Source organism: Desulforhopalus sp. IMCC35007 (assembly GCF_005116575.1).
Taxonomy (GTDB): Bacteria; Desulfobacterota; Desulfobulbia; order Desulfobulbales; family Desulfocapsaceae; genus Desulforhopalus_A.
Genome location: NZ_SWCN01000034.1, coordinates 1 through 40,974 on the forward strand (window position 1 = coordinate 1; position 40,974 = coordinate 40,974).

25 protein-coding genes, 1 pseudogene and 2 riboswitches are annotated in these 40,974 nt (G+C 47.8%); of the genes and pseudogenes, 17 read left to right on the forward strand and 9 right to left on the reverse strand.

What is annotated here, in order from left to right; all coding sequences use genetic code 11:
• Positions 1-205: 205 nt before the first annotated feature.
• Positions 206-613 carry a helix-turn-helix domain-containing protein gene (locus FCL48_RS22530; RefSeq protein ID WP_136875944.1) on the forward strand — a complete coding sequence of 136 codons (408 nt, stop codon included), beginning with the start codon at positions 206-208 and terminating at the stop codon, positions 611-613.
• Positions 614-794: 181 nt separating this feature from the next.
• Positions 795-1,325 (forward strand): hypothetical protein, encoded by a 531-nt coding sequence (locus tag FCL48_RS22535; RefSeq protein WP_136875946.1) that lies wholly within the window; start codon positions 795-797, stop codon positions 1,323-1,325.
• Between the two features lie 109 nt (positions 1,326-1,434).
• On the opposite strand, the gene FCL48_RS22540 is transcribed toward FCL48_RS22535, so the two are convergent.
• The gene (locus FCL48_RS22540; RefSeq protein WP_136875948.1) at positions 1,435-2,040 is read right to left on the reverse strand and encodes an alpha/beta hydrolase; all 606 of its coding nucleotides are present in this window, start codon (positions 2,038-2,040) and stop codon (positions 1,435-1,437) included.
• Between the two features lie 71 nt (positions 2,041-2,111).
• On the reverse strand, positions 2,112-2,579 hold the full coding sequence (locus tag FCL48_RS22545; RefSeq protein WP_136875950.1) for a flavodoxin family protein: 468 nt from the start codon (positions 2,577-2,579) through the stop codon (positions 2,112-2,114).
• 581 nt (positions 2,580-3,160) lie between these two features.
• On the opposite strand from FCL48_RS22545, the gene FCL48_RS22550 reads away from it, so the two are divergent.
• On the forward strand, positions 3,161-4,204 hold the full coding sequence (locus FCL48_RS22550) for a response regulator (RefSeq protein WP_136875952.1): 1,044 nt from the start codon (positions 3,161-3,163) through the stop codon (positions 4,202-4,204).
• Positions 4,205-4,223: 19 nt separating this feature from the next.
• On the opposite strand, the gene FCL48_RS22555 is transcribed toward FCL48_RS22550, so the two are convergent.
• Positions 4,224-5,990, reverse strand: coding sequence for a cyclic nucleotide-binding domain-containing protein (locus FCL48_RS22555; RefSeq protein WP_136875954.1), 1,767 nt, complete (start codon positions 5,988-5,990; stop codon positions 4,224-4,226).
• Positions 5,991-6,433: 443 nt separating this feature from the next.
• Between FCL48_RS22555 and FCL48_RS22560 the strand changes: the two genes are divergently transcribed.
• Positions 6,434-6,805, forward strand: coding sequence for a hypothetical protein (locus tag FCL48_RS22560; protein WP_136875956.1), 372 nt, complete (start codon positions 6,434-6,436; stop codon positions 6,803-6,805).
• A gap of 17 nt (positions 6,806-6,822) precedes the next feature.
• Here FCL48_RS22560 and FCL48_RS22565 read toward each other — a convergent pair whose 3' ends face one another.
• The 4 genes and pseudogenes from FCL48_RS22565 to FCL48_RS22580 form a co-directional block, all read right to left on the reverse strand.
• Entirely contained in the window at positions 6,823-7,239 is a 417-nt protein-coding gene (locus tag FCL48_RS22565; protein ID WP_136875958.1) for an OsmC family protein, read from the reverse strand.
• A gap of 119 nt (positions 7,240-7,358) precedes the next feature.
• On the reverse strand, positions 7,359-10,553 hold the full coding sequence (locus FCL48_RS22570; RefSeq protein ID WP_136875960.1) for an efflux RND transporter permease subunit: 3,195 nt from the start codon (positions 10,551-10,553) through the stop codon (positions 7,359-7,361).
• Positions 10,554-10,603: 50 nt separating this feature from the next.
• On the reverse strand, positions 10,604-11,644 hold the full coding sequence (locus FCL48_RS22575) for an efflux RND transporter periplasmic adaptor subunit (protein WP_136875962.1): 1,041 nt from the start codon (positions 11,642-11,644) through the stop codon (positions 10,604-10,606).
• A gap of 271 nt (positions 11,645-11,915) precedes the next feature.
• Positions 11,916-12,122: pseudogene (locus FCL48_RS22580) on the reverse strand (transposase); the annotation flags it as partial.
• A gap of 90 nt (positions 12,123-12,212) precedes the next feature.
• Between FCL48_RS22580 and FCL48_RS22585 the strand changes: the two are divergent.
• Positions 12,213-12,398: a hypothetical protein gene (locus FCL48_RS22585; RefSeq protein ID WP_136875966.1), complete on the forward strand. Its 186-nt coding sequence runs from the start codon at positions 12,213-12,215 to the stop codon at positions 12,396-12,398.
• Between the two features lie 32 nt (positions 12,399-12,430).
• Here FCL48_RS22585 and FCL48_RS22590 read toward each other — a convergent pair whose 3' ends face one another.
• Positions 12,431-13,015, reverse strand: a complete 585-nt coding sequence (locus tag FCL48_RS22590) for a uracil-DNA glycosylase family protein (RefSeq protein ID WP_136875968.1) — start codon at positions 13,013-13,015, stop codon at positions 12,431-12,433.
• A gap of 267 nt (positions 13,016-13,282) precedes the next feature.
• Between FCL48_RS22590 and FCL48_RS22595 the strand changes: the two genes are divergently transcribed.
• From FCL48_RS22595 to FCL48_RS22620, 6 genes are all read left to right on the forward strand, one after another.
• Entirely contained in the window at positions 13,283-14,485 is a 1,203-nt protein-coding gene (locus FCL48_RS22595) for a response regulator (RefSeq protein WP_136875970.1), read from the forward strand.
• 100 nt (positions 14,486-14,585) lie between these two features.
• Positions 14,586-15,731: an HD domain-containing phosphohydrolase gene (locus FCL48_RS22600; RefSeq protein WP_136875972.1), complete on the forward strand. Its 1,146-nt coding sequence runs from the start codon at positions 14,586-14,588 to the stop codon at positions 15,729-15,731.
• A gap of 47 nt (positions 15,732-15,778) precedes the next feature.
• Positions 15,779-15,985, forward strand: coding sequence for a hypothetical protein (locus FCL48_RS22605; RefSeq protein WP_136875974.1), 207 nt, complete (start codon positions 15,779-15,781; stop codon positions 15,983-15,985).
• A 677-nt stretch (positions 15,986-16,662) separates the two neighbouring features.
• Complete coding sequence (locus FCL48_RS22610) at positions 16,663-19,884, forward strand: PAS domain-containing protein (RefSeq protein ID WP_136875976.1); 3,222 nt, start codon at positions 16,663-16,665, stop codon at positions 19,882-19,884.
• Positions 19,885-19,994: 110 nt separating this feature from the next.
• A complete protein-coding gene (locus tag FCL48_RS22615; RefSeq protein ID WP_136875978.1) occupies positions 19,995-20,927 on the forward strand; it encodes a glycyl-radical enzyme activating protein in 933 nt (310 codons plus the stop codon).
• A gap of 242 nt (positions 20,928-21,169) precedes the next feature.
• Positions 21,170-21,466, forward strand: coding sequence for a hypothetical protein (locus FCL48_RS22620; RefSeq protein WP_136875980.1), 297 nt, complete (start codon positions 21,170-21,172; stop codon positions 21,464-21,466).
• A 148-nt stretch (positions 21,467-21,614) separates the two neighbouring features.
• On the opposite strand, the gene FCL48_RS22625 is transcribed toward FCL48_RS22620, so the two are convergent.
• Entirely contained in the window at positions 21,615-21,821 is a 207-nt protein-coding gene (locus FCL48_RS22625; protein WP_136875982.1) for a hypothetical protein, read from the reverse strand.
• A 224-nt stretch (positions 21,822-22,045) separates the two neighbouring features.
• Positions 22,046-22,253, forward strand: a riboswitch (cobalamin riboswitch).
• Between the two features lie 124 nt (positions 22,254-22,377).
• Between FCL48_RS22625 and FCL48_RS22630 the strand changes: the two genes are divergently transcribed.
• From FCL48_RS22630 to FCL48_RS22655, 6 genes are all read left to right on the forward strand, one after another.
• Complete coding sequence (locus FCL48_RS22630) at positions 22,378-24,285, forward strand: sodium:solute symporter (RefSeq protein WP_136875984.1); 1,908 nt, start codon at positions 22,378-22,380, stop codon at positions 24,283-24,285.
• A gap of 379 nt (positions 24,286-24,664) precedes the next feature.
• Entirely contained in the window at positions 24,665-26,431 is a 1,767-nt protein-coding gene (locus FCL48_RS22635; RefSeq protein ID WP_136875986.1) for an HlyD family efflux transporter periplasmic adaptor subunit, read from the forward strand.
• Positions 26,432-26,464: 33 nt separating this feature from the next.
• A complete protein-coding gene (locus tag FCL48_RS22640; RefSeq protein WP_136875988.1) occupies positions 26,465-28,603 on the forward strand; it encodes a hypothetical protein in 2,139 nt (712 codons plus the stop codon).
• Positions 28,596-30,599: a preprotein translocase subunit SecA gene (locus tag FCL48_RS22645; RefSeq protein ID WP_136875990.1), complete on the forward strand. Its 2,004-nt coding sequence runs from the start codon at positions 28,596-28,598 to the stop codon at positions 30,597-30,599. Before FCL48_RS22640 ends, FCL48_RS22645 begins: the two co-directional genes overlap by 8 nt.
• Before the next feature lie 307 nt (positions 30,600-30,906).
• Positions 30,907-30,983, forward strand: a riboswitch (cyclic di-GMP riboswitch).
• Positions 30,984-31,201: 218 nt separating this feature from the next.
• Complete coding sequence (locus tag FCL48_RS22650; protein ID WP_136875992.1) at positions 31,202-32,125, forward strand: efflux RND transporter periplasmic adaptor subunit; 924 nt, start codon at positions 31,202-31,204, stop codon at positions 32,123-32,125.
• Positions 32,126-32,146: 21 nt separating this feature from the next.
• Positions 32,147-40,974 (forward strand): tandem-95 repeat protein (locus FCL48_RS22655; RefSeq protein WP_136875994.1); only part of this gene is annotated, 8,828 nt, incomplete at its 3' end.

The following is a 40,974-nucleotide window of genomic DNA, read 5'->3' on the forward strand; positions in this document are numbered from 1 at the left end:
CGTTTAGCAACTCCTTGCCCCCTTTAATGATTTTTGCAAATCATCATAGCAGAGGCCTTGCTTAAGGTGGTCAATTTTCGGTTAGCACAACACCCATTTACTGATCAATTTTAGGTTAGCACAACTAGTAAAAAGCAGGCAAAAATCAGCGTACCTTGATTTTGTCTCTCTGGATGATTCGGAGGAGATTGAAAAATTTTATTCTATGAAAAATATGCTGTCGATACTTGGCAGTACTGCATTTAAAAATGATATCAGAGCAAAGTTCTCCGGGTTGGTAAACAGACAGGAGGTTCCGGAGTCGAAGATTCTTGCACTGGACGCGGAAAGGGTAATTACATCTGTTTGTGCGCATTATAAGATTTCCAGGGAACAACTTTTTCTGTCCAAAAGAGGAACAGAGAATCTTCCAAGAGATATTGCTATTTACCTCGTCCGCCTCTTCTGCTGTAAAACCTTGCCAAGTGTCGGTAAGGACTTTGGAATAATTAACTATAGTACCGTGAGTAGCGCGGTTCAGAGAGTGAAACTGCGTTATGAAAGGGACAAATATCTGCTCAAAGAAATTGAGAATATAAAAAAGAAAATAGTTAAAAGTCAAAAGCGGACTTGACCCTCTGACCCCCTCTCTTTCATTTTTGTCATTTGGCGATTATCATATTGCGATGAGATCCTCACTCAACACAGGTGATTTTGGGGGAAGCGTGATTCATGGAAAAGAGTCATCGATCCAGAGGCAAGGCTGTTAAACTGACTTGGAGATAATGTAGTGAAATTCTTGAGAGAGGGGCGAAGTGACCACGACTGCAAGAGATGAACCGGGAGGCTGTTGGAGTGTTCCCTGGATTCATCAGCCTGATTGGCATGAGATGCTGCAGTGTACAGGGAAAAATTGTGCAAGACTTGGTGGGTCAAGAGCAGAGGTGATGGGACACATCGATGCTATTATCATGCTCTATGAAGAAGTGGAGGCACCGTTGAGTCGTCTTTGTGAAGTCACATGCCCCACCTGTAATGATGTCTGCTGCCTCAAAGCTACAGTTTGGTATGATCAGCGGGATATAATAATTTACCACCTCGTAACAGGTCTCTTCCCAGAACACCAGATTACAAGGAGTGCTAAAGGGATTTGCTGTAATCTTGGGGAAAACGGTTGCAGGTTGCCCCGTTTACAGCGCCCTTTTATCTGTACCTGGTATATATGTCCAGAGCAGACAACGATGCTCAAGAGAGAAGCGGGTAATCCTGAGGTAAACATTCTGGAGAAAATTCATCAGATAAAAGAGTTGCGAAAGAGGATTGGGACCCTTTACCTGCAGGTGTAGCGACTACGGATAGATTGTGCTGGCGGAGTACTGTCCGTAAGTTCTGGGATGTTGTTTTTGTGTGCCGGGTTTCGCGAGTTCTTCGTATATGGATGTGACTCCTCTTTCATCACGAGAGGAAATTTTCCATGAGATCCTCTAACGCATTAAAGCTGCCGTAATAGAAATGGTCGGTGGCATCAATAACCTCAAACCGCGCGTCGGGGTTCCAGTCCTGGAGGGCTTGCCTGATCAGCTGAGGTGGGGCGAATTCATCTTCTTCACCGGTAATCACGAGCTGTAACAGAGGCAGGGTGGAAACATCTCGAAAAGGAATAAAGGCAATGGGAGGCGAGATGAAGATCATCGCCTCGACTTCTTCTGGCACTTCAGGTAAATGGGCGATCACCCAGGAGCCGAAGGAATAGCCGACCAGCTGGATGGAGGTTATTCCTTTGCCGACAAGGAAATTGATCGCCGCCAGGATATCCTGCCCCTCACCTAGTCCACCGTCGTGCTTGCCTTCACTCCTGCCTGTTCCCCTGAAATTAAAGCGCAGGGTCGTGATGTTTTTATAGTTGTAGCTGCGAACCAGGGCTTCAACAACGGGATTAGACATATCTCCCCCATAGAGGGGATGAGGGTGGGTGATGATTGCGCCTCTGGTGTCACTGTGTTTTGTGTAAAGACCTTCCAGGGTGAGGTTTTTACTTGCAAAGGTGATATGTTTTTCCATGTTGTGCAGCTGTCCCCCAATCGGCTTTGTTGTTGAATGTATGTCGCACCCGTTGCTATTTCCAAGACCTGTTAGAAAATACCAAAATCTATACCTGCGGCGAGGGTCTGGCCAAGTTCTTCCAGATCAGCAAGATCGTTTTCCGTCGGGCTGCCGACAATCCTTCTGTGTTCCTGCACCTTCTTCCATTTATAACCGGCAGCCAGCCGCTCAATCTGGGTAATGGCACCCCGTCCGTCATTCCCACCACAGACGAAGACAACGAAGGGAAGCCCTATGGTTAGATCTTTTGCGGCTTCATAGGTGCGGTCAAAAAAGTCTTTGATCAGGCCTGCCATGGTCCCAAAATATTCAGGTGATCCGATGGCAATTCCGCTACACGACAAGAGATCGTCGATCTGGGCCTCAGCTGCCTGTTTATAAACGAGGGCAATATTTGTTTCTTTTGCAGCCCCTTTGGCAAAACGGTCGGCCATCTTCTTCATCGTACCACCCTGGGAATGGTAAATGATCAGCAGCTTCTTTTTCTTTTCCTCCATTTGCGACTCTTCTGTAGAGTTGATTCCTGCATCGATACACTTTCCCCTGGTTAGAATATACTCTGAAAAGAAAGACTTGATTACCTTTTATTTGGGGGGGAACAGCATTGCAGGTTTTTCCTCGATTTTTGAGGATGACGAAAATAAAAACCGTTCTTCTGGAATTTTTTGGAAAACAATTCGTTGTGATAATTGGTGATGTTATGCCTGCTACTTGGCGTATGGCGTATGGCGTATGGCGTATGGCGTATGGCGTATAAGGTACAGCGGGAATATCGGATTATCTCTATCAGCAAGCGGGAAGACATCGGGAGCACGGCAATTGATGTGACAACAGAATCGTTTTGATCCCGCATCCCCCCATGTACCTTTGATAGCAGGAAGAATCTGTCTAACTTTTGTATCATGTATGGTATAATATCTGTAATAACCCTATATTAGAGTCCTCTCCCCGCAAGTCTGTCATAATTAACAAAGAAATTGGGTGGGTATTTTTAAAAATTTTTCTGTTAAACTGCTGTTATTAAGATGAAAGTTCAAAACAAAAGTCGTGTTCACCAGGCAGGAGTAAAGTTGATAGTATGAACAGAAAAATTCTCTTTGTCGATGATGATCGCGTCATACAGATGGTTGTGGAACAGCAACTGGCGGCTTTCGCCGAACATTTCAGCTTAGTTTTTGCCAATGATGGCCTTGATGCAATCAAAAAACTTGAAAACGGTTGCTTTTCACTCGTTTGTATTGACCTCATTATGCCTCGTATGAAAGGGGTAAATCTCTTTTCTCATATACGAAGTCATTTTCCGCATGTTCCAGCAATTATCATGTCAGGAAAATCAAAAGAAGAGATGCAGGAGTTAATTCCTCCTCTGGGTGTTTATGAATATTTTTCCAAGCCGTTTGAGCCTAAATTACTTTGTAAAAGTATAATGAAACACCTTCAAAAAGAGGCGGAGGGTGGAATTATGTACAACGTATCGCCACCGGTATTCTTCCAGTTTATGGAGATGGAGGCCAAAACATGTACCGCGCGTGTTCTGGATAATGGTTCACCGCGGGGTGGAGTGCTCTACTTCACCGATGGGCAGTTGCTTGACGTTCGGGTTGGCATGATAACGGGATTAGATGCCGCTCATATCGTTTTTGGTTGGAATGATGTTACCGTATTTATAGAAAAAAACTGTCCAGCAATAGAAAACAGAATTAACCTTCCGCTTCAAACTGTTATTATGCAGGCCGTCAGCATGAAAGATGAGGATGAAGAAGACATTGAACTTCAAAGCGCAAAGCAGGAACGGGGGCAGGATTTGGCCGATAGTCCGGAAGGTGGTATTTCTTCAAAATTGAGATCAGCTCGGCTCGGTGAGATATCAGGTATTCTGGCAGATGAAGTGGCTGCAAATAGCGTTGGGGATATATCGCAGAGAGTGGAAATGACCGACGCAGTTCAAGCAATTGCGGCCATTGGAGAACACTCAAATTTGGGCGAGTTTTATCTGGGTGTTTTAGCGTATGGATCTGAAGATGATGCTGTTGTGATACCCAGTAAACCTCCAGTTAGAATCGAATGTTCGTCTGAAAGTCATGCGAAAGGAGTCGTCAGGAAGCTTGTACGTAAGATCTGAAAGGTGTGACTCCGTGAAACTATCTGTTGAAGGCCACTATTTCACGGAGTTCTGAGCCAGTGAGGAGCGTATCGAATTCAACATGTACAGAATAGGCGTTACCTATTATATCATGGTCTCGTACAGCTAGAATTTTCCCGTTACGTTCTACAGCCGGGTTCGTATTACTCTTTTTTATCGAGAGCTGTATCTTTTTGCCAAACAGGTAGTGAGTGTTTTTTCTTTGGGACGAGTGCACTATAAAACAGACGCCGCCCTGGGAAATATCCAGAATATTACCTCTGCCTTCAGCTTCTGTTTTTTTACCATCTGCTCCTAAGAGTATAAAAGAAATCTTTCCCGATATTTTTTTTCTTTCAAGCTGCCTCCTGGAGCGCTTCATCTTTTTCAGAAGAGTGGTAGATGTTTCAATATGGCTGCAATAATCTGACAATTTGGATTCAATGCCAGGGTATTTCTTTTCCAATTTTTGCAGACTCTCATAAGACAGCGAGAACACCTCAGCACCTTGGCTTTTCGCTGCACTGGTCCAGACCGAGAGTTCGAAAAAGGTCCCGTGGCCGAGCAGACCTCCCTCTGATACGATTTGAAGGGGGATTTCCCTTCCATCGATATGGGTGTAGAGTTGAACCCTTCCCGTGTTCACAAAAAAGAGTTCTGAGTGGATTTGTCCCTGCTGAACGAGATGTTCCCCACTCGCATAGCTCTTTCTTTTCATAGCATGATAAAGGGCGATAAACTCTTCTGCGCTAAGAATATCAACGATATTTTTCCAAACAAAATAGAAATTTTCATCAATAAGAGCTTTCTTACTTTCTTCTATTAATTCGGTTGCACGAATACTTTCTGTCAGGGCCATTGGCTCTATCTGCAGTAACCACTCCTGAAGAGCTTCGGCTTTATCAAACTGTTGGTTTTGTGTCGCAGTGTTTATAAGACCGACAATGAGCTTGACCGCCTCAGTTTTTCTGTCTTCTGCAGCCAATGCAACAATTTGGTCTTTTTCTGGTAGTGTTTCGAGTTCCTGGGGGACAGGTGCAACCTTAGGAGCTGCAGGAATATTTCTGCTTTTAGCTGTATTGCTGGCAGTTGAGACTTTTTGAGTTTTTGGTTGCTGTGGCTTAGGCTCTTCAGATTTTTCTGGTTGTATATGTTCGAGTTGACGGACAGCAAGCTCGGCCGCTTCAACTATATATTCATTGAGCGGATGTTTTCCTGCGCTATGGTCTGATAAGATTGCATTCAAACAAGCCGTTGCTTCAAAGTATGAGCAGTAACCGATGGTTTGGCATGCGGCGAGCAAAACTTCATTTCTTGTATTCGCCGCTAGACTTTCAAGGTTTGCAATGATTTTCATTAATACTTTTGCAACCTCTTTGTCGGCAAAGTAGACCAATGTTCGTATAAACTGAGGTTTCAGTCGGTCTTCGGCTTTGTCTAACATATTGAGCAAAACTTTTTTACCTACATTTTCTTGCTCCAGTTGTTTTTCTACTTTTCGGCAGGCATCTTCTAATGCTTCCAGATTTCGATTATCCTTCATTGTTATGATAACGTAGCCAATGCTCGTAGAATGAAGGTAAATGAAACCGTTTTTGAAATAGAGAGTTGCTGTTTTCGGAGTTTTAAGATCTGCAATAGCAGCGTGCATGAAAGTGACAGTTTGCGGATCAATTTTTAAGGATGGAGGGTTGTTTTCACAAAACAGTGCTTCTCCATGATGAGAAAGGAGAAGGACATTTTGAATTGAAGGTAGTTTTGCTATTTTATTTAAAAAAGTGATCATGAATTTGTCGTTAAAAGCTTTCCAAGAGACTATTGTATTGAGGGATTACCCGCTGATTTGAGGAAAGAAACCCAATCTGTCTCATTTTTTCATTTTAATCCCGATGTGAATGACTATACAAATACCTGAGCGGGATTACATCAATTATCAAAGGTCGCCTGGGTAGAGACAAAATCTAAAGTGGGATTGAAGCCCTCAATTTCATTATTTTTTTACTATCAGGTGCACCTTGTTTTTCCATTCATGCTGTTGCAGATGATAACTCCCATAGATGCATGGATCATTGTTGTGGCCCGGTAGTGATGAGATTGGAACCATCTCCTTAACCATAAAGGACATTGTAGGTCAAATAAGTATCTGTTGTGCCATCGTGATTAAGATTATCTCTGGTCAATAAGGTACTGATAATGCAAGACCTGCCCCCGTCATAGAAGGAGTAAGTTGTGACTGAGCTGATACAAATATTTGGTGCTCTAACCTTTTTTACAGGCCTTGCCCTCGTGGTGAGGCCTGAGCGTATCTTTGGTTTTTTGCAAAAACAACTGGCCAAGGTAGAACTGCATATTTTCAATGTTGTACTGAGAATAATTTTTGGGATTCTCATGATATCTCAATCCAGCATATCAAATTTTCCTTTTGTTGTTGAAACTATTGGCTGGTTTTGCATTGGTATAGCTGTAATTCTGACGCTCACGAGCCGTGAACGTTTCAAAAGGGTCTTTTCGTGGGCTGTAACATTGGTCGAAACAAATAGCCGTGTCGGCGCTGCTTTGATAATGGCCTTTGGTGCCTTTCTTATCTTTGCCTTTGTTTAGACCCTTGGGCAATCATCTTATGATTCTATTTTTATCTCCCAGCTCATCTTTAGAAAACTTGCATACATTTTCGAGACTCCACAGTATTTGTCGTGGGAGAGTTCTACAGCTTTTGAGAGTTTTTTCAGATCGAGACCGCTACCCTTAAACGTGTAAGTGATGTGCATTGCGGTGTAGACCGAGGGGATATCCTCGGTTGCATCTGCTTCTACAGTGATAATAAGGTCATCAAATTTTACCCTCATTTTTTCCAAAATCATTGCGACATCAATTCCCGTACATCCGGCAAGAGATGCAAGCATCAGCTGTTTCGGACTTGCTCCTGCATCCTGGCCGCCTATAGAGACAGGGGCGTCGGTTACTACGGGATGGTCTCCTACCATGGACTCAAAAGTGAGATTTCCTTTCCAGGTTGTTTGAATTGCTGCTTTCATATTTTTTGTACCTTTGTAGATTGTTTTTGTTGAGAGACCTCTTTAAACTCGGCTTTTCTGCATGAGCAGCTGTAACTATTATTTCTCTTGGAAATCTTTCAACCAGGTTTCTTATCTTCTCAATTCTCATTGTATTCTATTGATCGGGTTCGCTTTTCCAGATCAATCAGGATATCCCATTGAACAGGGACAATAATGATTGTAAGCAGGGTTGCTGTGCAGAGCCCCGTTACAAATGTCATGGCCATACTTCCCCAGACCGTGGAGTATTCAGGAATTCCAAGGGCCATTGGCAGCAGTCCCAGGGTGGTTGTCAATGTGGTCAGGAGGATGGGACGCAGCCGGATGTTTACTGCGAGCATGAGCGCCTCACGTTTTTTCATGCCCTGCTGGTAACATGTATTCAGAAATTCGACCAGCACCAGAGAGTCGTTGACCACCACTCCGGTCACCCCGACAATGGCAACAAAACTGTTGACGGTAAAGAGGGTGCGCGAGAGGAGTGTCCCGTAAATGACGCCTGTGAGAGCAAAGATAACGGCTGAAATGATGATGAGAGGTTGCAGATAGGATTGAAACTGGGCGGCCAGTATCAGATAGATAAGCAGTATTGCTATGATGAAGGCATAGGTCAGCGACAGAAAAGATTCCTTGGTCGATTCATGTTCTCCTGAAAAATTAAGCGTTGCCCCCGGATAATTATCCCGTATGGTGTGGTAGTATTCCCTCGTTTTTTTGACAACCATCGCACTTGAGATCGGGGCCCCGGGTTTGATGTTGGCCGTCAGGGTAATCGCACGCTGGTTCTCATATCGGTTGAGGTAGCCGGGTTCTATGGAAAACTCGGGCTGGCAAAGGTCAGAGAGCCGGATTGTACCAACAGGCAGTTCGATGACCGGGACATCTAGAGCTCTTAGCATCTGTGCGTCTTCGTCGTGCAGGGTCTTCACCTTTATATCGATAATGTCTTCAGGCAGTTTCATCTCACCTACAATCTGTCCATTGAGAACGGAAGAAGCGAGCCTGGCAACCTCGGCCAGAGTCAGGCCCCATTCTGCGACTTTCTCCTTGTTTATTTTAAGACGAAAAATCCTGCCGATACTTCCCTGATCATTTTGCAGATCAATGAGCCAGGGTGAGATATCTTTCTGGGTCTTAAGATAGTCCTGCAGTTTTTTGGCAAGCAAAGACACATTCTCAGCATTGGTGCCGAGGGTCCTTACATTGATATCTTTTCCCGATGGAGGACCGTCTTTTTCAGGCCGTATCGAGAGGGTCGTCCCTGCAGGGACATAGGGTTGGAGCCGCTCACGCATATAGTCAAGATGCTTGATAACGTCGTTTTCAGGGTAATCGGCAAACCGTCTTTTTTGAGATTCCGGCAGGGTCACTGCGACGTGCCCAAGATTATTCCCGTATTGGGGAGAATAATCTTCGTTGATATAAAATCCGGAAAACCCAAGGGCTGATTCGTGCATGGCCTTGCCTTCTTCCATCACTGCCAGGGCTATTTTTTTAACCAGTTTATCTGTCTTGTAAATCGGGGTTCCGGCGGGGCCTGTCAGCTCCACATAGTAGAGTGCGTAGCTGTCTGGAAAAAACTGGATCCGGATGAGGTTCGATACACCCTGCATGGAACTGAAAAAAATTATTATGGCACCAATAAAGGCAAGACCAAGGGAGAGAAGTGAGGTGTACCTGAAACGCATGGTCAAGCGGATGAGAGCGTCAAAAAGTCTGCGGGTGGTCCGCATAACAACCCCTTCGTTGAGCTGTCTGATGTATTTTTCTAAACTGTCGCCCGATAGCGGGTCCTGTTCCTGTTTTTCCTGCCTGCGAGGGCCGTAATCCAGATAGTGGCAGGGGAGAATCAGCAAACATTCAAGTAAAGAGGCCATTAGGGCGAAAACGATTGTTTTGGGAATAATTTCAAAGAAATCTCCAACCATCCCGGTCATGATGAGCATCGGCAGAAAGGCAACGGCGGTGGTCAGGGTTGCAGAGATCACAGGAAAAAACACCTCTGAGGTGCCAACGATTACCGCCCTGCGGACCTCTTTGCCGGACTGGATATGGCGGTAGATATTTTCCACCACCACAATGGCGTCATCGACAATGATGCCTGAGACCAGGACGAAGGCAAAAAGGGAAACCTCATTGATGGAATTGCCGCTGAGGTACATGAAAACCATGGTCACCAGAAAGGCAAAGGGGATGCCGATCGTGGTGAGTGCGGCGTTTCTCAGGCCCATAAACTGCCAGATGATGAGGCAGACGAGGAAAACACCAAGGAGGAGATTGACGCCCAGGACCCTGATGGAGTCGTTGATCTTGTTGCTTGAGTCCTGGGTTACGGTCAGGGTTATTCCTTCCATTACATAGGATGGCTGCAGTTCAGCTACGATTTGTCGCACACTATTGGCGATAAAAAGAGCATTGCCGCTGCTTGACTTTAAGATCTGCAGGGTAACGCATTCCAGGCCGTCCACAGAGGCGATGATGTATGGGTCACGGTAGGTGAAGTAACCGTCTTCTGCAATATCGCCAATGCGAATAAACGAGCCGTCGCTGTCTGTTCGGATGATGGTTGAAAAAACATCGGCCCGTGATCTGAACTGCTCATCAACCCTGATGATAAACTCGCCATTTTCAGTCTCGGTGTGACCCGCCGGGATGGTCACGTTTGTGAGCTTGAGTATCTCTGTTGCCTCGCTGTAGGTGATACCGTAGCGTTGCATTTTCTCAGGTGAGAGCAGGACGTGGAACTCCCGTATATATTTACCGATCAGCTTTGTCTCTTTGACCCCTGTAAGCTGGCCCAGTGGAATTTTCAGCTCTTCTGCCACAAGGGCGAGGGTGGCATTGGAATGTTTGCCGGAGATGTTGACGCTGATCGTGGGAAACCAGTCATTTACATCAAGAAAGTTGAATACCGGGGGTTCCGGTAACTCCGGAAGATCGCCGAGAATGGAGAGAACCTTGAGCCGAACATCGTCAAAACGCCCACGATAATCGCTGTCATCGTCAAATTTGATGACGATGTTGGAGCGCTCCCTGTAGGAGGTTGACCGGACGTAGCTTAAGTCTTCAATATCTTCCAGGGCATCTTCGATCTCCCTGGTGATAAGTGTCTCTACATCTTCGGGTGAGGCACCGGGCAGAAAGGTGTTGATGTACATTTTACCGAACTCGATGTTCGGATAGCGCTCAACCGGCATGCGCAGCATGACAAAGGCGCCGACCAGGATAAGCAGCACGAAGACCATGTTCAGCACAACTTTCTGTCTGAGGGTGAAATCGATGAATCGGTTCATACCGCTTTGCTGTAGCATATACCTGGCCTGTATGTCTGGCTGCCTGCCAACTATTGAAGAGGATCGGGGCTGAGCTGGACCTGTTGTCCTGCCTTTAACTCACTGCCCGAGACAATGGAAAACTGGTCGTCATCTGAATGGCCCACCAAGATTACCTGAATACGCCTGCCATCCGGGGCGACCAGCCATGAGGCTTCATAGCGGTTAATGAGAGCCGAGTGGGGGACCAAAAAGCTGCCGGTATCTTCGCCGCTTATGAGCTGCACTTCGGCCCGCATTCCCCCTTGTAATTGTTGTTGGAGGTTGGATTGCTTGGCGTTGGTGATCAAATCCACATGTATTTTTCGGGTTGAGGCATCAGAAACAGGGGCGCTGCGATAGATGGTCGCGGGGACCTCTGCTCCGAGATCGGGGAAAAAAAGGCTGATGGGCTGCTTGCCGTTAAGGGCCTGCAACTCACTGTAGGTCAAGGCAAGGGGGACGATGAGCCTTTGGAAGTCTCCGAGACGGGCAATGGGTTTGCCTGCCTGGATATATTCCCCCTGCTCGGCAAATCGTTCAATGACCAGCCAGCCCTGGGGCCCCTTGAGCGTATGGCGCTTGAGCTGTTCTTTGAGCCTCTTTTCTTCGTTGACCAGTTTTTTCAAGGTGATGTGGTGTAAGTCGGTTGCAAGACTCACTTCATCGAGCTGCGCTTGGGGAGTTGACTTTTTACTCAGAAGCGTTGTGTATCTGGAAAGGGTTTTCTCTTCCTGAGCGAGTTGGCGCTCTGTCTGTTCCTGGGCGATAGTGTTTGCCGTGATATCGAGCAGGATAAAGGTTGGATCTATGGTGGCGAGAATACCGTTTTCTGGAATCGGTTCCCCGATATCGGCCACGATCTCTTCACATCTGCCGCTGACCTCGCTGGTCACGGTCATTTCCTGGCGTGGATAGGTAAAGCCACTGAGAGTAACGCTTCGATAAAAGGGTTGTAGTGTTGTGAGTTCCTTGCTTATTGCACTTAAAGGGAGCAGGATGCCTGTGATGAAAAGCAGGGGAAGTAGCGTCCGTTGGACGAGAATAATACGGCTGAAAATAAGTGCAGACATAATTCTCCAGATTGATGGTCACTCGATTACCCGAAAGGCAACAATGAAGTCTTCCCGGCTGTCCAAACTGTTGTGCAGCAGACCAGCAGGGAGCAGAAGGCCTGTAAGATTTGTAATTTATTGAGCCGAGTGAGAGTATTACACAAAAAACCCATTTATGCACTCAAGCACATCATAAATGTACTTGAGTTGCAAACAGGCTTGTCTCTTTAACTCAACTTTCGGGATTCAGTTTCAGGCACTCTCAATTCACTCTTTACAATGCCTACTGCCGACAATTGTAGGCAACAAACATGTGGCGCATGAAAACGATTGTTGTGTGAGCGATTAATGCATCAAAGTCACGACACTGGATTTCTTTAACCAGCTTCAGATGTTGTTTTGCCATTTTGAAGAACACTTCAATATCCCAACGTTTTCCATAAATTTGCACAATATCTGACTTGGGAAGTTCGATGTCACTTGACAGTAATAATAAACCAGACATTTTGTGTGTGATTGCTGGGGTAACGTTTCAGTTAATGAAAGATTTCTCTCTAATGTAAGTCAAAACATAAGGAGGTAAGAAATGTCATTGCTACAGGAAACGATCGTTTACATTCTTCTCATCCCCCTCTTTCTCCAAATTGTTCTTCCCCTTGCAATGTTGCTCATAAGGCTTTGTTGCCTGCCGTTTCACTCATTGTCTAAAGGTAAGGTCTCTGCCGGTGCTCCGGCAGTCCATGGAATCAATTCCATGGAAAACCTGGCGTAATGTATCAATCATCTCCCCGGAGCACAAAGCTGTTACTCGCGGAAGTGCTCGGAGCAGTGGCTGGGGTCTACCAGCTTACGATAGGTTCGAATGACCTTTTTAAAATCTTCCCAGGTGTCTTTTTTCAGCCTGGGGTTTCTGAGCAGGGCGGCCGGATGATATACCGGCATGAGGAGCCTGTTGTTCCACTGGAGCCAGTGGCCTCTTGCTGCGGTGATTTTGCACGACTCATCATTGAGTAGTTTCCTGGTGGCAGTGGAACCAAGGGTGATGATGATTCTGGGATTGACAAGATCTATCTGTTCATGCAGGTAGGGGATGCAGGTCTCTACTTCCCTGTTGGTCGGGACACGGTTGTTTGGTGGCCGACAACGGACTATATTGCTGATAAATACATGCTGCTGCCGGGTAAAGCCGCAGGCGCCTAAAATTTTATCCAGCAGCTGACCGGATTTACCAATAAACGGTCTGCCGACCCTGTCTTCATCTGCTCCCGGGGCCTCCCCCACCAGAAAAATCTCGGCGTTTGTATTGCCTTCTCCAAAAATTGCATGGTTTCTGTCGCTGTGAAGCGGACAAGCTGTACATGTCAGAATTCGTTGCTTCAGCCTTTCCATACTATTTTCCAAAGAGTAGATTATCTGTAAGTAAGACACTCCATAGAGATGCCCCTGTCAGGCAAAAAAATCAATATATTTATCCGTGCAGCGCTTTTTCTGCCTTATCTAAAATAATTTTGAAAGTGCACTGAGGCCACTGAAGAAAGGTCTGTATAAATTTGCAAAAATAAGATCCTGTGAGATAATGAACAGGAGTGGACGGAACGGTGGAAATAGGCTGACCTCGGTTCTACAGCTGAAATTATAAAATCTTGGAGTCGTTTGATGGCCAAAAAATCAATTCTTTTTGTTGACGATGAGCCCAATATCCTTTCGGGGTTAAAAAGGATGCTTCGGGCAATGCGTGACGAGGTGGAGTTCAGCTTTGCCGAGGGTGGACGAGAGGCTCTTGAAATAATGGAAGAAAAAGAAATCCATGTCATCGTTTCAGATATGCGCATGCCCGGAATGGATGGCGCTGCATTACTCAAGACGGTTCAGGAAAAACATCCGCAGATCATCCGTATTATGCTGACAGGCCAGGCAGACGATGAGTCCGTGTGGCGTACCGTCGGTGTTGTTCATCAGTTCCTGGCAAAGCCATCTGATCCCAACACCTTAAAAGAGGTTCTGCTCAGGGCTTGCGCTTTACAGGAGTCAATGAGGAATTCTAATCTCAAAGCAATTGTCTCAAGTCTTGGCAGTCTTCCGAGTCTGCCGACTGTATATAAAAAGCTTTGTGATGCTTTAAAAGACCCCGATTGTGCCATAGCAGATGTCGCCAAGATCATTGGTCAGGATATGGCAATGAGTGCCAAGGTCCTCCAGCTTGTCAATTCGGCCTTTTTTGGCTTGTTTAAGACCATTGACAGTCCCGCGCACGCTGTGAACCTTCTTGGCCTGGATACCATCAAGGCACTTGTTTTGGGAGTAGGAGTGTTTTCGGAAATAACAGCCGAGAACCATAAATCTTTTTCAGTAGCTACGCTCTGGTCCCATTCGGTTGCAATTGCGGCCTTTGCCAAAAAGATTGCTGCATCCGAGACAGACAATAAAGAAGTCATTGATAATTCTTTTATTGCCGGGATGATACATGATATAGGGAAGCTGCTCCTCTTTTCTTCCGTGCAAACACAGTTTATAGAAGCCGTAGAAACTGCGGTAAAACATAATATGTCACTGGTTGAATGCGAACAGGATGTTTTTTCGGTGAACCATTGCGATGTAGGTGGTTATCTCATTGGTCTATGGGGGTTACCCGGCCCTGTAATCGAGGCTATAACCTTTCATCACCGGTTGGAGAGTTACCCGAGTGCTTCTTTCAGTCCTGCTGTAGCTGTACATGCAGCAGATTTCATATATTATACATTGCATCCGCAGAAGAGTGTTGGTGCACCGCCGGAACTCAATGAAAACTATCTCAGCCTTGCAGGTCTTGACGGAAGGCTGGAAAAATGGACGGAACTCTGCAGGGAAGTCGCGGAGTGATTTCTCTTCTGCCACTTGAAAAGCGCTGATGAAACGGCATAGTGAAATTGGTGTTTCTTCTTTGGTATTTACGGTAGCGATGTGGTAATGGTCTAAAATTATGACAGAAAAAATTTTATTTGTAGATGATGAACCCCATGTTCTGCAGTCTATTCAGCGTCAGTTGCGGAAACGTTTCACTCTTGAAATTGCAGAAGGGGGAGCCGAGGCCTTGAGAATACTCAAGGAAAACGGACCATTTGCGGTGATCGTTTCAGACATGCGTATGCCTGAGATGAATGGTGTGGAATTACTGTCGAAGGTGAAAGATCTCTACCCGGATACGGTTCGGATGATGCTCACGGGTAATGCAGATCAGGAAACAGCAATGGATGCTGTAAATACCGGGCATATTTTCAGATTTCTTACAAAACCCTGCCCGCCTGCAACCTTTATTACCTCACTGGCACTTGCACAACGGCAATATCGACTCATCAATGCCGAAAAAGAACTGCTGCAGCAGACCCTGCGTGGGAGTGTGAGTGTTCTCTCTGAACTACTTGGTATCGCAAATCCTGTAGCATTCAGCTCGGCTGGAAGGATAACATATTATGTTGTCCAGGTGGTCAAGGCCTTAAATTGGCATGCTTCCTGGCAGTACGAGATTGCGGCACTGATGTCACAGATTGGCTGCGTCACCCTGCCAGGAGACGTTCTCAATAAGATGTATTCGGGGGTGATCTTGAGTGATGACGAAAGGGTGATGTATGAAAAACATCCGGAAGTAGGGGCCCGGTTGCTGGAAAAAATTCCACGCCTGGAGGCTGTGACCAGGATGATTGCCCTGCAGTTGCTTTCTTATGATCAATACACAGAAGAACTGGTGGCCAATGAAGATGAGGAGGTCATACAAGGAGCACAACTGCTCAAAGCGGTAATTGACTTTGATTTTCAGCTGTTTCGAGGAGTAAACCGGGCCGAAGCCATTAAAAGTCTGCAGAAACAAAAAGGAAGATATAATCCAGCCTACCTGGAAGCCCTGGCAAAGATTAAAATGGATAGTGAGGTCCGTATTATATCAGTGAAGGTGCATGATCTAAGCGTTGGTATGATTCCAATCGACGATGTTGTCGCTAAAAACGGGGCCTTGATTATTCCCAGAGGGCAGGCGATCACCTGGTCCCTGCTTCAGGGCCTGAATAATTTTGTCAGGCAGATTGGTGTGGTAGAGCCGATTGCGGTGCAGGTTGGTAGAAAAGAGGAGTGAGAGTCATTTGCCCCATTTCTTTACATACGTTAACAGTAGATGCGAATATGAATCATATTGACACAATCAGAAAGCAGATAGAAGAAACCCAGGTGGTTTTACGGGAGTCTCAAGAGAATTTTGTCAAAAATCCAGAGAGTTACAGCGCCCGACTCCTTTTAATGAGTACGGAAAATTATCTTGCAGATCTTCTCAGAGAGCTCGACAGGGCAATAGCCGAACTCCCGAGTAAGGGCAGTTCCAGTCTTTCCTGAAATTTTAGATATTTACAGAATATAGTATATCAAATACCTGTTTGGTAGATTGTGTTGAGCTGATGGGGACAGGCCTCAGGTCCTTTTTATTGCCGACGTCAGAGGCTCATGGGCTGCCGGTGAGCATCTCCAGGCCAGCCACCGCATCTTTGAGATCCGTTTTGTGATCAAAATTTATGTCAGCTTTTTCCTCACATAATCGGTAAATTCTACCGAGTGTCCTCCAGTAGCCGCCTGATGGGCCTACATAATTTCGGCAAGGCCTATTTTGCTACCACCGTCCACATCCACGGCAACAGTATCTGGGACAGCCTCCTCGTCTATGCTTGAGTGTATTGCCTGCGGGGATCCGTTTCCCAGGTAAATAATACCAGGGTATCCGGCTGTTTCAAATCTGCCTTTCGGATTGTTCCACAGGCCTGAGTTTTTAATTTGCAGGGTGCCTGTCGGGTTGTTGCTGACAAAAAATATCGCAGTTCCTCGTTCGGGGGCGACGTTGTCATGGGTTCTTTACGAAGGAGGCTCATAAGGAATTTGTGTCCTTTTTTCTCTTATCATATAATAATGTATAATGGCTGTAACATACAGAGTGTGTAGATCCCGTCTGTTGAGTATGTGCATTGACCGGCAGCTTAGAGGGTTTTGACCTGCCTTGAAATTTTTAACACGGAAACCTCATGGAAAACAACCTGTTTAATCGTAGTGTATTTTACTCTACAATCCTGAGATCTGGACTAATTTTAGGGATCTTCTGGTGTCTAGCCATAGGTACTTCGTTGTGGTGGAACCTTAATAATCACAGAGAATCGATTCAGGAACTGGCCGCCACTGAAGCCCGCACGAGTCTTGATAAGGATATCTTGTACAGACGCTGGGTGGCAGGCCATGGCGGAATTTATGTGCCTGTTTCGGAGAAAAATCCTGCCAATCCCTATCTGATCCATATAAAAGAAAGAGACATCGAGACCCCTTCCGGCAAACAATTAACGTTATTCAATCCTGCATACATGACCCGGCAGGTGTTTGAACTGGGTGAGCAGCTATATGACATTCAGGGGCACCTGACTAGTCTGAACCCTCTACGTCCGGAAAATCAGCCCGATGCGTGGGAAGTACAGGCACTTAAAAGCTTTGGGAATGGAAGTACCGAGGAGAGTGCACTGGTTAAAGTGGGTGAGGAAGAGGTTCTTAGAGTCATGCGGCCAATGATTATAGAGCCGGGCTGTCTGCGTTGCCATGGAGGGCAGAATTACAAGGTTGGTGATGTCAGTGGTGGTTTAAGTGCAACGGTTCCGATGGCAAAGTATAACGCTATTGCAGACAGGTATACTTCTGGTGTGGCGTATGCCCATCTGGCGATTCTCCTCGTAGGGCTTGGTGGTATTTTTTCTGCATTCAGCGTTCTGCAGAAAGTGGACAGTAAAAGGGTTGCCAGTCAACGGGCTCTGCAGGAAAGCGAGAACCAGCTGCGGACTGTATTTGGGGCAGCAGAAAATGTTGCTTTTATCACAACTGATTTTAAAGGGGATACAACAAAGATAGAGAGTTTTAGTCCCGGGGCAGAGAAGGTCTTTGGTTATCCTGCAGAGGAGGTCCTAGGTCATCCGTTGAGCCTGCTTTACCCTGCTGGGGGGAAGGATGAATTCTCAGCATCTCAGGAAGAAATATGTAAAACTGGTGCTGGAGTTTCCAAGGAGTCGATTCTGCTGAGAAAATCAGGAGTTGAGTTCTCTGCTTTACTCTCTGTTCACCCACTTGCCAATGCATCCGGCATGTTTGTTGGAACGGTAGTTGTGGCGATTGACATTTCAGAGAGAAAAAAAATCGAGGAAGAGCTCAGGCAGAGTAATGAAATGGCTATTGCCTTATTAAACGCCAATAGCGAATCTTTATTTCTGTTAAATCTTGATGGTATTTTTATTGCCATGAACAAGGTGACGGCTGCGCGATATGGTAAAACGCCAGAGGAGCTTATTGGTAAATGCGCCTATGATCTTTTTTCTCCGGAGCTAGCCCAGCAGAGAAGGCAAAAGGTTGAACAGGTTGCAGAAACAAAAGAACCTCTGACGTTTTCCGACGTGCGGGAGGGAGTAATGTTTTACCACACAGTCTATCCGCTCTTTGATGTTGAGGGGAAGGTTAACCGGGTGGCTGTCTATTCCCAGGATATAACAGCACAAAAAACAGCGGAAGCGCTGTTGAAGCAAGATGTGGAGCTCAATAGAGAAGTTGCTGCAATTTCCACGGAGTTGCTTTCTGAAGTCTATGATATCGAAACGGTTTCTCTGAGAGCATTGAAGGCGGTTTTAGCACTCACCGGAAGCAGACATGGTTTTGTCTCATCCATAGATCAGAAGACCCTGGAAAATGTCGGCCACATACTCACGGATATGGGTGGCGATCAGTGTCAGATCAGAGACCAGAAAACTGTTTTTTCCATTGGTGAGGATGGAAAATATCGGGGGCTCTGGGGCAGTGTCTTAAACAGCAGGCAGCCCATGTATACCAATTCTCCAGAAACACATCCCCATTCTGTCGGTGTTCCGGAAGGGCATGTCGCAATCAGAAATTATCTGGCGGTACCTGTGATGATGGGAGACAGGCTTCTTGGAATGATTGCGCTTGCCAATTCGGAAAAGGGCTATCAGGAAAGTGATTTCTTTGCAGTCCAGAGGGTTGCCGAGGTCTATGCCCTGGCCATCCATAGAAATGACTACGAAAAAGAACGCATTGAAATGGACCAAAGGCTTCGGCAACTGCAGAAAAATGAAGCGATAGGCTCTCTTGCGGGAGGTATAGCTCACGATTTTAACAATATTCTTACGCCCATTATCGGCTATGCCGAATTTCTAAAGGATGATATTCCCAAAGAAAGCCCAATGTGGGAAAGTATCCAACAGGTACTGCTTGCAGCCCATAGAGCAAAAGAACTGGTGAAGCAGATACTCACCTTTAGCCGGCAGAATGAACAGGAAGTCAGACCTCTGAAAACGAATCAGGTTATTAAAGAGGTTGTTGATCTCGTTGAAGCAACCCTGCCGTCAACGATTAAGGTGCATCATGATATTGACCCGGATAGCCATATGATTATGGCTGATCCGACGCAGATTCATCAGGTCGCCATGAACCTGTTGACCAATGCCTTTCATGCAATGGAAGCGGAGGGTGGCGTTCTTACCGTATCGTTGCAGAATGTTGATATAACAAAAGATACTGTTGTCGCGGCAGGGCTGGACCTTTCCCCGGGCCCTTATGTGGTGCTTGTTGTTGAAGATAGTGGTGAAGGAATAAGTGATGCGTCTATTGATAAAATCTTTAATCCTTATTATTCCACCAAGCCACTTGGCAAGGGAACCGGCCTTGGTCTTTCTGTGGTCTATGGTATCGTCAAAAATTACAAGGGTGAAATCAATGTTGAGGGGCGTCCTGGCAGGGGGGCGCGCTTTAGTGTGTATCTGCCAGCGGTAGAACATGAATTGCGACTCCACCCTGCCTTGAGGGAACTCCGTGAGTTTGAGGGAACGGAGACAATATTGCTGGTAGATGACGATATTTCTGTTTTGAGAATGGAAAAGAGACTTCTTGAACGTTATGGCTATACGGTAGAAATGAAGGAGAAAAGCCTTGAAGCTCTGCAGGAAATACTCTTAAACCCTGACAGGTATGACCTTCTCATTACGGATTTGACCATGCCGGGAATTACTGGCGACAGGCTCACCAGGAAGGTGAGAGAAGTAAATTCCACCATGGGAATTATTATTTGTACCGGTTTTAGCGAAACAATGACACCCGAGAGAGCCAGTGCTATAGGAGCCCAGGGATTGCTGATGAAGCCGGTGGGATCGTTGGAAATGGCAAAGATGGTCAGAGAAGTTCTGGATCAAAGAAAAGAGACATGAGAAATTTCGGGTGTGATTGACAGTATAAGGTCTGATACTGTAAAAGTATGAGCCCGCCTGATGTACACGGTGGGCTTTTTCATTACTCACACTCAGCCCTGGTCGTAACGATGACGAATACAGCAATTTCATCTATAAAAGGTATTGTGTTTAATATACAGAAATACTCTGTCCACGACGGGCCAGGTATACGAACTGTAGTCTTTCTTAAAGGCTGTCCTCTTTCTTGCGTATGGTGCAGTAATCCGGAGTCACAGGGATTCAAGCCACAACTGGCATATAACGAGAAAAAATGTATTACACTGTTTCAATGTGATAATTGCCAAAAAGTGTGTACGGCTGGTGCCCTCGTCTGGGGGGATAATGATAAAATCAAAGTTCTTTGGGAGAACTGCACCGCCTGTCTTGCCTGTACGGAAGTGTGTCCGGCTGAAGCGCTGATTACCTACGGGGAAGAAAAGAGCGTCAGAGAAGTTATCGACCAGGTTGAAAAAGATGCTTCCTTTTATGCACGTTCAGGTGGAGGTTTGACCCTGAGCGGTGGTGAGCCTCTCGCCCAGGCCAAATTTGCCATTGCCCTGTTGAAAGAGGCCAGACTCCGTTATATAAAAAGTGCTATTGAGACTTGTGGGAATGTAAAAACTGAAGACCTGCTTGAGGCGAGCAGATACTGCAATATGATAATGTTCGATTTAAAATCAATGGACTCACGAAAACATAAGGAGTTCACCGGTTCTGGTAATGAACGGATCCTTCATAATTTTATTGAATTGCGTGAAATGTATCCAAAACTCCCCATTCGTGTTCGTACCCCGGTAGTGCCCGGATTTAATGACAGTAAAAAAGATATCCAGGCAATTGTGGATTTCCTCAAAGGCAAAAATGTAGAATTTGAACTCCTGGCATACCATCGGTTTGGTGCACAGAAATATAATAATATTGGCCTGAACTATCCTTTAGGAGAGATCTCTCTTGATAATGACACCTTTTTGACTCTTCAACAAGTTGCCCGACAAAATGAAGTTACAATTTCATCTGAATAAAAAACTGGATATGTTCCCGCTGTATTGAGCTGTATCTCCATTACTTTCCTTAAGATAGGAAATATCTCACAACTGAAATGAGTTTTTTTTCATTAGCCCTGCCGGGGGAGACAACCATCTTCTCGTGCATTGGGAATGGTGTCCTGTTTTTGGTATGTTCTCTCCCTGGAAAATGCATATAATTGACTGTGAACAAGTATAAAGGTGACGAATCGTAATGCTAATAATACTGGAGGACGCCAATGAACAAAATTGTACTCTGTGCAAGTGATCCGACTTACAGGGCAAATTACCTGGATAATCTGGAATTACCTGATAATTATATGTGTGACTTTAGTGTGATGGGTTTTGTTGTAGATGAGTATGATAGTGCTGCGGCCCTTCTCGTGTCCGCGGGATATCAGCTCAGCCAGGTCAAAGGCGGGGCTGAGATACCAATACATGCAGCAGATCAGCTGCTCAACATTAGAAGTATTCTGGCAAAAGAAAACATACGCTGTGAATACACCGATATTGCAGATTCACTGTATCAGGCATGATAGGAGGAGGAAAACCACCAGGTGGGTGGTTTTGGTCAGTCGAGTTCAAGGATTCTGCACAGTCTGCAAAATGGTCAGAACACAGCTGTCTATAAAAATACGGGAGATAAATCTAACATTTTGAAGATGTGGAGAGCTGGAAAGCTGATCACTCCTCACCTGCAAAGGCTATCTCCATATCAATCATTTCTCTTGCTCTTTCAAAGGCTCGTTGTTCATTTTCACCGCCCATTTTAACATGTTGTGTCTTTCCGGTTGGATCAGTGATATCGAAACTGAACTGAGCACACATGTTTGCTTTTGAAGTGACCGTTATTTTCCAGCCCTTGTAGCTGTCAGTCGATGTTGTATCCATAATACACTCCAGGTATGGGGTTAGAGAGCTCCTTCCTGCAAACGTAATAACCTCCTTCTACTATAAACAGGCAAGCCTCACGGGGAAGGACAAAAAACACATTATACAGGTATCCTGTATCGTAGGGACTTGACAGCTTTATGCATCTACAATAGATGATAGTGATGTCGAAAAGAATCATACTTTCGACGTTCATTTCAGGTAAAGCTTGTTGGTGATCCTATCTATGGATCCGTGTTTCTTGTTTTTACTAAAAAACAGGAGGCCGCAGGGAACCCGGTGCGATTCCGGGACGGACCCGCCGCTGTGTGTGAGGACGAACACCGTAACAGGTCACTGTGCTGTATAAAAATTCTTCGAAACAGCATGGGAAGACACGGTAAGTAGGTTGATTCACGAGTCAGAATATCTGCCAGCCAAGCAATAATTTTCTCGGAGAGATGGTAAACCCCCGAGCTGACACGTGTCGGTTCGGTTACAGCTGGACCGCACATCATTGTACAGTGTGCGGGAGGCTGGAGACGTGCAGCCAGACCGCAGATTGTCTGGAGGGTGTATGGACGGGTATCCCATTTTTATGATGTTGCTTTCAGGTTATATCCTGCTGCTGATTGGAACCGGTTATTATTTTAATAAGCGGCAGACCTCAATTCGAGAGTTTCTGCTGGCCGGCAAGCGGGCCGGTGCCTTTTCTGTTGGTTTTTCGGCAGCCGCTTCCTGGCTGACAGCCGGGGCCTTGCTTGCTGTTGTCGGTTTTTTCATGTTACTTGGGATGGGTTCTATCTGGGGGTTTGTCGCCCCCAACGTCATCGCTTTACTGGTCATTGCACTACTGGTGCATAAGATCCAGTCCATTCCTGCCATGACTCAACCTGAGTTACTGGAGATCAGATACGGCTCCTTTTTACGTACCCCGGTGGCTTTGATTATCATCGTTGTGATGATTCTTTTTGCTGTGGCAGATATCAAGGGTTTTGCCATGGTTTTGCAGATTTTTTATGGCATCAGCAATTTGCAGGCAGCTTTGATCGTAGGCTTTTCCGTAGCAGTTTATGTCACAATGGGCGGCTTTTCAGCCGTTCTTGCAACCGATGTGATCCAGTTCCTCTGTCTCTCGTTCTTTGTTTTGATCATGTCTGTTTTGGTTCTTTCAGGTGCGGGAACTGTTTCCGGAATGGGGCTCGGGCAAATGGCAATGGCAATGGAGAGCTCCTGGTGGAATCCAATGTCCATCGGTTTGCCGATGGTGTTGATTTTCTGTTTTGCAATTATTCCCGGCTGGGTAACAGAGCAGGATCCCTGGCAGAAAATATGGGCTGCGCGGGGGCAGAAGTCAGCTCAAACAGGTTTTGTTCTAGGGGCACTTTTAGTCGCCCTGGTATTTGCTGGATGTGCTTTCATTGCCCTTGGCCTGCAGTTTATCTATCCTGAAATTGCCAGGATGGGGTTTCCCATGGGGATGGCAAAAGCCGAACCCGCTCTTTTAAACTTTATCATGGATGGTGGATATTCTGATCTGGCCGTGGCTCTTTTTGCCGTGGCCCTTGCTTCTGCAGCAATGTCATGTACGGATACCTTTGCCGCCTCGGGAGCATCGTGTATTGCCAGAGATATTTATCAGCGTCGAATAAATCCGGCAGCATCAATGCGGCAGATGCTGACAGTTAACCGGCTCAGCGTATTGTTTATCATTTTTTGTGCGACTCTTGGTTCCTTTTTCATCCATTCCATTATCGATGCCATTCATATCGCGACCTTTATTGCAAGTGCCTCATATTTCTTTGTCCTGATGGGCGGTTTGTTCTGGCGTCGTGGAACCGGATCTGGTGCAACTGCTTCTATGCTGACCGGTTTTGTTCTGCAATGTACGCTGGTGATTTTAGATCTATTATGGACAGTGCCAGGAGCACCGCCGTATCTGGAGACCCTGCATCCTCTTCTGACCAGTCATGGTGTGATTGTTGCCATGGGAGCAAGCGGTATCGTCTACGTTCTGGTGTCACTTGCCTCCAAACCTGCAGAGGATTTCAGGCTGGCCCCATTCTTTGCAGATAAAGCGCGGCTACTGACTCAGTCAGCTCCCCAAAATGCAGCTCAGCGGTTAATGCCTGGAATGGCAGATGTTCTGGAAGTGATAAAAGACAATAAGGTGTATTTGCGGGTGAGGGTCGATTTGCCTCAACATCTTTCCTGGATAGAGTGTATTCAGCAAATGGATGCGACACATCCCCACTGGATTTCTTTTGGCGGCTTTGATTCTATCAGGAGATGCACGAGACCGGAAATTCTTCACTGTGCCTGCCTTATTCGAGGTTCTTTAGCTTCTGATGCCTGTCTCGAAATTGAAGGGGATGGGGCAAATATCCGTGAACTAAAGGATGAGGTTGCAGCAGCCTACGCTGAGATTATGACCACTCTTGGGATTGAAGTGCCAGAGATGACAGGTCGTGCTGTCAGGAGCTGATTGTTCACTTCCGGCTGGTAAAATCCATGGGGACCAACCGACTAAAGCCCTTCATGTGTGTCTGGTTTGTGGCGCACATGGAGGGAGACATGGGGCTTTATTCCGTCGCCCTTTTCACGAGAGAGGAAAAAGTAACATAATTTATGTCAGGGTTGCACTAGAGATGATGCTGCCATTATGTGGTTGTATTCACGGGTTTTTTGTGGAATGTTCTTTGGTCCTGGAATGTGTTGTGAATCAGTATTTACCAGTTTTAGGATAATATCTTTGGTAACAATGATCTGTGGTGCTAGAATACATGTTGCAAGTCAGTAACGTAAAAGATTGGATCCTTTTTTAATAATCCGTTCTAAGTGATCATAAAGTTAACAACTGTTACATGGATCGACTCACCCAAAATTGGCTTTTAAAGTTGTGCGGAATGCTGCACGGTATCAGCAGTGCCGTTGTGCTGGTTAATGTGTCAGACACAGAAACCTATACTCCAACAGCATTCTGGCCTGAAAATCTGACCGATTTTCAGGGTTTCGCGCGAATGGCAAAAACCGCTCAATCCCATGGCAAATGTGTCTTGATACAGAATAAGGGTACGGGTACAGAGACCGGCGAGCCCTTTGACACGATTGCATACCCGCTGTTTTTTGATGGCCAGCTTTATGGTGCACTGGTTATTCAGATGTCCAGTCGGGTAGTTGCAAGGCAGCAGGCCGCCATGCAGCTGATAGAGGGGGCTGCCTGCTGGTTTGAGTTCATTGTTAAACAGCAATCTTCAGCCGAGAAAAATCAACTGGTCACTATTGTTGAGCTTGTGGCATCCTGTCTGGAACATGAAAGGTTTCAGGCAGCCGCCACAGATGTGATGACAGATCTCACACGTCGACTCTCCTGTGACCGTGTCAGCATTGGCTTTCTCCACGGTCAGGGTGCAAAGATTGAGGCCGTCTCACACAGTGGAAGATTTGACAGCAGGTCAAACCTTATCCGCGACCTTGGAGAGGCTATGTACGAGGCCTCGGAACAGAACAGTACCATTATCTATCCTTCTGGGACAACCGAGGATGTTTATCTTACACGTTGTCATGCTGTTCTTGTTGAAGAGCACAGGATTGGCACGATTTTAACTGTTCCTTTTGCCGTGGGTGGAAAAATTGTAGGTGCAGTCCTGGCAGAGAGACCGTCTGACAGGCCTTTTGACCTTGCGACGCAAGAACAGTTTCAGCATATCGTATCAATGATCGGTCCTGTTCTTGATGTACGCTATCGTGACGAACAATGGCTGCCACAGAAAATATACAATGCAGTTACAGGTTCGTTGGGCAAGCTCATAGGTCCTGGTCATATAGGTCGAAAGCTCACTGTTGCCGCCACTCTTTTTGGTATGGCTTTTTTGTCGCTCACCTCCGCCGATTATCGGGTCACCGGTGACGCACGGCTTGAGGCCAGGACGCAACGGGTGATGGCGGCTCCACAGGCAGGGTATATTGCCAGCACCAATGTACGGCCCGGAGATGTTTTCCAAAGCGGAGACATTCTCGGAGCACTTGATGATAAAGATCTCAAGCTGGAGTATCGAAAATGGTCGAGTCAACTGGAACAGCAGCAAAGAGAATATAGAGACGCCCTTGCCGAACACGACCGCGCGAGGGTGAGTATCATCAGCGCTAGAATATTACAGTCTAGAGCCCAGCTGAATCTGGTGGGTGAGCAGCTCAATCGCACTCAGTTTACAGCCCCTTTTGACGGCATCGTTGTCAGTGGTGATCTCAGCCAGGTTCTTGGGTCGCCCGTAGAACGGGGCGAGGTATTGTTTGTCGTAGCTCCTCTGATTGCTTACCGGGTCATTGTTGAGATAGATGAACGTGATATCGGCTATCTGAAAGAGGGGCAACCCGGCACGCTGGTTCTTTCCGGGATGCCGGGAAAACCACTCCCTTTCATCGTAGAACAAGTCACCCCTGTATCTGTTGCGGAAGAGGGGCGTAATTTTTTTCAGGTGGAAGCAAAGATACAAGAAAACTCCGACCTGCTTCGTCCCGGTATGGAAGGTGTTGCTAAAGTCAATATTGACCGTCGAAAATTGTTGTGGATATGGACGCATAAGCTCGTCGACTGGTGGCGCTTGACCTTCTGGTCGCTTCGGCCATAATAGCATCATGGTAATAGGGAAAAGATAACATACATGTCTCTCTACAGTACATACTGGTACCGGGTGGCTGAGATAATACCGCGTTTACGCAGTCATGTTCGGCTCTATCGGCATATCTATCGCAACCAGAGCTGGTATATTCTGCAGGACCCTTCGTCGAGTCGTCAGCACAGGTTTAACAGGAGTGCCTACGTTATCATCGGCCTGATGGACGGGGTGAAGACTCTTCAGGAGATCTGGAATACGGCGGCTGAGACGCTTGGTGATGAGGTCCCCACCCAAGATGAAATTATCCGTCTTCTCGGGCAACTTCATTCGGCCGACGTCCTGCAAAGCGATATCCCTTCTGATACCCTTGAGCTTTTTGAACGTCAGGACAAACAGCGCGGTAAGTGGAAACAGCGACTGTTGAACCCGCTTGCCCTGAGGTTCCCCCTGGTTGATCCTGATCACTTTCTCGTTAAATGGATGGGTTTTGTTCAGCCGTTTGTGAGTTCGGCTATGCTCCTGCTGTGGTTTCTTATTGTCGGGTCGGCGTTCGTCCTTGCGGTTATCCACTGGCCCGAATTAACCAGCAACATGGCTGACCGGGTGTTGAAGCCTGAAAACCTGCTTATCCTCTGGCTGGTGTATCCGCTCGTGAAGTTACTGCACGAGCTAGGTCATGCTTTTCTCATCCGTATTTGGGGTGGTGAAGTGCACGAGATGGGTATCATGCTGCTTGCTTTTACCCCAATTCCTTATGTTGAAGCGTCCGCCTCTGGTGCCTTCCCGGATAAACGTAAACGCATGGGGGTAGCTGCAGTCGGTATGGGCGTGGAGTTGTTTGTCGCCTCCCTGGCCCTGTTTCTCTGGTTGAATGTTGAGTCGGGGCGAGTCAGTGCAATTGCCTATAACGTAATGCTGGTTGGCGGCGTATCCACCCTGCTCTTTAACGGCAATCCTCTGCTTCGCTTTGACGGCTATTATGTCCTTGCGGACTGGATTGAAATCCCAAATCTTTCTCAGCGCTCAACCCGGTATCTCGGTTACCTGCTGCAGCGATACCTTTTTAATAGTGAAGATTCCGTGTCACCGGTGACTGCCGCTGGAGAACGTCCCTGGTTTGTCTGCTACGGTATCGCCGCTTTTTTCTATCGCTTATTTGTGTTGGCTGCACTTACTCTTTTTGTCAGCAGCAAGTTTTTCATCGTTGGGATCCTCATTGCGATCTGGGCAATCTTCACTCAGATTTTGCTCCCTGTGATAAAGCATAGCTATGGTTTTTATACTTCTGTCCGGGGGCGCCGCAAACGAACGCGTTTTATCACTGCATCTATAGTGACCACCACTGTGGCGGCTATCCTGTTTTTTGGGGTGCCGATACCTCTTAGGACGAAGATAGAAGGAGTCGTTTCGTTGCCCGAAAACTCTCGTATCCGTGTTGGTACGGATTGTTTTATTGCGGAAGTCCTGGCGCAAAACGACAGCGTAGTGGAAAGTGGACAACCGCTGGTCCGCTGTGAAGACCCCTTTCTTGAGGCAGAGGTTCAGGTGCTTGAGGCTAACCTTCAGGAAGCCCAGGCACGATACAATGGTGAACCACTTCAGGAAAGAGTGCAGCGTGAAATCCTCAAAGAAGAGGTAGGTTCGGTTAAGGCTGATCTTGCCCGGGTCCTGGAACGCAAGAATGAGTTGGTCGTAAAAAGCCCAGGCAAGGGCCTTTTTGTTCTGCCAGGTGGCGAGAATCTTCAAGGACATTTTGTGGAGCAGGGTGCTCTTTTAGGTTATATCATGGGGGCAGCCGAGTCGAACGTGGTGGTCGCTGTCAGTCAGTCTGATATTTCCCTGGTGCGGGAGAAAACCAAGAGTGTTGAGCTGCGACTTGCCGGGAATCTCGGCAAAACATATACAACGACAATCACAAGAGAAGTCCCGGCGGCAAGCGATCATCTTCCAAGCCCTGTCCTCGGTACTGCCGGAGGTGGAAAGATTCCGGTTAATCCCGCTGACCCAAACGGCTTGCAAACAATGACAAAGACCTTTCAGCTTGAAATCAGGCTGCCCTTGAAAAAACAGGATATTCGGATCGGCGAACGGGCATACGCGCTCTTTGACCACGGTTATGAACCGGTCGCCCTGCAATGGTATCGTTCTCTCAGAAAGCTCTTTCTGCGTCAATTCCATGTTTAATGAGCGGTTTTCACCAGAAGCAGCACAGCTTCGGCCTGGTATAGCAGGTGGGTATTATCCTGAGCGTCCTCAAAATTCTTCCGGTTGGCTGCAAAAGGCAGTTCATTCTCTGGCTGGGGTTGTAAAAAGCGGTGCAATTTCCAGGCGAAAGATGGATAAGATCGTGGGGAGGATTCATCACCATAGTCACCTCTTTGAAAAGTTGGATGATGAGGGAATGCGTGCAAAAACAAGGGAAATTCGAAGGCAGCTTCATCAACGGGGACTGACTGAAAATCTTACAAGCCAGGCTTTTGCCCTGGTGCGGGAAATAGCTGGCCGAACCATTAACATGCGCCATTTCGACAGCCAGTTGATGGGTGGCTGGATCATGGTTCACGGTGGTCTGGCCGAGATGGAGACTGGAGAGGGCAAAACTCTTACAGCAGTTCTTGCCGCGGCTACTGCCGCACTGGCAGGTATTCCGGTGCATATTATCACTGTCAACGATTATCTTGTGAGCCGTGATGCCAAGGTAATGAGCCCGGTCTATCAGGCGCTCGGCCTCAGCATAGGAGCAGTTACCGCTACTATGGATGAAGTGGCCAGGCGCAGCGGCTACGGTTGTGATATCACCTACTGTACCAACAAGCAACTGGCCTTTGATTATCTTCGAGATCGTATTTTACTTGGTAACGATCACGGTCGAATGCGGCTGCAGCTTGAAAAAGTCCACGACGGTAACGCCCGCGCCAAGCGCCTGTTTTTGCGGGGCTTATGTTTTGCTATTGTTGATGAGGCGGATAGTGTGCTCATTGATGAAGCCATTACGCCCCTTATAATTTCGCGGGAAAGTGAGGGCTCTGAAGAAAAAGAGACCTACCTGCAGGCAATGGCTTTTGCAAAAAATCTTGAAGCAGGCAGGGATTTTGAAGTCGATCAGAGAGAACGTCAGACCCAGTTGAGTGAAGAAGGCAGTAAACGGTTAGCGGAAGCTGCCAAAGTCCTTGGTGGTATCTGGAGCGGTATGAGGCGCAGGGAAGAACTGGTTTGCCAGGCTCTTTCCGCTGAATTTTTGTACCTGCGTGACCGTCATTATCTTGTCCAGGACGATAAGGTTATGATTGTTGACGAAAATACCGGCAGGGTCATGGCGGACCGTTCCTGGGAGCGTGGCCTGCACCAGATGATCGAAATCAAGGAAGGGTGCGAAGTTACGGCGCAGCGGGAACACCTGGCCCGCTTAACCTACCAGCGTTTTTTTCGGCGCTATCTTCGCCTGGCAGGAATGACCGGAACAGCAAGAGAAGTTCATCGGGAATTGTGGTCTGTCTATGGTTTGCAGGTATTACGGGTGCCTACCAATAAGCCAAGCAGGCGAAAAGATGTGGGGCATCATGTATATCAAGATCAAACAGAAAAATGGACCGCTGTGGTGCGTCATGTCAAAAAGATGCAGCAATCAGGTCGTCCCACACTTGTTGGTACCCGGTCGGTTGGAGATTCTGAACATCTGAGTAAACTGTTGCATTCAATTGGCATTGTCCACCAGGTACTTAACGCGCGTCAGGACGAATCTGAAGCAGAAATTGTCGGTCGAGCAGGCGAAAAGGGTTGTGTCACTGTGGCCACAAATATGGCCGGTCGGGGGACAGATATTCCGCTCGGTAGAGGTGTGGCGGAACTAGGGGGGCTGCATGTCATTTCCACTGAGCGCAACGAGGCACAGCGCATTGATCGTCAGCTCTATGGGCGTTGTGGACGCCAGGGGGATCCCGGCAGCTACGAATCAATTCTTTCGCTGGACGACGAACTCCTTGCGCATCACCTCAGCGACTTTTTACGGGTAATTCTCAATCGTTTAGTGGCCGAAGGTAAATTCCAAAGTCTGGCATTTCTTGCCATGCGCCAAGCCCAATCTGCGAGGGAGCGTCGTTACCTGCGTATGCGTCGCGATCTGCTGCAGGTAGATGAACAACTCGGCAGGTTGCTGGCTTTTAGTGGCAGGATGGAATGATGCGCTGATCATTTTCTCTGACAAATGAGTTGCTCTCTATTTTTTAAAAAATCTGTATTTCTAAATATCTAGTTACTTCGCCGTTATTACCAAATGGTAATTCAAGACACAAAATAGTTCCTGAAGTCAACTTCTGCTTACGCTGTATTGATCAACTCATTGATATTATTTAAATTAAAAACAATACCAAATGGACCGATTATTGCATAAAGCTATTGTGTTGTTGGTATTTAGCTGGACCAGCGCGTCCAGATGTGTCCAACACCGGTGATGAACGGTAAGCCGGCATAAGTACCTTCAAGAAATAAAAAGACAAAGCCAAACCTGTCGTAAGGCGGGGACGGAAAGCCACGGGTCCTGAAAAAGGATAGCCGGGTTGCCTTGTTAACAGGGGTAGTCCGCCTTTTTTAGTGACGTGTAGATTCTTGCTTTTTTAAAGAATTTCGTGGGGAAACGTATCGCCGCTTTCAGGGATCGTTTCCGAGAAACACAACCGTCCTCCACGGTTGGTTTCAAGTAACCAAAAAAAGTTGATAAGTGCTCCTTGGCAAGGCAGATAAGAGTAAAAGAGAATAAACATCAGCCTGGGAGCATTGCTGCACATGCAACATCGAATACATCACATTACCGTCTTCCTTTTTTCCCTGTTTTTTGTAATAGCCTCTAGTCCGGTTCTTGGAGAGGATCTCACTGAATTCGAAGGATTGATAGAGCCCTTTGAACTCATCAACGTTGGTACTCCGGTGGAAGGGGTGGTGGCGCAGATCAACGTTCAACGAAGTTCTTCCGTGCAAAAAGGAGAGTCTCTTATTCTCCTCGAATCTTCAGTAGAAAATGCGGTTGTGGATAGAGCTGAAGTTATGGCAACAGTCGAAGGGGAACTGAGACTGCAGCAGGAAAAGCTTGCCTACGCAGAGCTAATGCATAAACGGGTACAAGAGCTGTTTGTTGGTGAGGCTATTTCTGCGGAGAAATATGACCAGGCAGCAGCCGAGGTGAAATTTGCCCGTGCGCAATTGCAAAAGGCCAAAGAAAACAGGTCGCTTGCTCACTTGGATCTTGCACGCGCCAAAGCTATGCTGCATCAACGGACCATTAAAAGCCCTATTTCCGGGATCGTGGTCGAACGTTTTGTTTCGCCCGGCGAATTTGTTGATAGTCAGCCTTTGCTCAGAGTTGCCCAGATGGATCCCCTGCGGGTGGAAGTAATCCTTCCCGCAGAGATGTTTCGAAAAATAAAGCCGGGAATGAAGGCTGAGGTTGTTCCTGAAACTGATCCAAACGGAAAATACAGTTCGACTGTGGCCATCGTTGACCGGATTATTGATCCGAAAAGTGGAACCTTTGGTGTGCGTCTTGAACTGCCAAATCCAGACTATCGACTACCCAGTGGTCTTAAATGTACTGTGCGATTTCTTGGAGGAGAAAATACAGCGTCTCCAAATAGTAGCTCTCGAACTTATGAGGGAGATAAAGTTGCAAAGGTTTCAGATCTGGAGCCACTTCCTGTACATCTTACTCAGTAAATTGTTTTCTGCGAGTCTACCATGACCAAAAGATACAGTAGAGCCATACTTTTTGAAGAGCTGGAGCCTCGTCTGCTCTTTTCTGCCGATGCATTGGACGCTGTGGCCGTGGCAGCTGTTGAGCAGGATATTAACGAAGTACCTGCTATAGAAACTGAGCTGGAAGACGGTACAGGGACAAATACCGCCGCGGTTGACCAACCTCAAGAGTTCGAGGGCTCAACGACCACAGAACCTGAAACCGTTGAAAACAAGGCTGGTGAGGAAGATCAAACCGAGCAGAGAAATTCGAGTACACCAGAGGATGAGCCTACAGTAGGTATTGAACAGGAATATATAGCTCTTGATTCAAATGATAAAACCACCGAATCCCAAACAGAACTGGCTGAAGAAGGTTCAATATCACTACCTTCCAATTCAACAATCACCAAAGAACTGGTTTTGGTTAACGATAATGTCGGCGACTACGAAGAGCTGATCGCCAATATCGGTGGAGAGAACAATAATCGCTCCATCGAGGTGATTCTCCTGGATGGCGAACAGGACGGTATTGACCAGGTTACCAAAATCCTTGCAGAGCACAACGATCTAGATGCCATTCATTTTATGACCCATGGGAGTGATGGTGCTGTTGCACTCGGTTCCGATTGGTTGAATCACGACAGTTGCAATACAAAGAGTGATTTCATCAGAGCCTGGAGCGATGCCCTGACCGAAACCGGGGACATCCTCTTTTACGGCTGTGATATCGCCGCCAGCAATGTAGGACTCAACCTTCTCAAGGACATTTCCGAATTGACCGGAGCCGACGTCGCTGCCAGCGACGATAAAACCGGTGCTGCTTCGCTGGGCGGGGACTGGGTTCTGGAATACAGGAGCGGCATCATTGAGACAGAGGTGGCTATAAGCGAACTTGGCCAGCAGAATTGGCAGGGTGTCCTTGCTGAGGTCGATTGGAACACCTTCCTGGGAGGCGACGTCGGCGACGACGCCAGGTCTTTGGCTGTAGACGCCAGTGGTAATGTTTATGTTGTCGGATACAGCGCGAGCACCTGGGGGACACCTGTACACTCTTATGGAGGAGGCAATGACGCCTACGTAACTAAGTTTGATACAAACGGCAATCTCCTTTGGAATACCTTCCTCGGAGGAAGCGGAGACGAGCAGGCCTTTGGCGTGAACGTAGACGCCACCGGCAATATTTACGTTGTCGGGCAGAGTACTGGCACTTGGGGTACGCCCGTAAGAGCATACAGTGGCGGTGCGGATGCTTTCGTAGCCAAGTTGGACAGCAGCGGTGCAATCATCTGGAACACTTTCCTGGGTAGTGGTGAAAATGATTGGGGCTATGGAATCGATACTGACAGCAGTGGCAATATCTATATCTCAGGTACGAGTAATGAGACGTGGGGCAGCCCAGTACGAGCCTTCAGCACCGGAGCTGATGCCTTTACCGTGAAACTGAACAGCAGTGGGACACTCGTCTGGAATACCTTTCTTGGTGGCACGGGCTCCGACGGCGCCAACGGTCTCGAGGTGGATGACAGCGGTAATATCTTCGTGGCCGGGTTCAGCAGCGCCACTTGGGGTACGCCCGTGCGCTCCTACAGTGGTAGTTTCGATGCCCTGGCGATGAAGTTGAATAACAGCGGCGTCCTTACCTGGCATACCTTCATGGGTGGCAGCGGCTATGAGGTGGCCGAAGGGGGTGCCCTCGACACCAGTGGTAATTTTTACTTGACAGGACGCGGCGATACGACCTGGGGAACACCTATCCAGGGTTATGGTGGTGGCTCCCGCGACGCGCTCGTGGTGAAAGTCAGCAGTGACGGCAACCTTGGCTGGAACACCTTCGCGGGCGGCACCGGTGTTGATTACGGATACGGTATTGCGGTGTCAGGGGATAGCATCTATCTTACTGGTTCCAGCGACGTGACCTGGGGTACGCCTTGGCGCACGTACAGCAGTGGCACTGAGGGCTATTTAGCCGAGTTCGACATCAACACTGGTAGCCTCACCATACATGGCTTTCTGGGCGGCAGTGGCAGAGATGTTGGTTATGGGGTTGCGGTCGATGGCAGTGGAGGGGTATATGTGGCCGGCGAAAGCGATGCCACTTGGGGTACACCTCAGAGCGCTTACAGTAGTGGCAAGGACGCGTTTATAACAAAAATCGGTGGAACCACGACGAATACCGCACCAACCACCAGCGGTATCGCTGATTTCAGTCTCAACGAAGATTATATCTCGACTACCGTCCTTTATCCGCACTTCGCTGATGCTGAAGACGCCGACGAGGACTTGGTCTATTCGATCACCAAAAATACAAACACCGGGCTGTTTGATTCAACATCAATTAATGGGTCAGGTGTACTCACCCTCAACACCGCAGCTAATCAGAACGGTGCGGCAGACATCACTGTAAGAGCAACGGATACCGGTGGGCTGTTTGTAGAAACTACCTTTACAGTTACCGTCACCCCGGTCAACGATACGCCGGAGATAACGCCAACAGGCACGACACTTTTATACACCGAAAATGACGGGGCCACCGCAATTGATCCGGGTTTGAGTCTATCGGATCCGGATAGCACGAACTTGTCGGGTGCTACTGTGCAGATTACCGGCAACTTCGTCTCTGCTGAAGATGTCCTCGGTTTCATGAACCAGTTGGGTATCACGGGTAGTTATGATTCCGGCACCGGCATCCTGACGTTGGCCGGTACGGCAACGGTAAGCAATTACGAAACGGCGCTTCGTAGTGTGACATATTGGAATATGAGTCAGGACCCCGATACATCGGTGCGCACGATCAGCTTTGCGGCCAATGACGGAATCAACACCGGGGTTGCAGCGACGCGTGATATCACAGTGACCTCGGTCAATGATACACCCGCGATTGACGAAAACTCTCTGACGATTAGTGAAAGTCAAACAGTGACCCTGACCAGCGCGGACATTTATGCCGGTGACGTGGATCATCCGGCCAGCGCCGTTACGATCACGGCATCGAATGTCACCGGTGGACACTTTGCGTATGGGAGCGCTCAGGGCACACCGATCACATCGTTTACTCAGCAGGACATAAATGACAACCTGGTGGTATTCGTGCATGACGGGGGGGAGGCTGCACCGACGTACGATATTACTGCATGGGATGGCGTTGATATGGAAGGCCCAAATGCGGCCACCATCACATTCAGCAACGTCAACGATGCGCCTGAACTCGATAGTAGTGGATTTCTAACGCTTACAACAATTACCGAAGATGCCACCAGTAATAGCGGCACTCTCATCTCTGACATCCTGGCCAGTGATGGTGGCGACAGCCGAATCTCTGATCCTGACCCAGGCGCGCTCGAAGGCATAGCGATTACCGGACTGACGAATAGTAATGGCACTTGGGAATACAATATCGGCTTAGGGTGGAATAGTGTCGGCGCCGTCTCTGAGACAAGCGCATTCCTGCTGCGGGCCACCGACAGACTACGATTCGTACCAAACGGACTTAATTCCGATCTGGGGACCGTGCTTTTTTCTGCGTGGGATCAAACCTCTGGTACTGCCGGAACTTTGGGGGACCGATCCAGTACCGGGGGTAGTACTGCCTTTAGCTCTCAGGTCGAGGCGGCCGTCATATACGTTACCCCGGTCAATGACGCCCCAAGCCTGAGTACCTCATCCCCATTTACGAACATTCTCGAGGATGATGTTAACAATTCCGGTATGCTGGTTTCAGCCTATGCTGATCTGGCAAATGATGTCGATTCAGGAGACGCAAACGGTATTGCCATTACCTCGGTTGATGATACTAATGGGACCTGGCAGTACACTCTTGACGGTGTGAGTTGGTCCGATATCGGCAGTGTCAGTACCAGCGGTGCACTTCTGCTTCCGGGAGATGGTGTGAGCAGATTCAGGTTTGTACCCAAAAATGATTACACTGGAAGTTCGGGTATATTGAATTATAAGGCTTGGGACCAGACGGAAGGTGCCTCTGGCGACCATGCTGATGTAACCGTCTCCGGTGGTACTTCAGCATATAGTTTTGGAACAAATGGCGCGGCATTATCTGTTATTGCGGTCAATGACGCACCAGTCCTCGGACCTATCGGCAACCAGGTTGTAGAGGAGGGTTCGCTACTGACATTTACCGCTACAGCCTCTGATGTCGATGTTCCTGCCAACACGCTCACCTTCAGCCTGAGCGGCACGGTTCCCACTGGTGCCACGATCGACGCTAGCACCGGTGTATTCACCTGGACGCCGACCGAAGTCCAGGGACCTGGTGTCTACACCTTTGATGTGACCGTCTCCGATGGCACTCTGGCCGACAGCGAAACCATCACCATCACTGTTAATGGGGGGAACGATGCTCCTGTATTGACTTCGAGTATCGGCACGCTGTCCTACACAGAAAATTCAGGACCTTTTCTGCTGGGCATTACTGCAGTAATTACTGATGTCGATTCAGCAGACTTTAATGGTGGTGAGCTCACGGTGCAGTTATCGGCAAACGGACTCCCTGAAGATAGACTGACCATTCGCAATGAAGGAACGGGGACTGATGAGGTCGGTGTCAGTGGGGTAGATATTTCCTATGGTGGTATCACGGTTGGTACATTTAACGGGCCGGTCACTGGTAGTACAGCCCTGATCGTGAAATTCAACGAAAATTCGTCGGCTGCGATTGCCCAGGCTGTGCTCCGCAATCTGACCTATGAAAATACTTCCGAAGATCCATCAACAACCACGCGAACCATTATTGCCTATGTCAGCGATGGGGATGGTGGCACAAGCGACACGGTTATGGGTTATATAGCACCGACAAAAGTCAACGACGCCCCGACCGTCAGTACCACGCCAACCAACGTCGAATTTGTAGAAGACGAAGCGACATTCACGACGGTGATTGCTGACATCCCCGGTGGAGGGTTGACAGACGTGGACAATACGATTCTAGGTGTTGCGGTCACGGGATATTCAGCGACCAGTGGAACATTCGAGTACAGTATCGATGGCGGGGTGACGTGGCACTCGCTTGTTGGTGTCAGCGATACCAGTGCCAGGTTGTTGCGGCTCACCGACATGGCGAGGTTTACTCCAAGTACGACCGATGGCGGCACGCTGTCAATTTCCTATCGCGGTTGGGATCAAACCAGTGGAACCGTGGGGACACTGGTGGATGTATCAACCAACGGTGGATCGACGCCCTACAGTTCCGATACCGCCGTCTTGAATCTGAACACAGTCAGTGTCAACGATGCACCTATTGCTGTCAGCGACCGACCTTCCCTGAACTTTGATGGCGTTAATGATTATATCCAGATAGCGGATGATTCCAGTTTATTTATGTCAGATACTTTGACTATGGAAGCCTGGATCAATCCCAGCATTGGGGCTACCGGCTCCCAGCTTATTATCAACAAGGAAGGAGAATATGAGCTGGGCATTACGGCAGATACCGGCGAAATAATTTTCGCTATCGCTGAAGTGGGAACTCCGGATCATTGGACCTGGCATAACACCGGGTATTTTGTCACCTCTGGAGAATGGACCCATGTGGCTGTAACCTATGATGGTGTTGCCGGTGAAGCCAATACCTATATCAACGGCGTGTTGGTAGACACCTTTGTCCAGGCGGGTGCAATAGGAGACGTTTACACAGCCTATAATGATTTGATGATTGGTGGTCGTGGAAATGACACGGATGAACGTTTCGATGGCCAGATCGCCGATGTTCGTGTTTGGACTACGGTCAGAACTGAGTCTGAGATCAGCGCTAACCAGAATACTACTCTGACCGGCTCCGAAACCGGGCTTGTAGGCTATTGGCTACTCAACGATGGATCAAGCACGACGGCAATAGATAGTTCACTCGAAGGGAATGATGGTTTACTCAATGGTGGAGCGACCTGGAGTGATTTCACCGTAGATGAAGATGGCACGCTGACTGTGCAGGCCCCAGGCATCCTGATCAACGACTTTGATGCTGATGGCGATACGCTGACAGTCAACACCACACCAGTTGTAAATGTTAGCAATGGATCGCTCATCCTCAACAGCGATGGTTCATTTACCTATACACCAAATGCTGATTTTAACGGCGTTGACAGCTTTACTTACGAAGTTTCTGATGGCAATGGCGGAACAGATACCGCAGTCGTCAGTATTACTGTCAATCCGGTTAACGATGCACCAGTTATAACGCTTGGCGTCTCTGATTCCGTTGCAAGCTATGACTTTGAAAGCGGTGTTGCTTCTGGCATTAGTGGTGCACCGGACATCACCGTCAATTCACCAGCCAGCATCAGTACCTCGGATGGCGCTTCCGGCAGTACGGCTGGCTTGCTTTTCCCCTTCGGGGACAACAATAGTTCGACCCATCCGGTTAGTATCAGCTCGATTCCAGGTGTCGCAACATCCGGTGAATTTTCGTTCGCTGCTGATGTACGGTTTGATACCGGCGACGGTGCTCGCTTCTGGGAAACCGTTTTCGATTTCGGTGGTGGGTCTGACAACAACAATATTTGGATGGGTAGAGATGGTTATAGTCCTAACGACCTTCATGTCACTGTCTATAACGGGTCAACCCAGACAGGACCCTTAGTCGTTACAGATGCGCTGAAAGACATTGAAGGTGAGTGGCATCATTATGCGGTCTCGCTTGACGCGAGTGGTCAGTTGGATGTCTATATTGACGGTGTCTCAGCGGGGTCGATGGTAGTTGACGCTGTTCCTGTCTACTCCGAGTGGGATGAACACTACATCGGCAGCGGCAGCTGGTTGGACGATTCGCAGTTTCAAGGTGCGATGGACAATATCGCGATCTTTGATACCGCACTTTCGGCAGAGGCTGTCGCGTCATTGGCATCCGGTTTGCCTGCAGTTGTGGGGCCACTCCAGTACAACGAAAACGATCCTGCCACAAAAGTCTTGACAGGGATTTCCTTGTCAGATGTTGATGACACCAACCTCGAATCCGCAACCGTCTCAATCACGGGCGGTCACGTCAGCAGCGAGGATGTGCTCGCTTTCACTAACCAAAACGGCATCACCGGATCATGGAATGCCACCACTGGTACCCTCACACTGAACGGTTCTGCCACTGTTGAGGAATATCAAACGGCACTCCGATCGATCACCTACGAAAACACTTCGGATGCTCCCGACGTGACTGTTCGCACGGTAAGTTGGAACGTCAACGATGGCACCACAGCCAGCAATGTCGCGACCAGTACCATCAATATCACCGCTACCAACGATGCGCCGGTGGCCGTCGATGACGCCGTAACCGTAACCGAAGATGTGCTTTACACCTCAGTTGCTAGTCTGGTATCGAATGACACCGACCTTGATCTCGATAGTTTATCGGTTATTGCCGGAACCTTTACCACATCCCAGGGCGGTACACTGACTCTGGCTGAAGACGGCAGCTATACCTATATTTCCGCTTCCAATTTTAGCGGGACGGATACGGTTAATTACACAGTCACCGATGGTAATCTGACCGATACGGGCTTATTAACCCTGACCGTGACCGCGGTCAATGATGCACCGATCTTGACGGTCCCAGGTGCTCAGAACATCAATGAAGACATGACACTGGCGGTCACAGGAATCTCAGTCGACGACGCCGACTCCAACGTGACTTCGGTTCAGCTTTCGGTCACCAACGGAACGGTCATTGTGACGCTTTCGGGCACGACCCTTTCTGCTGGCGCCAACGATTCGGCAACGATGACCCTCGTCGGTACGCAGGCTCAGATAAATGTAGCTCTCGCGACGTTGACTTATCGAGGTAGCGAGAATTACAACGGTACCGATTCGCTTGCGATCATCGCCACCGATGGAGGTGGACTTACCGACAGCGAGAATGTCGTGATCAACGTCGCCTCCGTAACGGATCTTTCTGCTGCAGATGACAGCTTTACCACTGACGAAGAGGTCACTCTGAATGCCGATGTCTCTATCAATGACAGCACGACTTCCGGTGGCAGTCTGAGTTATGCGGTTAACAGTGATGTAGCCAATGGAACATTGTCTCTTAATAGTGACGGTACTTTTAGCTACACCGCTGATGCAAACTTCACTGGCAATGATAGTTTCACCTATACCGTTACCGATAGTGCTAGCGGTGAGTCGGATATTCGGAGCGTTGATCTAACCATTAACACCATCACAGATCTTAGTGCCCAGGATGACAGTTTTACCACCGACGAAGATGTTACCCTGAATGCCGATGTCTCTATCAATGACAGCACGACTTCCGGTGGCAGCCTGAGTTATGCGGTTAACAGTGATGTAGCCAATGGAACCTTATCCCTTAATAGTGATGGAAGTTTTAGCTACACAGCTGATGCCAATTTCAATGGATCTGACAGTTTCACCTATACCGTTACCGATAGCGACAGTGGCGAGTCTGATATTCGGACCGTCAATATTACCATCAACGCCATTACAGATCTCAATGCCCAGGATGACAGCTTTACCACTGACGAAGAGGTCACCCTGAATGCCGATGTCTCTATCAACGATAGCACGACTTCCGGTGGCAGCCTGAGCTACGCTCTGGACAGTGATGTAGCCAATGGAACCTTATCCCTCAACACTGATGGTACTTTTACCTACACCGCTGATGCCAATTTCAATGGATCTGATAGTTTCACCTATACCGTTACCGATAGTGCTAGCGGTGAGTCGGATATTCGGACCGTTGATTTAACCATTACTGCAGTCACTGATCTTTCTGCTGCAGATGACAGCTTTACCACCGACGAAGATGTTACTTTAAATGCCGATGTCTCTATCAACGATAGCACGACTTCCGGTGGCAGCCTGAGTTATGC

Excerpts from the sequence above, each read along its gene's own strand:
- FCL48_RS22570 (WP_136875960.1), bottom strand. The coding sequence starts at position 10,553 with ATGAACCGATTCATCGATTTCACCCTCAGACAGAAAGTTGTGCTGAAC.
- FCL48_RS22610 (WP_136875976.1), top strand. The coding sequence starts at position 16,663 with ATGGAAAACAACCTGTTTAATCGTAGTGTATTTTACTCTACAATCCTG.
- FCL48_RS22605 (WP_136875974.1), top strand. The coding sequence starts at position 15,779 with ATGAATCATATTGACACAATCAGAAAGCAGATAGAAGAAACCCAGGTG.
- FCL48_RS22625 (WP_136875982.1), bottom strand. The coding sequence starts at position 21,821 with ATGGATACAACATCGACTGACAGCTACAAGGGCTGGAAAATAACGGTC.
- FCL48_RS22645 (WP_136875990.1), top strand. The coding sequence starts at position 28,596 with ATGTTTAATGAGCGGTTTTCACCAGAAGCAGCACAGCTTCGGCCTGGT.
- FCL48_RS22635 (WP_136875986.1), top strand. The coding sequence starts at position 24,665 with ATGGATCGACTCACCCAAAATTGGCTTTTAAAGTTGTGCGGAATGCTG.
- FCL48_RS22620 (WP_136875980.1), top strand. The coding sequence starts at position 21,170 with ATGAACAAAATTGTACTCTGTGCAAGTGATCCGACTTACAGGGCAAAT.
- FCL48_RS22545 (WP_136875950.1), bottom strand. The coding sequence starts at position 2,579 with ATGGAGGAAAAGAAAAAGAAGCTGCTGATCATTTACCATTCCCAGGGT.
- FCL48_RS22540 (WP_136875948.1), bottom strand. The coding sequence starts at position 2,040 with ATGGAAAAACATATCACCTTTGCAAGTAAAAACCTCACCCTGGAAGGT.
- FCL48_RS22585 (WP_136875966.1), top strand. The coding sequence starts at position 12,213 with ATGTCATTGCTACAGGAAACGATCGTTTACATTCTTCTCATCCCCCTC.
- FCL48_RS22630 (WP_136875984.1), top strand. The coding sequence starts at position 22,378 with ATGGACGGGTATCCCATTTTTATGATGTTGCTTTCAGGTTATATCCTG.
- FCL48_RS22530 (WP_136875944.1), top strand. The coding sequence starts at position 206 with ATGAAAAATATGCTGTCGATACTTGGCAGTACTGCATTTAAAAATGAT.
- FCL48_RS22640 (WP_136875988.1), top strand. The coding sequence starts at position 26,465 with ATGTCTCTCTACAGTACATACTGGTACCGGGTGGCTGAGATAATACCG.
- FCL48_RS22590 (WP_136875968.1), bottom strand. The coding sequence starts at position 13,015 with ATGGAAAGGCTGAAGCAACGAATTCTGACATGTACAGCTTGTCCGCTT.
- FCL48_RS22595 (WP_136875970.1), top strand. The coding sequence starts at position 13,283 with ATGGCCAAAAAATCAATTCTTTTTGTTGACGATGAGCCCAATATCCTT.
- FCL48_RS22575 (WP_136875962.1), bottom strand. The coding sequence starts at position 11,644 with ATGTCTGCACTTATTTTCAGCCGTATTATTCTCGTCCAACGGACGCTA.
- FCL48_RS22600 (WP_136875972.1), top strand. The coding sequence starts at position 14,586 with ATGACAGAAAAAATTTTATTTGTAGATGATGAACCCCATGTTCTGCAG.
- FCL48_RS22550 (WP_136875952.1), top strand. The coding sequence starts at position 3,161 with ATGAACAGAAAAATTCTCTTTGTCGATGATGATCGCGTCATACAGATG.
- FCL48_RS22650 (WP_136875992.1), top strand. The coding sequence starts at position 31,202 with ATGCAACATCGAATACATCACATTACCGTCTTCCTTTTTTCCCTGTTT.
- FCL48_RS22555 (WP_136875954.1), bottom strand. The coding sequence starts at position 5,990 with ATGATCACTTTTTTAAATAAAATAGCAAAACTACCTTCAATTCAAAAT.
- FCL48_RS22565 (WP_136875958.1), bottom strand. The coding sequence starts at position 7,239 with ATGAAAGCAGCAATTCAAACAACCTGGAAAGGAAATCTCACTTTTGAG.
- FCL48_RS22615 (WP_136875978.1), top strand. The coding sequence starts at position 19,995 with ATGACGAATACAGCAATTTCATCTATAAAAGGTATTGTGTTTAATATA.